This window comes from Sulfitobacter sp. PS-8MA, from assembly GCF_040933935.1.
Lineage (GTDB): Bacteria > Pseudomonadota > Alphaproteobacteria > Rhodobacterales > Rhodobacteraceae > Sulfitobacter.
Genome location: NZ_JBFQYJ010000006.1, coordinates 698,807 through 756,477, shown reverse-complemented (window position 1 = coordinate 756,477; position 57,671 = coordinate 698,807). Strand labels below are relative to the sequence as shown.

46 protein-coding genes and 4 tRNA genes (2 of these 50 running past the window's edge) are annotated in these 57,671 nt (G+C 64.5%); 20 read left to right on the top strand and 30 right to left on the bottom strand.

Translation table 11 applies throughout. From position 1 onward, the window contains the following. The 7 genes from AB4M76_RS07585 to AB4M76_RS07555 form a co-directional block, all read right to left on the bottom strand. Positions 1–114 carry the 5' portion of a hypothetical protein gene (locus AB4M76_RS07585; protein WP_368441187.1) on the bottom strand. The gene continues 96 nt to the left of window position 1, outside the view, so the window shows 114 of its 210 coding nt (coding positions 1–114); the start codon lies at positions 112–114; its stop codon lies beyond the left edge, outside the window. A gap of 216 nt (positions 115–330) precedes the next feature. Further along, the gene (locus AB4M76_RS07580) at positions 331–930 is read right to left on the bottom strand and encodes a superoxide dismutase (protein WP_368441186.1); all 600 of its coding nucleotides are present in this window, start codon (positions 928–930) and stop codon (positions 331–333) included. A gap of 105 nt (positions 931–1,035) precedes the next feature. After that, positions 1,036–1,638 (bottom strand): sarcosine oxidase subunit gamma, encoded by a 603-nt coding sequence (locus AB4M76_RS07575; protein WP_368441185.1) that lies wholly within the window; start codon positions 1,636–1,638, stop codon positions 1,036–1,038. Continuing rightward, positions 1,631–4,648 (bottom strand): sarcosine oxidase subunit alpha family protein, encoded by a 3,018-nt coding sequence (locus AB4M76_RS07570; protein ID WP_368441184.1) that lies wholly within the window; start codon positions 4,646–4,648, stop codon positions 1,631–1,633. Before AB4M76_RS07570 ends, AB4M76_RS07575 begins: the two co-directional genes overlap by 8 nt. Before the next feature lie 58 nt (positions 4,649–4,706). After that, on the bottom strand, positions 4,707–5,042 hold the full coding sequence (locus AB4M76_RS07565; protein WP_368441183.1) for a sarcosine oxidase subunit delta: 336 nt from the start codon (positions 5,040–5,042) through the stop codon (positions 4,707–4,709). Positions 5,043–5,153: 111 nt separating this feature from the next. Then, positions 5,154–5,510: a hypothetical protein gene (locus AB4M76_RS07560; RefSeq protein WP_368441182.1), complete on the bottom strand. Its 357-nt coding sequence runs from the start codon at positions 5,508–5,510 to the stop codon at positions 5,154–5,156. 103 nt (positions 5,511–5,613) lie between these two features. Further along, a complete protein-coding gene (locus AB4M76_RS07555; protein WP_368441181.1) occupies positions 5,614–6,858 on the bottom strand; it encodes a sarcosine oxidase subunit beta family protein in 1,245 nt (414 codons plus the stop codon). Between the two features lie 196 nt (positions 6,859–7,054). Between AB4M76_RS07555 and ccmI the strand changes: the two genes are divergently transcribed. Genes ccmI through AB4M76_RS07540 form a run of 3 tightly spaced genes read left to right on the top strand, consistent with a single transcriptional unit; the run spans position 7,055 to position 9,002 of the window. Further along, on the top strand, positions 7,055–8,284 hold the full coding sequence (gene ccmI, locus AB4M76_RS07550; RefSeq protein WP_368441179.1) for a c-type cytochrome biogenesis protein CcmI: 1,230 nt from the start codon (positions 7,055–7,057) through the stop codon (positions 8,282–8,284). Further along, positions 8,281–8,766: a Holliday junction resolvase RuvX gene (gene ruvX, locus AB4M76_RS07545; RefSeq protein WP_368441178.1), complete on the top strand. Its 486-nt coding sequence runs from the start codon at positions 8,281–8,283 to the stop codon at positions 8,764–8,766. Before ccmI ends, ruvX begins: the two co-directional genes overlap by 4 nt. Further along, complete coding sequence (locus AB4M76_RS07540) at positions 8,763–9,002, top strand: DUF1289 domain-containing protein (protein WP_368441177.1); 240 nt, start codon at positions 8,763–8,765, stop codon at positions 9,000–9,002. Before ruvX ends, AB4M76_RS07540 begins: the two co-directional genes overlap by 4 nt. A gap of 449 nt (positions 9,003–9,451) precedes the next feature. Here the strand turns inward: AB4M76_RS07540 and dusA are convergent, their stop codons facing one another. From dusA to AB4M76_RS07500, 8 genes are all read right to left on the bottom strand, one after another. Continuing rightward, positions 9,452–10,483: a tRNA dihydrouridine(20/20a) synthase DusA gene (gene dusA, locus AB4M76_RS07535; protein ID WP_368441175.1), complete on the bottom strand. Its 1,032-nt coding sequence runs from the start codon at positions 10,481–10,483 to the stop codon at positions 9,452–9,454. Positions 10,484–10,575: 92 nt separating this feature from the next. Then, a complete protein-coding gene (locus AB4M76_RS07530; RefSeq protein ID WP_368441174.1) occupies positions 10,576–11,310 on the bottom strand; it encodes an ABC transporter permease in 735 nt (244 codons plus the stop codon). Then, a complete protein-coding gene (locus AB4M76_RS07525) occupies positions 11,307–12,242 on the bottom strand; it encodes an ABC transporter ATP-binding protein (RefSeq protein WP_368441173.1) in 936 nt (311 codons plus the stop codon). Before AB4M76_RS07525 ends, AB4M76_RS07530 begins: the two co-directional genes overlap by 4 nt. Next, complete coding sequence (locus AB4M76_RS07520) at positions 12,239–13,408, bottom strand: ABC transporter permease (RefSeq protein ID WP_368441172.1); 1,170 nt, start codon at positions 13,406–13,408, stop codon at positions 12,239–12,241. Before AB4M76_RS07520 ends, AB4M76_RS07525 begins: the two co-directional genes overlap by 4 nt. Before the next feature lie 11 nt (positions 13,409–13,419). Next, positions 13,420–14,334, bottom strand: a complete 915-nt coding sequence (locus AB4M76_RS07515; protein ID WP_368441171.1) for an ABC transporter substrate-binding protein — start codon at positions 14,332–14,334, stop codon at positions 13,420–13,422. A 193-nt stretch (positions 14,335–14,527) separates the two neighbouring features. Then, positions 14,528–17,386, bottom strand: coding sequence for a response regulator (locus tag AB4M76_RS07510; RefSeq protein ID WP_368441170.1), 2,859 nt, complete (start codon positions 17,384–17,386; stop codon positions 14,528–14,530). Between the two features lie 180 nt (positions 17,387–17,566). Next, positions 17,567–19,417 (bottom strand): glycoside hydrolase family 15 protein, encoded by a 1,851-nt coding sequence (locus AB4M76_RS07505; protein WP_368441169.1) that lies wholly within the window; start codon positions 19,415–19,417, stop codon positions 17,567–17,569. Then, entirely contained in the window at positions 19,417–20,220 is an 804-nt protein-coding gene (locus AB4M76_RS07500; RefSeq protein ID WP_368441168.1) for an SDR family oxidoreductase, read from the bottom strand. The genes AB4M76_RS07505 and AB4M76_RS07500 overlap by 1 nt, the downstream gene beginning before the upstream one ends. A 161-nt stretch (positions 20,221–20,381) precedes the next feature. On the opposite strand from AB4M76_RS07500, the gene AB4M76_RS07495 reads away from it, so the two are divergent. The 3 genes from AB4M76_RS07495 (at position 20,382) to AB4M76_RS07485 (ending at position 25,321) form a co-directional block, all read left to right on the top strand. Beyond that, the gene (locus AB4M76_RS07495; RefSeq protein WP_368441167.1) at positions 20,382–21,512 is read left to right on the top strand and encodes an exonuclease SbcCD subunit D; all 1,131 of its coding nucleotides are present in this window, start codon (positions 20,382–20,384) and stop codon (positions 21,510–21,512) included. Further along, entirely contained in the window at positions 21,509–24,124 is a 2,616-nt protein-coding gene (locus AB4M76_RS07490) for a chromosome segregation protein SMC (protein ID WP_368441166.1), read from the top strand. Before AB4M76_RS07495 ends, AB4M76_RS07490 begins: the two co-directional genes overlap by 4 nt. 90 nt (positions 24,125–24,214) lie before the next feature. Then, on the top strand, positions 24,215–25,321 hold the full coding sequence (locus AB4M76_RS07485) for an AI-2E family transporter (protein ID WP_368441164.1): 1,107 nt from the start codon (positions 24,215–24,217) through the stop codon (positions 25,319–25,321). Here AB4M76_RS07485 and AB4M76_RS07480 read toward each other — a convergent pair whose 3' ends face one another. The 3 genes from AB4M76_RS07480 to AB4M76_RS07470 form a co-directional block, all read right to left on the bottom strand. Next, a complete protein-coding gene (locus tag AB4M76_RS07480; protein ID WP_368441163.1) occupies positions 25,322–26,722 on the bottom strand; it encodes a TRAP transporter large permease in 1,401 nt (466 codons plus the stop codon). It abuts the gene before it with no gap. Continuing rightward, entirely contained in the window at positions 26,722–27,351 is a 630-nt protein-coding gene (locus tag AB4M76_RS07475; RefSeq protein ID WP_368441162.1) for a TRAP transporter small permease subunit, read from the bottom strand. The genes AB4M76_RS07480 and AB4M76_RS07475 overlap by 1 nt, the downstream gene beginning before the upstream one ends. Positions 27,352–27,439: 88 nt before the next feature. Further along, the gene (locus AB4M76_RS07470; RefSeq protein ID WP_368441161.1) at positions 27,440–28,456 is read right to left on the bottom strand and encodes a C4-dicarboxylate TRAP transporter substrate-binding protein; all 1,017 of its coding nucleotides are present in this window, start codon (positions 28,454–28,456) and stop codon (positions 27,440–27,442) included. 349 nt (positions 28,457–28,805) lie between these two features. Between AB4M76_RS07470 and acs the strand changes: the two genes are divergently transcribed. Continuing rightward, complete coding sequence (acs, locus tag AB4M76_RS07465) at positions 28,806–30,761, top strand: acetate--CoA ligase (RefSeq protein ID WP_368441160.1); 1,956 nt, start codon at positions 28,806–28,808, stop codon at positions 30,759–30,761. 327 nt (positions 30,762–31,088) lie between these two features. After that, positions 31,089–31,601 (top strand): flavin reductase family protein, encoded by a 513-nt coding sequence (locus tag AB4M76_RS07460; protein WP_368441159.1) that lies wholly within the window; start codon positions 31,089–31,091, stop codon positions 31,599–31,601. A 39-nt stretch (positions 31,602–31,640) separates the two neighbouring features. Here the strand turns inward: AB4M76_RS07460 and AB4M76_RS07455 are convergent, their stop codons facing one another. The 3 genes from AB4M76_RS07455 to AB4M76_RS07445 form a co-directional block, all read right to left on the bottom strand. Beyond that, positions 31,641–35,981 carry a translocation/assembly module TamB domain-containing protein gene (locus tag AB4M76_RS07455; RefSeq protein WP_368441158.1) on the bottom strand — a complete coding sequence of 1,447 codons (4,341 nt, stop codon included), beginning with the start codon at positions 35,979–35,981 and terminating at the stop codon, positions 31,641–31,643. Then, positions 35,981–37,738, bottom strand: a complete 1,758-nt coding sequence (locus tag AB4M76_RS07450) for an autotransporter assembly complex family protein (protein WP_368441157.1) — start codon at positions 37,736–37,738, stop codon at positions 35,981–35,983. The genes AB4M76_RS07455 and AB4M76_RS07450 overlap by 1 nt, the downstream gene beginning before the upstream one ends. 287 nt (positions 37,739–38,025) lie before the next feature. Next, positions 38,026–38,111, bottom strand: a tRNA-Leu gene (locus tag AB4M76_RS07445). Positions 38,112–38,361: 250 nt separating this feature from the next. On the opposite strand from AB4M76_RS07445, the gene AB4M76_RS07440 reads away from it, so the two are divergent. From AB4M76_RS07440 to AB4M76_RS07420, 5 genes are all read left to right on the top strand, one after another. Continuing rightward, complete coding sequence (locus tag AB4M76_RS07440; protein ID WP_368441156.1) at positions 38,362–39,045, top strand: DsbA family oxidoreductase; 684 nt, start codon at positions 38,362–38,364, stop codon at positions 39,043–39,045. A gap of 39 nt (positions 39,046–39,084) precedes the next feature. Further along, on the top strand, positions 39,085–39,777 hold the full coding sequence (gene lipB / locus AB4M76_RS07435; RefSeq protein ID WP_368441155.1) for a lipoyl(octanoyl) transferase LipB: 693 nt from the start codon (positions 39,085–39,087) through the stop codon (positions 39,775–39,777). A 156-nt stretch (positions 39,778–39,933) separates the two neighbouring features. After that, positions 39,934–41,607 carry a cytochrome c oxidase subunit I gene (ctaD, locus tag AB4M76_RS07430; protein ID WP_174858852.1) on the top strand — a complete coding sequence of 558 codons (1,674 nt, stop codon included), beginning with the start codon at positions 39,934–39,936 and terminating at the stop codon, positions 41,605–41,607. A gap of 244 nt (positions 41,608–41,851) precedes the next feature. Beyond that, a tRNA-Gly gene (locus AB4M76_RS07425) sits at positions 41,852–41,926 on the top strand. Positions 41,927–42,083: 157 nt separating this feature from the next. After that, a tRNA-Gly gene (locus AB4M76_RS07420) sits at positions 42,084–42,158 on the top strand. Between the two features lie 256 nt (positions 42,159–42,414). On the opposite strand, the gene rlmB is transcribed toward AB4M76_RS07420, so the two are convergent. Next, on the bottom strand, positions 42,415–43,191 hold the full coding sequence (rlmB, locus tag AB4M76_RS07415; RefSeq protein WP_368441154.1) for a 23S rRNA (guanosine(2251)-2'-O)-methyltransferase RlmB: 777 nt from the start codon (positions 43,189–43,191) through the stop codon (positions 42,415–42,417). Between the two features lie 112 nt (positions 43,192–43,303). On the opposite strand from rlmB, the gene AB4M76_RS07410 reads away from it, so the two are divergent. Then, positions 43,304–43,387: transfer RNA gene (locus AB4M76_RS07410), tRNA-Tyr, on the top strand. A 40-nt stretch (positions 43,388–43,427) separates the two neighbouring features. Here the strand turns inward: AB4M76_RS07410 and AB4M76_RS07405 are convergent. After that, complete coding sequence (locus AB4M76_RS07405; protein ID WP_368441153.1) at positions 43,428–44,009, bottom strand: hypothetical protein; 582 nt, start codon at positions 44,007–44,009, stop codon at positions 43,428–43,430. A gap of 91 nt (positions 44,010–44,100) precedes the next feature. On the opposite strand from AB4M76_RS07405, the gene AB4M76_RS07400 reads away from it, so the two are divergent. After that, positions 44,101–45,105, top strand: a complete 1,005-nt coding sequence (locus AB4M76_RS07400) for a hypothetical protein (RefSeq protein ID WP_368441152.1) — start codon at positions 44,101–44,103, stop codon at positions 45,103–45,105. A 70-nt stretch (positions 45,106–45,175) separates the two neighbouring features. Then, the gene (locus AB4M76_RS07395) at positions 45,176–46,468 is read left to right on the top strand and encodes an O-acetylhomoserine aminocarboxypropyltransferase/cysteine synthase family protein (protein ID WP_368441151.1); all 1,293 of its coding nucleotides are present in this window, start codon (positions 45,176–45,178) and stop codon (positions 46,466–46,468) included. 41 nt (positions 46,469–46,509) lie between these two features. Here AB4M76_RS07395 and AB4M76_RS07390 read toward each other — a convergent pair whose 3' ends face one another. Then, positions 46,510–47,211 (bottom strand): SIMPL domain-containing protein, encoded by a 702-nt coding sequence (locus AB4M76_RS07390; protein ID WP_368441150.1) that lies wholly within the window; start codon positions 47,209–47,211, stop codon positions 46,510–46,512. Positions 47,212–47,378: 167 nt separating this feature from the next. Between AB4M76_RS07390 and AB4M76_RS07385 the strand changes: the two genes are divergently transcribed. Beyond that, on the top strand, positions 47,379–50,216 hold the full coding sequence (locus AB4M76_RS07385) for a hypothetical protein (RefSeq protein WP_368441149.1): 2,838 nt from the start codon (positions 47,379–47,381) through the stop codon (positions 50,214–50,216). A 76-nt stretch (positions 50,217–50,292) separates the two neighbouring features. Here the strand turns inward: AB4M76_RS07385 and hppD are convergent, their stop codons facing one another. Then, positions 50,293–51,387: a 4-hydroxyphenylpyruvate dioxygenase gene (gene hppD / locus AB4M76_RS07380; protein WP_368441148.1), complete on the bottom strand. Its 1,095-nt coding sequence runs from the start codon at positions 51,385–51,387 to the stop codon at positions 50,293–50,295. Between the two features lie 139 nt (positions 51,388–51,526). Between hppD and AB4M76_RS07375 the strand changes: the two genes are divergently transcribed. Together AB4M76_RS07375 and AB4M76_RS07370 are read left to right on the top strand one after the other, a co-directional pair. After that, positions 51,527–51,979, top strand: coding sequence for an Lrp/AsnC family transcriptional regulator (locus AB4M76_RS07375; protein ID WP_368441147.1), 453 nt, complete (start codon positions 51,527–51,529; stop codon positions 51,977–51,979). A 19-nt stretch (positions 51,980–51,998) separates the two neighbouring features. Beyond that, positions 51,999–53,912 carry a cation:proton antiporter gene (locus tag AB4M76_RS07370; RefSeq protein ID WP_368441146.1) on the top strand — a complete coding sequence of 638 codons (1,914 nt, stop codon included), beginning with the start codon at positions 51,999–52,001 and terminating at the stop codon, positions 53,910–53,912. Positions 53,913–53,930: 18 nt separating this feature from the next. Here AB4M76_RS07370 and cobT read toward each other — a convergent pair whose 3' ends face one another. Beyond that, positions 53,931–54,944: a nicotinate-nucleotide--dimethylbenzimidazole phosphoribosyltransferase gene (gene cobT / locus AB4M76_RS07365; RefSeq protein ID WP_368441144.1), complete on the bottom strand. Its 1,014-nt coding sequence runs from the start codon at positions 54,942–54,944 to the stop codon at positions 53,931–53,933. A 78-nt stretch (positions 54,945–55,022) separates the two neighbouring features. Here cobT and cobS point away from each other — a divergent pair, with 78 nt between their 5' ends. Next, complete coding sequence (cobS, locus tag AB4M76_RS07360) at positions 55,023–55,829, top strand: adenosylcobinamide-GDP ribazoletransferase (RefSeq protein ID WP_368441142.1); 807 nt, start codon at positions 55,023–55,025, stop codon at positions 55,827–55,829. 54 nt (positions 55,830–55,883) lie between these two features. Here the strand turns inward: cobS and AB4M76_RS07355 are convergent, their stop codons facing one another. From AB4M76_RS07355 to AB4M76_RS07340, 4 genes are all read right to left on the bottom strand, one after another. After that, complete coding sequence (locus tag AB4M76_RS07355; RefSeq protein ID WP_174858863.1) at positions 55,884–56,396, bottom strand: CarD family transcriptional regulator; 513 nt, start codon at positions 56,394–56,396, stop codon at positions 55,884–55,886. 299 nt (positions 56,397–56,695) lie between these two features. Further along, positions 56,696–57,031 (bottom strand): ferredoxin FdxA, encoded by a 336-nt coding sequence (gene fdxA, locus AB4M76_RS07350; protein WP_067262482.1) that lies wholly within the window; start codon positions 57,029–57,031, stop codon positions 56,696–56,698. A 53-nt stretch (positions 57,032–57,084) separates the two neighbouring features. Then, entirely contained in the window at positions 57,085–57,462 is a 378-nt protein-coding gene (locus AB4M76_RS07345; RefSeq protein ID WP_368442398.1) for an RNA-binding S4 domain-containing protein, read from the bottom strand. Between the two features lie 6 nt (positions 57,463–57,468). Then, a protein-coding gene (locus AB4M76_RS07340; RefSeq protein WP_368441140.1) for a helicase-related protein crosses the window boundary here: on the bottom strand, positions 57,469–57,671 show its final stretch. It continues 2,779 nt past the right edge of the window; 203 of the gene's 2,982 nt are visible here — the last part of the coding sequence; the start codon falls outside the window, past its right edge; its stop codon occupies positions 57,469–57,471.

The window sequence follows — 57,671 nt, the reverse complement described above, 5'->3', positions numbered from 1 at the left end:
GACATCTTTTTGCAGGTCACCCCCGGCGCGGCCGCCTTGATCTGGTGTTTCGGTGTCAGAGACGAATTTCTCGGTCTCCTTCGACCCGTCGTTTGATCTCTTCCGCTCGGCCATGTGGTTCTCCTTATGACATGTTGTGTCACTGGAAAAACAGTTGCCATGGGTTTTAAGTTCCAACGAAAAACCCCGCAGCCGGGCCGCGGGGTTCTGGGGTATCCTAGCGCATCACATGGACGCGGCTAAGTCATATGCGGGGCGCAAGATTTTCCTGTTTCTCCCGGTCTATGACGCCGCCGGGGGCGGGGCCGACTGGGAACGCCCCTCGCCGGATCACATGCGCGAGGCGACGTTTTCCCAGTTCACAAGGTTGTCGAGGAAGTTCGACAGATAGTCGGGACGCGCGTTGCGGTAGTCGATGTAATAGGAATGCTCCCAAACATCACATCCCAGCAGCGCGGTCTGACCAAAGCAGAGCGGGTTCACGCCGTTCTCGGTCTTGGTGACCTTGAGGCTGCCGTCCTTGTCCTTGACAAGCCACGCCCAGCCGGAGCCGAACTGACCCGCGCCGGCGGTCTTGAACTCATCCTTGAATTTATCGACCGAGCCAAAGCTCTCATTGATGGCCTTTTCCAGCTCACCGGGCATCTGGCTGTCGTTGGGGGTCATCATTTCCCAGAACTGGTTGTGGTTCCACAGCTGGCTGATGTTGTTGAAGATGCCATTCTGGGCAACCGCATTCGGATCATAGGTGCCTTTGATGATCTCTTCGAGGGTCTTGCCCTCCCACTCGGTGCCTTCAATCGCCTTGTTGCCGTTGGTGACATAGGCGTTGTGGTGTTTGTCGTGGTGGTATTCCAGCGTTTCCTTGGACATGCCCTTGGGTGCGAGCGCGTCGTGCGCATAGGGGAGATCGGGAAGTTCAAAAGCCATTTCTGGGCCTCCTCATTTGGGAATTTCGCTGTGGCCACTTGATGTGGATCAAGCGGCAACGTCAAGGTCAACGTCTGCAAATCACATCTGTTCCGAGCAAAATAGTCAGACTTTCTCCCGGTTTACCCCTTGGACTGGCTGGAAATACCCGACCGCGCTGCCGGCTTGGGCGGCGGCTTTCAGCAGGTCGAACATATACTGCGCGACCGAGCGGAAGCAGAACAGATGAAAGCTGCCATCACCCCGCAGCCAGAGCGCGGCAGGCACTTGACCGACGCGGGTGCGGCGGAACATGCCGGGGGTGAAATGCGCGGGCGAGAGATCGACCGGGGCGAGCTTGGCCAGCACCTCGCGGGCATGGGGGCCGGCGATCTGAAACACCGCCCGCGCGCCGGAGGCATTGACAGCAAAGATGTCGGTATCCTCAAAGGCGGCATGCAGACGGGCGAGCACGGCGCTCACCTGCGCATGGGGGCAGATCAGCAGCAGCTCATCGGGCGACATCCAGGCGATGCCCGCCGCCCCGTCGCTGTTGCCCATGCCACGCTCAGGCCGTTCGACCCCGGCGATTTTCTTGGCCACCTTACGCAGGTAAGGCGCATCAAGATCGCCGCGAATGGTGATCATGCCCAGGGGGCCGATTTCGGAAATCTCAGCGATTCCCGCATCATAGCGAGCGTTCTTCAAGGCGGTGACAGTCTCAGACATTCTGTTTCTCCCCTTTGGGATCGTAAAACACCGGGTCGACGATCATCGCCTCATAGGTCTTGCCATCGGTGCCGGGAAAGCGCAGCACCTCGCCCATCCGGTCCGGCCCGTTCAGCACCAGCCCCATGGCGATGCCCCGATCGAGCGTCGGCGAATGATAGGTTGAGGTGACACGCCCCTCCACGACCTTCTGGCCGTTCTCATTCTCGCCCCGGCCAAGCGCATAGGCGCCATCCGGCAGGGTGCTGCCGTCGGTGGTCTCCAGCCCCACCAGCTTCCAGCGGGCCGGGTCTTGCATATGGCTGCGCGCCTGCGCGCGTTTGCCAAGGTAGTCGTCCTTTTTCTTCGAGATCGCCCAGTTCAGCCCAAGGTCTTGCGGGATCACCGTGCCGTCGGTCTCATCCCCGATCATGATGAACCCTTTCTCGGCGCGCAGGATGTGCAGACATTCCGTGCCGTAAGGCATCGCCCCCAAGGCATGGCCCGCCACCAGCAGCGCATCCCAGAAGGCTTGGCCCTGCCCCGCCTCCACGGCAATCTCATAGCTCAGCTCGCCCGAGAAAGAGATACGGAAGACACGGACCTTGAAGCCGCCCAACTCGCCCTCGGTCCACTCCATAAAGCCAAGCGCCTCGCGGCTGAGGTCCATCCCGCCGAGTTTCTCCAGACATTTGCGCGCATTCGGCCCGACCGCCGCGATCTGCGCGTAATGTTCGGTGGCGTTGACCACATGCACTTTCCAGTCCCACCACTCGGTCTGGAGCCATTCCTCCATATGCGCATGGATGCTCTCGGCCCCGCCCGTCGTCGTATGGCAGAGGAAGGTCTGTTCATCGAGCCGCGCCACCACGCCGTCGTCGATCAGGAAACCGTTTTCATTGCACATCAGCCCATAGCGGCATTTGCCCGGCTTCAGCGTCGACATCATATTAGTGTACATCATGTCGAGGAAGCGCCCCGCGTCCGGGCCGCGCACGATCAGCTTGCCCAAGGTCGAGGCATCCAGCAGCCCGAGGTTCTGGCGCGTGTTCGTCACCTCGCGCATCACCGCGTCATGGGTGCTTTCGCCGCTTTGCACATAGGCATAGGGCCGCCGCCATTGGCCGACCGGCTCCCAGACCGCGCCATTGGCTTCGTGCCAGTCATGCAGCGGCGTGCGGCGGATCGGCTGGAAGGTATCGCCGCGGGCGTCGCCCGCAATCGCCCCCATCGAGATCGGGTGATAGGGCGGGCGGAAGGTGGTGGTGCCGACGCTCGGGATATCGGCATCCAAGGCGCCTGCGAGGGTCGCCAGACCGTTGATATTGCTCAACTTGCCCTGATCCGTCGCCATCCCAAGCGTGGTGTAGCGTTTGGCATGTTCGACCGAGACAAAGCCCTCCTGCGCGGCCAGCCGCACGTCCGAGACCTTCACATCGTTCTGATAGTCGAGAAAGGTCTTTTCGCGCAGCTTGACACTGGCCCCCTGCGGCATCTGCCAGACCGGCGCCATCGGCGCCTCTTCGCGGCGCTCGGCCACCGGAGAGCTTGCTTCGCGCGGCAGTTTGAACCCAAGGCTTCGGGCCACACCCTCGGCGGCGGCATGGGCGTCGTGCAGAACGTCATCCAGCGCAAAGACCCCGGCGGCGGCCCCGGCGGGGGTGACGAAGCCCAGCCCGTCGGCCCCGGTCGGCGGGTGGTCCTCATCGGGGCGGAAACAAGCGCGGGCCTTGTCCCATGTCAGCTTGCCGCCGCAATGGGACCACAGATGCACCACCGGCGACCAGCCGCCCGACATCGCCACCGCGTCGCAGGCGATCTCTTCCAGCACCGCACCTTCACCCGCCTGCGAACAGACGGCGACCCCGGTGACCCGTTTGCCGCCCAGCACCGACGACACGCCCTGCCCCATTAGCACCCGAATGCCGAGCGCCTTGGCCTGCGCCACCAGTTGTGGGTCCTGCGGCAACACGCGGGCGTCAAGGATCGCGGGCACGTCAAGCCCCGCCTGTTTCAGCGCAATCGCCGTAAGATAGGCGTTGTCGTTATTGGTCACCAGCACCGTACGGTCGCCGGGCGAGACCGCGTAATTCACCACATAGTCCCGCACCGCCGAGGCCAGCATCACCCCCGGCAGGTCATTGCCGGCAAAGCTCAGCGGGCGTTCGATCGCCCCGGTGGCGGTGATCACATGGCCCGCCCTGATCCGCCAGAGGCGATGCCGCGGGCCGGGGAGGTCTGGCGTATGGTCGCGCAGCCGTTCATAGCCCAGAACATAGCCATGGTCATAGACGCCCGCCCCCATCGTGCGTGTGCGCAGGGTGACATTCTCCATCTCGCGCAGGCTGCTCAGGGTCTGCGCGATCCAAGCGTCGACCGAAGCACCGTCGATGCGCCCGCCATCGACCGGCGCCCGCCCGCCCCAATGGGGGGACTGCTCCAGCACAATCACCCGCGCGCCGCTTTGCCCGGCGTCCAAGGCCGCCTGCAACCCGGCCACGCCCCCGCCGATGATCAGCACATCGCAAAAGGCGTAGAAATGTTCATAGGTATCAACATCCGCCGCCTTGGGCGCTTTGCCGAGGCCCGCGGAATGGCGGATGATCGGCTCATAGACATGTTTCCACAGCGGGCGCGGATGCATGAACATCTTGTAATAGAACCCGGCGGGCAGAAAGCGGCTGAGATGTTTGTTGATCGCGCCCAGATCAAACTCAAGGCTCGGCCAGTGGTTCTGGCTTGCAGCCTCCAACCCGTCGAAAAGCTCGGTGGTGGTGGCCCGCGCATTGGGTTCGAACCGGCCTTCCTGGCCGAGGTTCATCAGCGCATTGGGCTCTTCCGGCCCCGAGGTCACGATGCCGCGCGGGCGGTGGTATTTGAACGAGCGGCCCACCAACATCTGATCATTCGCCAGCAGCGCCGAGGCCAGCGTGTCGCCCTCATAGCCGCGCAATTGTTTGCCGTTAAAGGAAAAACTTAGCGGCGCGGTCTTGTTCAGCAGGCGGCCGCCTGTGGCCAGTCTTGTGCTCATCTTGGGACACCTTGCAGGCTATTGGAGGTCATGAAGGGCTTCGAAGGGGGCGGCAAGCTCATTGATCCGCCTCCCCATGCCAGCGCCAATCCGGATGCCGGTCCTTGATCGCAGCGCGGATGTGATCGGGCGGCGCGGTGGTCTGCGCGCTATAGGCCCCAAAAACTTCAAGCGTTGCGGTGTTGCGCGCCAGATGAAACCATTTGCCGCAGCCATAGACATGGCGCCACCGCTCCAGATGCACGCCTTTCGGGTTCTGCCGCATGAAAAGATAGCTCTCAAAATCCCCCTCGGACCCCTCCGGCCCGATGCGCTTCAGATGCGCCTCGCCGCCGGCGTGAAACTCGGTCTCTTCGGCGGTGACATGGCAGCAGGGACAGGTCAGGATCAGCATGGGCAGGCTCCTATGCGGGGGGCGGACAGGGAAACGCCGCCCTGACCCGAAGGCGCAGAACGGCGTCCCTTTACATCAGGCGGCCCCGCAAAGGAGGCGGCCAAAGCGGTATCAATCAGTCGCGACAGCACCTTCTTCGACGGGTGCGACAGCGCCTTCTTCGATGGGCTCGACTGTGTCTTCGGCAGCGCCTTCAATGGCCGCGCCGGTATCTTCAAGGGCTTCACCAGCGCTTTCGCCTGCGCCTTCGACATTGACGTTAACATCGTTCGTGCCGTCCACATCCGCGCCAGCAAAGAGGAAATAGGCCAGCAGCGCGACCACCACGACAACGGCCCCCACGATAAAGGCCAAGCCGCTGTTGCTGCGCCCGGAGTCTGTTGTGGTGGTTGTGGTCGTGTTGGTGTGATGGGTTCGGTCGGTGGTGGGATTGGTACGGTCGGTGGTGTTGGGATCAGGGGTTGCCATTGTTCAGCTCCACTCATTGCACCATCTGAACAGGAAACTGCGCTCGGAACGATCGCGTTCCCCCCCTTATCGCAGAGCGGCGGATTGTGGCGCAGGCGCAACATCAATGAGCCACCCCGGCGGCCACGGATTCGTCGATGAAACGGCCTTCGGCGAAACGCTCAAGCCCGAAAGCCTGGGTCAGCGGCGACTGCCCCTTGGCCATCAATTCGGCAAAACCCCAGCCCGACCCGGGGATCGCCTTGAACCCGCCGGTGCCCCAGCCCGCGTTGATAAAGACCCCCTCGACCGGGGTCTTGCTGAGGATCGGCGAGCGGTCGCCCGTCACATCCACGATGCCGCCCCATTGCCGCAGCATTTTCAGCCGCGAGATCATCGGGAAGGTTTCCACCAGCGCCCGCACGGTTTCCTCGATATGATGAAAACTGCCGCGTTGGGTGTAGTTGTTATAGCCGTCGGTGCCGCCGCCGATGACCATCTCGCCCTTGTCGGACTGGCTCATATAGCCATGTACCGTATTGGCCATGACGACCACATCCATACAGGGTTTGATGGGCTCGCTGACCAGCGCTTGCAGGGCGACGCTTTCAATCGGCAGGCGAAAGCCCGCCATCTCGGCCAGTTGCCCCGAATGGCCCGCCACCACCAGCCCCAGCTTGTCACAGTCGATATCGCCCCGCGTGGTGCTGACGCCCGTGACCTTGCCGCCGGTCTGGCGCACCCCGGTGACTTCGCATTTCTGGATAATGTCCATGCCCATGTCCGAACAGGCCCGGGCATAGCCCCAGGCCACCGCATCATGCCGCGCCGTGCCGCCGCGGGCCTGCCAAAGCCCGCCCAGCACCGGGTAGCGCGGCCCGTCGAGGTTGATGATCGGCACCAGTTGTTTCACCCGATCCGGCCCGATGAATTCGGTCTGCACCCCTTGCAACGCATTGGCATGGGCGGTGCGTTTATAGCCGCGCACCTCATGTTCGGTCTGGGCCAGCATGATGACACCGCGGGGGCTGAACATCACGTTATAGTTCAGATCCTGGCTCATCGTCTCGTAAAGACTGCGGGATTTTTCGTAGATCGCCGCCGAAGCGTCTTGCAGGTAATTGGACCGGATGATCGTCGTGTTCCGCCCGGTGTTGCCACCGCCCAGCCAGCCCTTTTCCAGCACCGCGACATTGGTGATGCCGAAATTCTTGCCAAGGTAATAGGCCGTCGCCAGCCCATGCCCGCCCGCGCCCACGATGATCACGTCATAGCGTTTCTTGGGCTGCGCATCCCGCCATGCCCGCGGCCAGCCGCTGTGGTGGCGCATCGCCTCTCGGGCCACGGCGAAAACGGAGTATTTCTTCATCACGTACCTTCCCGGCAAAGATTCGCACCGCCCTGGCGGCTCGGCTCAGTTCTGAGCCTAGGAGCGAATTATCGAAATGGCCACCACGGCATTTGCGCGCAGTTTTGCGACATCGGGGGTGATTGGTTAAATATGCCGCAGGGGCAGAGGCATTTGCGGTCTTTTGTCGGCGTCGGGCAAAGGTTAGGTAGGGGACATGACATTCTGGATTATCTCCGGCGCAATGGCGCTACTCGTGGGCGGTCTGCTGGCGCGGGCCGCATGGCGGGGGGCCGAAACGCCCCTGCCCGCTCAGGCGGATTACGACCTCAAGGTCTACCGCGACCAATTGGCCGAGGTGGAGCGCGACGTCGCCCGTGGCGTGGTGCCCGAGGCCGACGCGCAGCGCATTCGCACCGAAATCTCGCGCCGTATCCTGGCCGCTGACGCAGCACAGGACAAGGCGGCGGGCGGCGGCCAACGCCCCGCCGCTTGGGTTCTGGCGCTTGGGGTGCTGCTGCTGGGTGGCGGCGCCTTTGGGCTTTACTGGCAACTTGGCCAGCCGGGCTATGGCGATCTGGCGCTGGCCGACCGCATCGCCTTTGCCGAAGACATGCGCCGCAACCGCCCCGATCAGGCCAGCGCCGTGGCGAGCCTGCCCGCCAGCCCCACGACCGAGGGGCTGAGCCCCGATTACCTCAAGCTGATCCAACAGCTCCGTGCCACGGTCAAGGAACGGCCCAATGATGTGCAGGGGCAGGTCTTGCTGGCCCAGAACGAGGCGCGGATTGGCAATTTTGCCGCCGCCGCCGAGGCACAGGGCAATGTGCTGCGTCTGAAAGGGGCCGCGCGGACCGCCAAGGACATCGCCGACTATGCCGAACTGCTGGTGCTGGCGGCGGGGGGCTATGTCTCGCCCGAGGCCGAAACCGCCCTGCGCGAAGTGTTGAACCGTGAAGAGGACAATGGCCGGGCGCGCTATTACCTCGGGCTGATGATGGTGCAGACCGGGCGGCCCGATGTGGGGTTCCGCCTTTGGGATGCGCTGCTGCGCCGGGGGCCGGAGGATGCGCCTTGGATCGAGCCCATTCGCGCCCAGATCCCGCAGGTCGCGGCGCTCGCGGGGGTGTCCTATGACATCCCGCAGATCGGCAGCGGCGCGCCGGCGCGCGGGCCGAGTGCGGATGACATCGAAGCGGCCTCGGAGATGACGGCGGATGACCGGATGGAGATGATCGGCGGCATGGTTGCCGGCCTCTCCGACCGGCTCGCCAATGAGGGCGGCCCGCCGCAGGATTGGGCGCGGCTGATCACCTCGCTGGGCGTCTTGGGCGATACCGATCAGGCCCGGGCGGTCTATGAAAACGCGCTGGAGGTCTTTACCGGCGACAATGCGGCGCTCGACATGATCCGGGCCGCGGGCGAACGCGCGGGGGTGGCGGGATGATCTTTGACGATACGGCCGAGTTCATCGCCGCCCTGCCCCCGATGCAGGCGCTGATCGGGCTGGACCTTGGCGAAAAGACCATCGGCGTGGCGGTGAGTGACAGTTTTCAATCTGTCGCCACCCCGCTGGAAACCCTGCGCCGCAAGAAATTCGGCGTCGATGCCGCGCGTCTGGCCGAGATCATCGCGGCGCGGCGCATCGGCGGGCTGGTGCTGGGGCTGCCGCGCAATATGGACGGCTCCGAAGGCGCGCGCTGCCAGTCGACGCGGGCTTTCGCGCGCAACTTTGACCGGCTGACGCCCCTGCCCATCACCTTCTGGGATGAGCGCCTGTCCACCGTGGCCGCCGAACGCGCGCTCTTGGAGGCCGACACCACCCGCAAGCGCCGGGCCGAGGTGATCGACCATGTGGCGGCGGGCTATATCCTGCAAGGGCTGCTCGACCGGATGCAGGTCATGCGCCGGGGTGCTGCCGCGCCATGAGTGACGAGATCTGGAAACGCGACGAGGTGCAAAGCCCCTGCATCAATATCTGCGTGGTGCATCCTGACGCGCGGATCTGCACCGGCTGCCTGCGCTCCATGGATGAGATCAGCACATGGTCGCGCATGACCGACGCCGAGCGGCGCGCGATCGTCGCGGCGCTGCCTAATCGGGAGGCTTTGCTGAAAAAACGCCGCGGCGGTCGCGCCGCGAAACTGGCGCGGCGCAGCGGCTAGCGCGTTCAGGCGCCCCGGCGGTGCAGGATATCTTGCAGAATCACCAGGGCCGAGGGTTCGGACGCAAGCCCGAAGCGCTGGCTCGGGCTGCGGTTTTCATTGGCAGAACAGACGTTTCCACGGGCAAAGGACAGGCAGGTCTCTCGGGTGAACATCCGTCAAAGCGAAAGGCCCGTCGGCCGGTCCGCTCGGGCTTCCAATAGGCCAGATTGTCGCCCCGCCCCTTGAGAATAATCGCCTTGGTCCGTTTCTGACCCATGTCTTCTGTCCCTCGATTCTCATGTCCATGCCCGATTATCACCGAGCATATGGCGGAAATGCGGCAAATTGATGAACATTGTCCGAAGTTTTGCGAGATCTGGTCTTAATTGCGCGGATTTCGCCCCGACCGTCTGCCATGCCTTGCCCGCCGGTTACGGCCCGCGATTGGCCCCGACCGCCCCGCGGCCCTAGCCCGCCGCGGCCATCTCCTGCGCCGCGGCGACCTCGGCCAAAGCGGTCAGAACCAGATCCGGCCCGGCCCCCGGCTTATGCGCCCCTTCGGACAGGACACGCCGCCACTGCCGCGCCCCGGGCCGCCCGGCAAAGAGCCCCAGCATATGCCGGGTGATCTGGCCCAAGCGCCCGCCCGCCAGCAGATGCGCCTCGATATAGGGCAACATCCCCTGCACCGCCGCCTCGGCACTGCTGTCCGCGCCCCGCCCGTAGATGCGCCGGTCCGCCGTGGAAAGGATATCACTCGGCGCATGATAGGCGCTGCGGCCCACCATGACCCCATCGAGCCCGGCATCGAGAAAGGCTTCGGCCTGATCCAGCGAGGTGATCCCGCCGTTGACCGAGATATGCAGGTTCGGAAAAAGCCCCTTCATCTCATGCACCAGAGCATAATCGAGCGGGGGAATGTCGCGGTTCTCCTTGGGGCTCAGCCCCTGAAGCCAGGCTTTGCGGGCGTGAATCGTCACCCGCGTGCAGCCTGCGGCGACGATACGGGCGAGGAATTCCGGCAGGATTTCCGCGGGCTCCTGATCGTCCACCCCAATGCGGCATTTGACCGTCACCTCGACATCACAGGCCGCGCGCATCGCATCCACGCAGTCGGCCACCAAAGCGGGCTGCTGCATCAAGATGGCCCCAAAGGCCCCGGATTGAACCCGGTCCGACGGGCAGCCCACATTGAGATTGATCTCATCATAGCCCGCCTGCGCCCCCAGCCGCGCCGCCTGCGCCAGTTCCGCCGGATCAGACCCGCCAAGTTGCAGGGCAACGGGGTGTTCAGAGGGGTCGTGATCCAGCAGATGCAACGCACCGCCACGCACCAAGGCGGGGGCGGTAACCATCTCGGTATAAAGCAGGGTCTCGCGGCTCAGCTGCCGGTGCAGATAGCGGCAGTGGCGGTCGGTCCAATCCATCATGGGTGCGACGCTAAGGCGTGCGGCGCGGGTAAGGTCCGCAGAACTTATGGGTGAGGTCTTTGGCGTCATGGCAGAGTGATCCGATGCAAATGTCGCGCCCTTTTGCCTTTGATCGACCGGGTGATGCAACTCAAGTTCTGGCGACTGGCGAAAACCGCGCCCTAGCCGCCCATGCGGCGGGTCAGATAGCGCTCCAGCTGGACCAGCGCGTCATAGATCAACACCGCAAAGAGCCCGACCGCCAGACCGCCTTGCAAAACGAAGGCGGTATTGCTGGTCAGCAGCCCTGCGATGATCACCTCGCCCAGGGTCCGCGCGGCCACGGTCGAGCCGATCGTCGCGGTGCCAAGCGCGATCACCACCGAGAGCCGGATGCCGGTCAGCGTCACCGGCAGGGCCAGGGGCAGCTCCACCTTCAGAAGCCGCTGCCAGCGGCTCAGCCCGATCCCCCGCGCGGCTTCCATCGTGGCCGGCGGCAGGGTGGTCAGCCCGGTGACGGCATTCTCGAATATCGGCAGAAGCCCATAGAGAAACAGGGCCACCAGCGTCGGCCCCGCGCCAAAACCCAGGGCCGGCACCGCCAGTGCCAAGACCGCGACCGGGGGAAAGGTCTGCCCCATGTTGGTGATCGTGCGAGACAGCGGGCGGAACGGCGCGCCCGCGGGCCGGGTCACCAGAATGGCCAGCGTCACGGCCACCAAAGTCGCCGCGGCAGAGGCTGCGGCGACCAGCGCCAGATGGCTCAGCGACAGGGACAGGAGCGAGCTGCGGCTGTAGATCACCGGCCCGCCACTGGGCGCGAGGGGCGCAAAAACCGGGATGAACCATTCCGGGCGCAGCACCAGCGCCAGCAGCAGCACCACCAGCAAAGGGCGCAGGATCACCCCCGGGCTCATGCTTGCATCTCCGCCCGTTCGCGAATGGCCTTGAGCGTGACCCGCCCGACCGCCTGCCCGTCGCGCAGCACCGGCACGGCGTCACGGCCGGTCCAGAGACAGGCCGACAAAGCATCGCGCAGACTGGCCTCGGCAGACAGGGCCTCCCCCTCCGCGGCGCCGTCTTCGACGACTTCCGACAGTGGGACCAGAGACAGCAGGCGCAGCGGGCGTTCGACATCCCCGACCATATCGGCCACGAAGTCCGTCGCGGGCTTTGCAATGATCTCGGCCGGGGACGCATATTGCACCAGCTTGCCGCCATCCATCACCGCCACCCGGTCGCCCAGCCGGATCGCCTCTTCCATGTCATGGGTGACCAGCATGATCGTCGAGCCCAAGCGCCGCTGGATATGGCGCAGATCCTCCTGCGCGCGGGTTCGGATGATCGGGTCGAGCGCACCGAAAGGCTCGTCCATCAACAGCAGATCAGGCCGCGAGGCCAGCGCCCGCGCCACCCCGACCCGCTGCTGCTGCCCGCCCGAGAGTTCCGCCGGATAGCGGTTGCGAAATTGCGCCGGCTCCATCGAGAACAGGTCGAGCAACTCATCCACCCGGGCGCGGATTTTGTCCTTCGGCCATTTCAGCAGCCGTGGCACGGCGGCGATATTGCGGGCCACGGTGTAATGCGGAAACAGCCCATGGCCTTGGATCGCATAGCCGATCCGCCGCCGCAGGATATGCGGCTTGACCGAGAGCGTGGATTCCCCATTGATCCGCACCTCGCCCGAGGTCGGCTCCTCCAGCCGGTTGATCATCCGCAGCAGCGTGGTTTTGCCGGAGCCTGATGTGCCGACGATCACCGTGATGGTCCCGGTTTCCACCGTCATCGACACGGCATCAACGGCTTTGACCGCGGCATAGGATTTGGTGATTTTGTCGATCTCGATCATGCTGTTTCCTTAGGCGTGCGGCGGGTCAGATCGACGAGGATGTCCATCACGATTGCGGCGGAGAGCGCCATGACCACCGTCGGCAGGGCGCCGAGCAGGATCAGGTCCGTCGCGGTTTGATTGAGACCTTGGAAAACGAAAGTGCCAAAGCCGCCGCCGCCGATAAGCCCCGCGATCACGGCAAGGCCGATGTTCTGCACCAGCACGATCCGCAGCCCCGTCAGGATGATCGGCAGACCCAGCGGCAGTTCCACCCGCAACAAGCGCTGGCCGGGGGTCATCCCCATGCCCCGCGCGGCCTCAAGGGCGGCGGGCGGCGCGGCAGCGAGCCCCGCCACGGTGTTGCCCACGACCGGCAGGAGCGAATAAAGCACCAAAGCGGTAAAGGCGGGCGCAAAGCCGATCCCCGCAATGCCCAAACCCCGCGCGCCCGGCAGCGTGGCCCCGACCCAGCTCAGGATCGGGATCATCAGGCCGAACATGGCGAGCGAGGGAATGGTCTGCAGAAAGCTCAGCACCGGCAGGGTCGCACTGCGCAGCGCCGCGCTACGGTGCGCCAGAATGCCCAGTGGAAAGCCGATCACGACCGCCGCTGCCAGCGACCCGAAAGCCAGCCCAAGATGGCGCAGAGCCTCCCGCGCGAAAGCGTCTTGGCGGCTGGCGTATTCCTGCATGACCGAGAGGTTCGACAGCGCGCCGGACCATAGAATAAGCCCCAGAGCGCTCAGGACAGCAATCAGGATGGCCCCGCGCGTCAAAGGCCCTGGCGCCATGGCCGTCAGCGCGTCGGCCATGAGCAGCATCAGCACCACCAGCAAGACCCAGAAGCCCATCGCGGGCGAGACCCGGGCATATTCGCCCGTCTCTGCCAAGAGATCCGACGCGCCCTGCATCAACAGCCAAAGCGCCCCACCAAGGCCCAGCACCGCCCCCGCAAACCGCAAAGACGCCGGGTACTGGAGCAGTCCGAGCGCCAGACCCGCGAGCACGGCGATCACCCCCGGTGTCACCGCCCCCGCCCCGGCGATATTCCACAGCAAGACCCCCTCGCCCGCGACGATCCGATTGGCCGCCAGCGTCATGAAAGGCATCAGCAGCGCGGCCAGACCGGCGAGCGCAAAGAGCAGCCCCGGCGCGGACCAGGCCGCACCGGTCGTTTTCGTCAAAGAGGCGGCGATCAGTCCAGAACCCCGGTCTCGGTCAGGTAATCCCGCGCGACCTTCTCGGCAGGTTCACCGCCGACCTGAATGCGCCCGTTCAGCTTTTGCAGGGTCGCCATATCGAGCCCCGCAAAGATCGGGTTCAGCACGTCGGAAATCGCAGGGTATTCTTCCAGCACCTCGGCCCGAACGATGGGCGCAGGCTCATAGACCGGCTGCACGCCCTTATCGTCCTCCATCACCACCAGCCCGGTCGCGCCGACACCGCCATCGGTGCCATAGACCATCGCCGCATTCACCCCCGAGGTGCCACGCGCCGCCGCCTGAATGGTCGCCGCCGTGTCCCCGCCCGAGAGGATCACGGTCTGGTCTTCCGACAGGGTGAAACCATAGGTGTCCTGCATCGCGGGCAGCACCGCGGGAGAGGAGACAAACTCGGTCGAGGCGGCGAGTTTGACCTCTCCCCCATCGGCCACCCAAGCGCCGAAATCAGACATGGTGACGAGCTCGTTCTCTTCGGCCAGCGGGCCGGTCACAGCGATTGCCCAAGTGTTGTTGGCCGGGGCGGAATCGAGCCAGACCACATTGTTCTCGGCCTTGTCCAACTCCGCGGCGCGGGCGTGGGCGGCTTTGGCATCTTTCCAAACATCGCTCTCCGCTTCGTTGAAGAAGAACGCCGCGTTGCCGGTGTATTCGGGGTAGATGTCGATCTGGTCGGCCATGAGCGCTTCGCGCACCACCTGCGTACCGCCCAATTGCAGGCGCCGTTCAACCGGCAGCCCCGCATTTTCCAGCGCGAGGGCGATGACATTGCCCAAAAGCCCCCCTTCGGTGTCGATCTTCGAGGACACGGTAATCTCGGCCTGTGCCGCAGAGGCGAAGAGCGCGCCAAGGCTGAGGGCGGTTGCAGCAATAAACTTAGGGGATTTCATAACGGGGCAAACTCCTTGAAATACGAGGCTTCGAGGGCATAGCGCCCCTTCCGCGGAGTAAGGTAGCGGACAATGGGCCAAAGCCAAGTCAAGCTGCGCCCCGGTTTGGATTTTTTTCGCGAAAGGCCGGTTGCCGCCCCCGCGGCCGCCGCTCAATGACCCCTGCGCAACCGCTCGGCCGCGCAGGGGGGCATCACACCGAAGCCAGCGCCTTGGGCTTGGGCAGCACCCCGACCTCATCCAGCGCCCGCGCCAGATCACGGTCGCCGAAGGGTTTATGCACAACCGCGCAATGGCCGAGTTTACGCGCCGCGGGAACGTCGGATTGGCCGGTGGCGAAGATGATCGGGATATCCGGCAGGCTGTCGCGCACCGCGACAGCGACCTCCTCGCCCGACATATCCGGCAGCCCCACGTCGATCAGCAGCGCATCGAATGCGCCGGTCTTGAGCATCTGAAGCGCCTCCTGCCCGCTGCCGGTCTCGGTCACATTGGTCCCCAGACTGTCGAGGATATCCGCGATATCCAGCCGGATCAGGGCGTCATCCTCGCAGAGCAAAATCCGGCGCGGGCGATCAGAAGTCTCCGCCGCCGCGGATTTGCCACTTGCATCGAGGGTCTCGCGCACCCGCAGCGCCAAAGCGTCATGGGTGAAGGGTTTGGTCAACAGGTTGACCCCGGCATCGACCCGCCCATCGCGCACAATCGCATCCTGCGAATAGCCCGAGATGAAGAGAAACGGCAGCCCCGGCTGTTCCGCCTGCAGGATATCGGCCAATTCGCGGCTGGTCATCTTGCCGGGCATCACCACGTCAGAGACCACCAGATCGAATTCCGGCTCGGCCCGCGCAAGGCTCAGCGCCGCGGCCGGATCCTGCGCGCTGCGCACCCGGTAGCCCAGATCGTTCAACATGGCCGCAGTGGCATCGCGCACCTCGGCGTCATCTTCGACCAAGAGCACGGTCTCGGTCCCGCCTTCGATGGTGTCACTGTCATGCCAGCGCAGCGGCTCGGCAGCGTCCTGTGCGCGGGGCAACAGCAGGCTGACCGTGGTGCCGGCGCCGACCACACTGTCGATGGTCACCCGGCCACCGGACTGGCGCGCAAAACCGTAGACGGTCGAGAGCCCCAGCCCGGTGCCCTTGCCCACGGGTTTGGTGGTAAAGAAAGGGTCGAAGACTTTTTCCAGCGTTTCGGGCGGAATGCCCGGGCCATTGTCCATGACTTTGATCTCGACATATTTGCCGGGCGACATTTCGGGTTCGTTTTCGAGGTCTTTCGCGGTGAATTCCCTGTTGGCGACCTCAATGCGCAGGGCGCCCCGGTCTTCCAGCGCGTCGCGGGCGTTCAGGGCCAGATTCAGCACCGCGTTTTGTGTGCTGGCGGCATCCACGAAGGCGGGCCAGAGCGTGTCGGGCGTCTTGATCTCAAAGTTGATGCCCTCGCCAAGCGCGCTGCGCAACATGTCGTCAATGTCACCCAGCAATTCCCGCAGGTCCAAAGGCCGGGGTTGCAAAGGTTGGCGGCGGCTGAAGGCGAGAAGCTGCGACGACAGCGAAGCGCCGCGTTCCACCGCGCGCATGGCCGCGTCGATCCGCCCCCGCGCCGGGCTTTCCGCCGGCATCTCGCGCGCGGCCATGGTCAGGCTGCCGGTCATGACCTGCAAAAGATTGTTGAAATCATGCGCGATGCCCCCGGCAAGGTTGCCAATCGCCTCGACCCGCTGGCTCTGCGCAAGCCTTGTGTGCAGCTCTTCCAACTCGCGGTTGCGCTTGGTGACCCGCTCTTCCAGCGTGGTGTTCAGATCAGCCAATTGTTGCGACATGGCTTTCTGATCGTGGATGTCGGAATTGGTCCCCACCCAGCGCCTCAGGGTACCCTGCTCGTCCCGGATCGGCGTGGCCCGCACAAGATGCCAGCGGTAGACCCCATCGGCGCGGCGGATACGGAACTCGGTCTCATATCTGCTCTGCGCCCGGATCGCGCAGTTCCATGTTTCGATCGCCGCGTCGCGGTCCTCGGGATGGATGACAACGGGCCAGCCGTCGCCCTCAAGCGTGCCGGTTTCCACCCCGGAATAGCTGTAGGTCTGATCGCTGAGCCAATCGAGCCGCCCATCGGGCAACGCGGTCCAGACATGGACGGGCATGACATGTGCCATGGTGCGGAACCGTTCCTCGGCCTCGCGCAGACTGGATTCGGCGAGCCTTTGGGCGGTGACATCATGGCCCTGAACCACGATCCCTATGATATCGCCGATTTCATTGGTGAGCGGCTGAAAGACAAAATCGACATAGACCCGTTCCTGTGGCCCCTCTGGGGTGCGCTGCAAGATAACCTCGGCCCCCGACTGGCGCACGGCGGTGCCGCTGCGGTACACATCGTCGAGCAATTCGATAAAGCCCTGCCCTTCAAGCTCCGGTATCGCCTCGCGCACGGATTTACCGATGAGATCGCGATGCCCGACAACTTGGTAATAGGCATCGTTGACGGTGCGAAACACATGGTCCGAGCCGATCAATGTGGCCATGAAGTTCGGCGCTTGCTCAAACAGCAGCTTGAAAAAGCGGATCGCCGTTTCCTGTTCAAAGTTCTGCTGCGAGACTTTGCGGGCGCGGCGCAGCATGTCGGAATGCAGCCCCACCGCCCGCCCGTCTTCGGACCTGCTGTCGTAGACCTCGGTAATGTCCTGTGTATGTTGCAGGATGAATTCGACCTCGCCCTCACTGTCGAGGATCGGCGTATGGGTCGCGCTCCAGAAACGCTCGCGTATTTCCCCCTGCGCATCGGTGATCGGATAGGGGATGATCGGCAGATGATCCGCGACCCCGTCGCGCAGGACCCGTTCGAAAGACCCTCTGATCATCCGCCCGGATTCGCTCTCCGGGTCGGAGGGGAATTCATCCATCACATTGCGGCCAAACAGTTTATCCGCGTCACGATCCGTGACTTCAAGATAGGCCGTATTGGCCCAGACCACCCGAAGCTCATGGTCCAGCAGCATGAAAGGCGATGGCGCGGCTTCGAGGATTTTCTGGAAATTCTGTATCATTGTCTTGTTTCTGCTGAAATACGGTGACCGAAGCGCTGCCAAGGGCGGCAAATCCATGGGCAGCCTTGTCATGTTTCTACTGGGCTCAATCCTTGCTGCATGCCGCAGGGCATGCGCTTGTCCCCCCATGATCTAGACCTAAGTACAAGTTCCACCACTCATCATTGGCTTTTTTTCTCCTTATGGCTGTTCGCCCTGCTTTTGCGGGTCATTTTCGCCACCAGATTGCGCCTGCGAGGTCGCCCGTTCCACCCTGTCGGCATGGGTGCCACGCAGAGCCCCCGGCCCTTCTTTCTCATAGAGTTCGAGGTTGATCGCCGAGTTGATAAGCGCCAGATGGGTAAAGGCTTGGGGGAAGTTTCCCAAGAAGGCTTGGTCTTGGGGATCAATCTCTTCGGCATAGAGCCCCACATCATTGGCATGGGCCAAGAGCCGCGCGAAAAGGTCCCGCGCCTCTTGCTCGCGGCGCATGCAAAGCAGCGCATCGACCAACCAGAAAGAGCAGATCAGAAACGCGCCTTCGCTGCCTTGCAGCCCATCATCGGTGTTCTCAAGACTGTAGCGCAAGACATAGTCGCCAGCGCGCAATGCCCGTTCCACCCCGCGCACAGTTTGGTCCAAGACCCTATCAGACAGCGGCAGATCAATCATCGGCAAGAGCAACAACGCCGCATCCATGCCGCCATCCGATAGCGTCTGTTGCAAGCCGCCGCCTTGGTCATCCCCCGCATGATCCTGCAGGGTCGCCAGAATATCATCGCGCGCAGCGCACCACTCGTCTCGTGGCCCCAAAAGCTGGATCGCGCGGTCCAGCGCCACCCAGGCCATCGCCTTGCCATGTACGAAATGGCGGGGGGTGCCGCGCATTTCCCAGATGCCCTGATCCGGCTCGGTCCAAAGGCACATCGCCTGATCCGCGATCTCTTCCAGCATGGCCTGCAGGGCGTCGTCAATCGGCCCGCCCAAGGCCCGATAGGCCAAAGCCCAATCTGCAACCTCTCCGTAGATATCAAGCTGAAGCTGATCCGATGCCGCATTGCCGACGCGCACGGGTCTGGAGCCGCGGTAGCCCTCCAGATGGGGCAGCTCGCGTTCTTCGATGATGCTCTCGGATGCGATGCCGTACAGAATACGCAGATCATTGACACAGGTGCTGCCGAGATATTCGCAATACCGCCCCGCTTCGGCGTCATAGCCGAGCCCCCCCAAGGCTTGCAGCACAAAGGACGAATCCCGCAGCCAGCTGTAGCGGTAATCCCAATTCCGCTCGCCGCCGATGTTTTCAGGCAGCGATGTTGTGGGCGCGGCCACGATCGCCCCGGTCGGCGCATAGGTCAGCGCCTTGAGCGCCAAAGCACTGCGCGCCACGGCCTCGCGATAGGGGCCACGGTAGCGCGAGGCTTCGGACCATTCCCGCCAGAACGCTGTGGTTTCTTCTAAAAGCGCCGCCCCCTGCTCTGCCGGCGCCTGATCCGCGTCTTCATAAGGGGCCAGCACAAAGACGCGGCGCTCCCCGGCCTTGAGCGTGAGCGTCGTCTCCAATTGCTCAACCGGCGCGCCACCTTGCTGGAACAGGCGCATATCGGGCGTATGTTCTATATCGGGGTCAAACACACCGTCGCCCGGGTGATAGGCCAGCGCAATCTCGCAGTCCCCGTCACGGGCCTCGACCACCCGCACCAGCCAGCCGGGCGCGTCCAGATCGACGCTGGGCTGCGCCGCGTCGTCCGCGCTTTGCACGGGCAGAAAATCGGTAACGGTCAGAACCCCCTCAGCATGGTGAAAGCTGGTCGACAGCACATTGGTGAGCGGCAGATAGGCGCGCTTGCTGTCAAACGCGCCGCAGGGCGCAATGCAAAACCTTGCGCCCCTGTGCGCGTCGAGCAGGGACCAGCAGACAGGCTGTGCATCAAACCGGCCCGAGCAGAACCAATCGACACTGCCGTCCACCCCAACCAGCGCCGCGCCGTGGCAATCGCCAAGCAGGGCATAGTCGCGCAGGGGAAGGTAGCCGTCGGTGCGCGCAGCCATCAGCCGCCCTCGCGAAAGGACGGGTAAAGCGTCATGCCCCCGTCCACGAAGAGGGTCGTGCCCACCACGTAATCCGATGCGTCAGAGGCCAACCAGACCGCCGCGCGGGCAATGTCTTCAGGCTCTCCGATGCGGCCATAGGGGATCAGCTTCAGCATCTCTTTGCGCGCCGCTTCATCCTCCCAGGCCTCGCGATTGATGTCTGTCTTGATCGCCCCGGGGGCGATGGCGTTCACGCGGATCTTCTCGCCTGCGACCTCCTGCGCCAAGGATTCCATCAGCGCCTTCACCCCACCCTTGGCGCTGGCGTAGTTGACATGACCTGCCCAGGGGATCGCCTGATGGACGGAGCTCATCAGAATGATCTTGCCCATCGCCGGGCCACGGTCTGCATCATGGCCCTGCGCGCGAAACCGGCGCACCGCCTCCTGCGCACAGAGGAACTGCCCGGTCAGGTTCAGGTCGAGGACCGCTCGCCAATCCTCAAGGCTCAACTCGGTGAAAGCGGCGTCTTTCTGGATGCCCGCATTCGACACCAGGATATCGACCCCGCCAAAATGCGTCTCTGCCGCCGCGAAGAGGCGGGCGCAGTCTTCCGCCTGCGAGACATCCGCCTTGACCGCTTCCCCCTGCCCGCCTGCCGCGCGAATGTCGTCTACGACCTGTGCCGCGGCCGCCTCATCCGAATGGTAGTTCACGATGACAGACGCCCCCGCTTCGCCAAAGGCCCGCGCAATCCCCGCGCCGATGCCAGAGCTTGCCCCCGTCACAATGGCGCGTGCGCCTTCAAGGTCTCGCGGCATGATATCCTCCGTCTAGTATGACACACCAACCCCCGGCCTGACCTCGGGTTCCGGCGCGGGAGTATCACCTATGCTTGAACTTCCCGCCCAGTTTGCCATGAATGGGCGCAGCCTTTCCCGCTTCGGCCATTCTTGCCCTCTCGCCATTTCAGGACATCCGCATGGGTTTTCGTTTCATTCACGCCTCTGACCTGCATATCGGCCGCAAATTCGCCAATATCCCGCAGCCGCCTGACGGCAATATAAGGGGCCGTCTGATGGAGGCGCGCCATGCGGCGATTGTGAAATTGGGTCAGGCGGCACAGGCGCAGGGGGCGGGCCATGTGCTGCTTGCGGGCGATACATTCGACACTGCCACCCCCTCGCCCAGCGTGGTCCGGCAGGCGCTGATGGCCATGGGCGAGACGCCGCAGGTGACATGGTGGCTCCTGCCCGGCAACCACGACAATCTGCGCGATGCCGAACCGCTGTGGGAGGTGATCGGCCGCGATGCGCCCGACAACGTCCGCGCCCTGACCGAAGCGGCCCCGCTCGCGCTTGCCCCCGGCGCGACCCTGCTGCCCTGCCCGGTGGCCTTTCGTGCCGGGGCCAGCGATCCGACGGCGCCGCTTGACCGGATGGAAAGCCCGGAGGGCAGTCTGCGCATTGGCCTTGCCCATGGCGCTGTCACCGATTTCACCGAAAGCGGCGATGCCATCGCGCCCGACCGGGACCGCAGCGCGCGGCTGGACTATCTGGCCCTCGGCGATTGGCACGGGCGCATGGCCGTGTCGGAGCGCGTGCAATACTGCGGTAGCCCCGAACAGGACCGTTTGAAACATGGCCGGCGCGGAGTCTGCCTGCTGGTGACCCTCGACACACCGGGCACCGCGCCCCGGATCGAAGAGATCGAGATTGGCAGTTTTCTCTGGTCCGAGGTTGCGCTGACCCTGCACCCTCGACAGGACGCCTCTGCCGCTCTGGCCGCGGTCTTGCCCGAACAGGGGCGGCGCGATCATCTGTTGCGGGTCTTGGTAAAGGGCTGGGCCAGCCTGCCGGACCGGGCCGACCTGAGCCAGGCCGCCGCGCTTTGCGCGCCTGATTTCGCGCATTTCGATCTGGTGACAGAGGGTCTCGGCACCCAATATGACAGCGCCGATCTGGATGAGATCGACCGGGGCGGCGCGCTGCGGCTGGCGGCAGAGACGCTGATGGGCGAGGCGGAATCCGAAACGCTTTCCCAAGCCGAACGCGATGTGGCGGCCGATGCGCTGGCCCGGTTGCACGCCTATGTGCGGGAGGCCAGCACATGAAAATCCGCAGCATCACCCTTAACAACGTGCGCCGCTTTATTGACCCTGCCGAGGTCACCGGGATCAGCGACGGCATCAACGTGCTCTGCGAGCCCAATGAGCGCGGCAAGTCGACGCTGTTCGATGCGATTCAGGCGCTGTTCTTCAAGCCCTATGGATCGCGCGACAAAGACGTCTCGGCCCTGCGCCCCCATGCCGGCGGCGCCCCCGAAGTCACCGTCGAGGTCGAGACCGAAGCGGGCCGTTTCACCCTGTCGAAACGCTGGTTTCAAAAGCCGCAGGCCACGGTTCACCGCGACGCCACGCTGATCGCACAGGCGGATGAAGCCGAAGCATGGATCGCGCAGCTTATGGGCGGCGACGCGGGCGGCCCTTCGGGTCTAATCTGGGTCCGGCAGGGGATGACCGCGCTGACCGGGGGCTCGAATAAGGAAGAGAAACTGGCCTTGGAAGCCCGGCGCGATCTGATGACCTCGGTCGGGGCCGAGGTTGAGGCCATGACCGGCGGGCGGCGCATGGATAAGGCGCTGGCGCGCTGCCGCGAAGAGCTTGGGCAATATGCCACCAGCACCGGGCGGCCGCGCAGCGGGGGGCCGTGGAAAGAGGCGCAGGACCGGGTGGCGGTGCTGACCGAGCGCCGCGATGCGCTGGCGGCCACGGTGCAGGAACTCCAACAGGCCTTGGCCGAGCGTCACCGCAGCCGCCGGGCGCTGCGCGATCTTGAAGCCGCAGATGCGGTGGAGGACCGCCGTGCCCGACTGGAGGCCGCCCGCGAAGCCCATGCCGCCGCCGCGCGCCATGCCGAAGAAGTCGAGACCCTGGCCCGCGCCGCAGAACTGGCCCGGGTGAACGCCGAAAGCGCCGCCGCGCGTCTGGACAACCTGCGCAGCTTGCAAAGCGAAGAGAAGGCCGCGCAGAGAGAGGTGCAAGAGGCCACAGGCGCCGCCGAAACCGCGCGGGACCGTCTTGCGCAGCAGCGCGGGGCGATGGCGGCGGTCGAGGCCGATTTGCAGGCTGCCAGTGCGGCTTTAAAGGCGGCGCAAGAACAGCACCGCCGCGGCCTGCGCGCCCGCGCCGCGCAAGACGGGGCCGAACGTCGCGCGGCGCTGGAGACCCGCATTGCACAGGCCGAAACCGCCCGCAGCCAGATGGAAGCCGCCGAGGCCGCCGCGCGCCTTGGCCCCGACAGCGCGGCACTGCAACGGATCGAGACCTTGGTCGCCGAGGAAGCCGCCAGCCGCGCCGCCCGCGATGCCAGCGCCACGCAGGTCACCGCCCATTACGCCCCCGGCAGCGCCGCGGCGATTGCCGGGCCCGACGGCCCCCTGACCGAGGGCACCCCCCTGCCCCTGCGGCAGACGACCCGCTTGGAGATTGCCGGCATCGGCAGGCTGGAAATCCACCCCGGCGCCGGCGGTCAGAACAGCCAGGCGGTTGAAGCGGCAAGAGCCAAACTGCGCAATGCGCTGGAGGCTGCGGGGGCCGAAACCCTCGCCGCCGCCCGCGATGCCGCCGCCAGCCGCACCGCGGCGCAGCGCCGCCATGGCGAGGCGAAAGCCGTGCTCGACAGCCTCGCACCTGATGGGATCGGCCCGCTGCGCGCCGCCCTCGCCGAAATCCCCGCCCCGGACGGTGACAGCGACGCGCCGGACCTTACCGCCGCCGAAACCGCCTTGCAGAACGCGCAGGAGACGCAGGACGCCTGCAACAGCGCCCGCACGAAGGCCGCAGAGCAGCTCGCCGAGCGCCGCACCGAAGCCGCCCGGGCCGAGACCTTGCTCACCTCCCTGCAAGACCGTCTGACCCGCGCCGAGGCGCAGCGCGCGAAACTCGGTGATCTTTCCGAAGCCACCCTGCAGGCGCAGGTCGAAAGCACCGCTGCGGCCCATGCCGAAGCCCAGGCGGCACATGCGGAAAAAGCCGAGGCGGCACCGGATTTGGCGAGCCTCAAAGCCGCGCTGGACCGCGCCACATCGGTCGAGACGCAGGCGCGCGATGAAATTGCCCATCTGCGCCCCCTGCTGGCGCGGTTGAATGAACGGATCAGCCGCGCCTCGGGCGATGCGGTCGAAGAGCGGTTGGCCGAAACCACCCAAGCACTGCAAGCGGCGGAAGCCAATCTGGCGCGGATCGCCCATGAGGTCGCGGTTTTGATCCGGCTCGAAGCCAGCCTGCAGACCGCACGGAACGAGGCAAGAGACCGCTATTTCGCGCCGATTGTCACCGAATTGAAACCGCTGCTGCATCTGCTCTGGCCCGATGCGGAACTGACATGGGGCGAGGAATCGCTGCTGCCCCATGCCTTGGTGCGCGATGGCCGGGAAGAACCGATCGATATCCTCTCGGGCGGGACGCAGGAACAGGTGGCGCTGATGGTGCGTCTGGCCTTTGCCAAGATGCTGGCGCGGGCGGGGCGTCTCGCGCCGGTGATCCTTGATGACGCGCTGGTCTTTACCGATGACGACCGCATCGAGCGGATGTTCGACGCGCTGCACCGCCAGGCCAGCGACATCCAGATCATCGTGCTGACCTGCCGCCAGCGGGCGTTTCGCGCCCTTGGCGGGCAGGCGCTGCGGCTGCAGCCCTGTGCCGCTGCCAGCGGTGCCGCATAATCCGTGTCTGAATGAACTTTTACCCCCGTTGGGCGTTAGGCTCGCAAGACAGGCGCCAGCCCAAGAACGCGGCGCAAGGGGGGACGGACATTGAGTGACATCACCGCGATCAGACGGCTTTTGGAAGTGCTGGTTCTCATCGCGCTTTTTGTCACCGCCTATTTTGCCAAAGACCTGCTGCTGCCGATCCTTCTGGGGTTTCTCCTTGCCCTGACCCTCAGCCCGCTGATCCGCGCCTTGGAAAGGCTCGGCATCGCCCCGCCCCTCGGCGCGGTGTTGCTGATCGGGGCGGCGGGGCTGTTGATCTTCATTCTGATCGGGCTTTCGGCGGGGACCATGGCGACCTGGGCCGATGATATCCCGCGCATGGGGGATGAGATTAGGCGCAAGTTGCAAGGCTGGGCGCAAACGGTCGAAGATGTGCGCTCGGCCACCGAAGAGGTGGAGAAGATCACCGAGGAAAACGGCGGCAAAGCCGAGGAAGTGGTGGTGAAACAGCCCGGGCTGCTCGACAATGCGATGAACACCGGGGCTAGGATCGGCGGCACCATCGCGGTGGCGCTGGTGCTCGCCCTGTTCCTGCTGGCCTCGGGGGATCTGTTTTACCTCAAGCTCGTTCAATCCTTCCAGACCTTCACCGGCAAGAAACGCGCATTGAAAGCCGTTTATGACGTGGAGCGCCGCGTGTCGCGCTATCTGCTGACCATCACGATCATCAACGCGGGCCTCGGCGTCTCGGTCGGGCTCTACCTCTTCGCGCTCGGGCTGCCCGTGCCCTACGTCTGGGGGCTGGCGGCCTTCCTGCTGAATTTCCTGCCCTATATCGGCGGGGTGATCGGCGCGGTGCTGGTGGGCGCCTATGCCATCGCGACCTTCGACAGCGTGGGCTATGCGATCCTCGCGCCGCTCGGTTACCAGATTCTCACCGGGTTGGAGGGGCAGTTCATCACCCCCTATCTCGTCGGGCGGCGGTTGGAGTTGAACACGGTGGCGGTGTTTCTCACCGTGGTCTTTTGGGGCTGGCTCTGGGGCATTGCCGGCGCGCTGGTCGCGGTCCCCTTCCTCGTGGTCTTCAAGGTGATCTGCGAGAATGTCACCGCGCTCAATGTGATCGGCAATTTCCTCGATAAATCCGAGCCGGATGAGAACCTCCCCGCGACGGAGGAAACCCCCGCGGAGAAGTCGGGCATCGGCTGATCAACCCGCCAGCGAGGGCAGCCAGAGCACGATCTGCGGAAAGGCCACCAGCAGACCAATGGTCACCGCATCGGCTACAAAGAAGGGCATCACGCCACGGAACACATCCTGCACGCTGAGATCCGGGCGCACGCCTGCCACCACAAAGCAGTTGAGGCCGATGGGCGGGGTGATCAGACAGAACTCCGCCATCTTCACCACCAGAATCCCGAACCAGATCGCGGCCATCGGACCCGACATGCCAAAGGCACTGTCGGCGGCCGAGACCATCTCGCCCCCGTTCAGCGCCATGACCGCCGGATAGACCACCGGCAGGGTCAAGAGCAGCATGCCGATGGCATCCATGAACATCCCCAGCACCGCATAGGCCAAGAGGATGCAGATCAGGATCAGCATGGGCGAGGTTTCGAGCGAGGAAATCCAGTCTGCAAAGGCTCCCGGGAGATCGGCAAAGCCGAGAAAGCGCACATAGATCAACACGCCCCAGATGATGGTGAAGATCATCACGGTGAGCTTGGCGGTCTCCAACAATGCGTCCTTCAACTCCGTGAGGCGCATGCCGCGAAAGACCGCCATGCAGAAGACGATAAACGCCCCCACCGCGCCGCCCTCTGTCGGGGTGCCCCAGGCATCGCCAAAGGGGTTGTAGACAAAGAAGATGATGATCACGACCACCGCCACGATCGGCAGCGCGGCGGGCAGCGAGGCAAAGCGTTCGCGCCATGTGAAACCGCCCACCGGCGGGCCGACGTTTTTCCAGATCACCGCAATGCTGACGATCAGCACCGCATAGACAATGGCGGAAAAGGCCCCGGGGATGAAGCCCGCAAGCAGCAGCTTGCCCACGTCCTGCTCCACGATGATCGCATAGATCACGAGGATCGCAGAGGGCGGGATCAGCGAGGCCAGCGTGCCGCCTGCGGCCACGACCCCGGCCGCGAATTGCTTGTTATAGCCGATCTTGAGCATTTCGGGGATCGAGATACGCGCAAAGACCGCCGCCGTCGCCACCGACGCGCCCGAGACCGCCGCGAAGCCTGCGGTGGCAAAGACGGTCGAGACCGCGAGCCCGCCCGGCACCCAGGCGATCCAGCGTTTGGCGGCCTCGAAGAGCGCCTTGGTCAGCCCCGCGTAATAGGCCAGAAAACCGATCAGGATGAAGGTCGGGATCAGTGAGAGCGTCTGGCTCGACACTTTGGAATGCGGCACCTGCCCGGCGGTCTTGATCGCCACGGTCAGCGCCCAGCCCAACTGGTCCCATTCCATGTCCTTCTTGGCCCAGAATATCCAGATCAGGCCCACGAGGCCGGCCATGGCGGCGGCAAAGGCCACCCGCATGCCCAGCACCACCATCACCATCATGCCGCCCGAGACCCAAAGGCCGATTTCAATAGGATCCATCAGTCACGTCCATCCAGATGTTCGGCCTCGGCCATTGCTTGTTCCGCCGCGGATTGCACCAGCGGCACGGCGACGGGGCGCTCCAGCCCCAGCACCAAGGCGCGCCCATAGCCCCAGATTTGCAGCACCAGCCGCAGGCAGATCACGGCAAAGGCCAGCGGCACCACCAGTTTGCTGGGCCAGATCGGCAGGCCGATGTCGATCGAACTGTCGCGGCTCCAGAGCGGTTTGGTCATGTCAAAGCTGCGGTCGAAATGCGCCCAGGCGCCCCAGGTGAGCGCCAGCATCAGCAAAAGGATCAGCACCACCGAGAGCAGTTCCGCCGCCCAAAGCGCGCGGCCCTTGAGCTGCCCGATGACGATGTCCATACGCACATGGCCGCCCATCCGCTGGGTATAGGCGATGCCCATGATCGCGATAAAGGGCATCGCGGCCTCGATCCAATCGACATAGCCCGCCAGCGGCGTGGAGAAGAACTTGCGCCCCCCCACGGACCAGACGGCCAGCACCATCAGCATGAAAACGGCAATGCCCGAGATCAGGGCAAAGATGGTTTCGAGCTTGAGCAATCCCCGGTCGAGACGGCTGAGAAGACTGCTGTCTTCCAGCACGGCAGATGAACCAGCCATGGGCGATCCCTTTCAATGAATATCTGCAGAGTGCGCAAGGGCCGCGCGAGATGTCGCACGGCCCCAAATCGCTCTGAGCGCGCGTCGATTAATTGGACGCGCGTTCTTTTTCAAGCGTTTCCATCACGAGGTCATAGAGCTCCTGACCCGGAACGCCCTGCGCTTCCATCTCTTTGATCCAGGCTTCGCGCGCCGGATCGGCGGCCTGCTCTTTGAACTTCGCGATCACGTCGTCGCTGTATTCGACCTTCTCGACGCCTTTTTCCTCAAGGATGGAATCCCATTTCTTGAGCAGCTCGGCGTAATTGGCCAGATAGTGATCCAGCGCCTCATCCACCGAACTGTCCAGCGCTTCGCGCTCTGCGTCGCTCAGCGCCTCATAGGCGTCGATATTGACCACCACCGGGCAGTTCACCGTGCCGGGGTTGAGGTTCGCGGTCCACCAATCGGCCTTGTTGATCGTGCCAAAGCTCAGATGCGCGTGCTGGGCAAAGGCCACGGTGTCGACGACACCTGATTCCATCGCGTTATAGGCTTCCGTCGCGGTGACAGAGGTCGGCACGGCGCCCACCGCCTCGAAGGCTTTGCCAAGACCGCCGGTGGCACGCACCCGCATCCCGTCGAAGTCTTCCAGCGTGGTGCGCGGCTCGCCGGTGCCGACAAGGTTGTACTGCGGCATCGGCGAGGTCATCAGCATCTTGGCGTTCCACTGCGCCATCTCTTCGGCCACGGCGGGGTGGTCATAGACCGCCTTGGACACCGCGACTTCTTCTTCAAGGTTGCTGACCCCGAGGAAGGGCAGTTCCAGCACGGTGATCGCGCGGTTCTTGTCCGGGTGGTAGCCGGCGCAGAACTGGGCCATCTCGAAAGCGCCGATGGAGATGCCGTCGAGGTTCTCGCGGTTCTTCGACAGGCCGCCATAGCTCACGTTGATGGTAAATTCGCCATCGGTCTTCTCAGAGACCAGTTCGGCAATCTTCTCAATATGTTCGGTGAAGGCGCGGCGCTTGCCCCAGACAGAGGCGTTCCATTCGGTCGCGGCAGCTTCGCCGACAAAGGCAACACTTAGCGCACAGGCGGCGGCACCGCTCAGCAGTTTATTCATCGTTCTCTCCCATATGTCCCGCCCCTTTGCGGGCGGATTGGCAAACAGGCTACCGCGCGGGGCGCGACCTGCCAACCCTGTGATGCCGCGCAAATCCATCGCCTGCAAGCAACAGCGCCGATCTTTCACCGCCAAGCGCCTGAAAAGCGGGGGAAAACATCTGGCCTGCCTGGGAAAATTGACAGGTTTTACGGCTTTCGGGAAAAACCTTTACAGACAAGCCCTTGTATTCCGGTTGCTTATTCACTTCTTTTCACGGAGCGTTATGATCCCGCCAAGGAGGACGCCGAGGGACGGCAGGCCCGGCCAGCCGCCATGGCGTGACGCGCATATTCAGGGAGGAAACACCATGTCCGACACCACCGCCAAGACCTATCCGCCATCCGCCGACATGGCCGCCCGCGCCCATGTGAACGCCGCGCGCTATGCCCAGATGTATGAGGCTTCCGTCACGGATACCGACGGGTTCTGGCGCGAACAGGCGCAGCGGATCGACTGGATCAAACCCTTCACCCAGGTCCGCGACGTCAGCTTTGATCCCGGAGCGGTCAGCATCAACTGGTTCGCGGATGGCGAATTGAACGTCAGCGCCAATTGCATCGACCGCCATCTGGAAACCCGCGGCGATCAAACCGCGATCATCTGGGAGCCGGATGACCCCAAGGACGCGGCACAGCATATCAGCTACCGCGAGCTGCACGCCAACACCTGCCGGATGGCCAACGTGCTGCGCGATCTGGGCGTGGGCAAAGGCGACCGCGTGATCATCTATATGCCGATGATCCCCGAAGCCGCCTATGCCATGCTGGCTTGCGCCCGGATCGGTGCGATCCATTCCATCGTCTTCGCCGGTTTCTCCCCCGACGCCCTTGCTGCCCGGGTGAACGGCTCCGAGGCCAAGGTCGTGATCACCGCCGACGAAGCCCCGCGCGGCGGCAAGGCGACCCCGCTCAAGGCCAATGCCGACAAGGCGCTGGCGCAATGCGACGCCAGCGTGCAATGCCTCGTGGTGCGCCGCACGGGCGGTGATGTGGCCTGGGACGATGCCCGCGACCGCGATTACAATGCGCTGGCAAAAGACGCCCCCGAGAGCTGCGAGCCGGTCGCCATGGGCGCCGAAGACCCGCTCTTCATCCTCTACACCTCCGGCTCCACCGGCCAGCCCAAGGGCGTGGTCCATACCACCGGCGGCTATATCACCTATGCCGCGCTGACCCATGAGGTGACCTTTGATTACCACGATGGCGACGTCTATTGGTGCACGGCGGATGTGGGCTGGGTCACCGGCCACAGCTATATCGTCTACGGCCCGCTGGCCAATGGCGCCACCACGCTGATGTTCGAAGGCGTGCCGACCTATCCCGATGCCAGCCGTTTCTGGCAGGTCTGCGAGAAGCATAAGGTCACCCAATTCTACACCGCCCCCACCGCGATCCGCGCGCTGATGGGACAGGGCAATGACTATGTGACCAAGAGCGATCTGTCATCGCTGCGCATCCTCGGCACCGTGGGTGAGCCGATCAACCCCGAGGCGTGGAACTGGTATCACGAGGTCGTCGGCCAAGGCCGCTGCCCGATCGTTGACACCTGGTGGCAGACCGAAACCGGCGGCCATCTGATGACCCCCCTGCCCGGCGCGCATGACATGAAACCGGGTGCGGCGATGAAACCCTTCTTCGGCATCAAGCCGGTGGTGCTCGACCCGACCTCGGGTCAGGAGATCGAGGGCAATCCCGCGGAGGGCGTGCTTTGCATCGCCGACAGTTGGCCCGGCCAGATGCGCACGATCTGGGGCGATCATGAGCGCTTCGAGAAAACCTATTTCGCCGATTTCCCGGGCTATTACTTCACCGGCGATGGCTGCAAACGCGATGCGGATGGCGACTATTGGATCACCGGCCGCGTCGATGACGTGATCAATGTCTCGGGTCACCGCATGGGCACGGCAGAGGTCGAAAGCGCGCTCGTTGCCCATGACAAAGTCGCTGAAGCGGCCGTCGTCGGCTACCCGCATGACGTCAAGGGCCAGGGCATCTATTGCTATGTCACGCTGATGTCGGGCGAAGAGCCCAGCGAAGAGCTGCGTAAAGAGCTGCGCGATTGGGTGCGGCAGGAGATTGGCCCGATCGCCTCGCCCGATCTGATCCAATGGGCCCCCGGCCTGCCGAAAACCCGCTCCGGCAAGATCATGCGGCGCATCCTGCGCAAGATCGCAGAAGACGACTATGGCGCTCTGGGCGATACTTCGACATTGGCGGACCCGACCGTGGTGGAAGAGTTGATCGACAACCGGATGAACCGCTAGCACGGCAGCATGCTGCCGGGGCGTCCAAGAGCGGACGGCCCGGCAAACGCAAGGCGGGCCTGCGCTTCCTGAATGGCCCCTTCTTTTGGGTTGAAAATGGTTGGCGGTGAGGGGCGGAACACCCCCGCTCTCCTCCCCTCACCGCCAGCCCGCATTCCCTTCTTAGAACCGGGGGAGGCCGCAGGTCATCCCGCCCCCCTATGTTCGGCGCACCCTTCCCGCCAGCGCCTCCTGCGCCGCGCGGACCTGCGCAAGGGTGCTCCAATTGCCGCGCAATCGCCGGAGCCGGCTGGACAAATCCCCGGCCACATGGCACCGCTTGACGCTATGACCGATGAACCGACCTCCTTCTCCCCCGCCGGTGGCGATGCCACCGCCCTGCGCCGCGCTTTTGGGCGTTTTGGGACCGGCGTGACCGTTGTGACCACGCAGACGCCGCGGGGGCCCTTGGGGATGACGGCGAACTCTTTCGCCTCGGTGTCGCTCGACCCGCCGCTGGTGCTCTGGTCGCCCGCGATCTCGTCAAAGCGGCACGACAGTTTCACCGCGGCCTCCTCCTTCTGCATCCATGTTCTGGGCGCGGACCAGGAAGACCTCGCGCAGCATTTCGCCACGCAGGGCCATGACTTTACCGGCTTCGACTGGACCGAAGGACCGGGCGGCGCGCCGAGCTTTGCCGGGGCCTTGGCGCAGTTTCACTGTGACACTTTCGCGGTGCATCCCGCCGGGGACCATTCGCTGATCCTCGGCCATGTGCGCCATATCACCCTGCGCGAAGACGGTACGGCGGGGTTGATGTTCGACCGGGGCCGCTACGGGCAATTCACCCCGCGCGACTAGGCGCTTCAGTGCAAGGGCGCCGCATCGGCGCCCTTGGCTTTAGTAATCCCGCTCAAAGAAGATACCGATGCTGCTTTCGCCATCGGAGCCCAGCGTCCCCTTGGCCTTGAGGCTCTCGGTGATGTCGAGGTTCAGCGAGACCTCCCCGGTGCCATCCGAGGCGGCGGTCACATCGGTATAGACGTTGTCGGTCAGATATTTGCCCAAGCGCAGCGCCGTGGCCCCGTCTTCGGTAGTGGTGACGTCAAGATCGTCGAGGCCAAAGCCCTCACGCAGATTGCCGATGATCCCATCGCCGCCGCGCCCGGCAAGCGTGGCAACCGCGCTGGCCAGTTGCAGCGCTTGGAAGGCCGAGATTTCCGAGATGTTCCGGCCAAAGAGCAGCTGCGAGAGCACTTCGTCCTGCGGTGCTGCCGGGGTCGATTCAAAGGTCACCTCCGGCTCATTCGCCGGCCCGCTGACGATCACCCGCACCTCGCCGGTATTGGTATTGGTCGAGGTGACGAAGCGGATATAGGGGATCAGGTCGCCCTGGAACTGCACCGACCCTTCGTCGAGCAGGAACCGCTTGCCCAGAATATCAAGCCGCCCGCGGATCAGCTCGAACCGCCCGACCGACAACAGCTGATTGGTTGTGCCGGTCAGCCGCAGGCTGCCGCCCAGTTCCGCATCAAGCCCCCGACCCCGAACGAAAATCCGGTTCGGCGCATTGACCAGCACATCGAGCCCAAAGCCCGGACCGCTGCTGCGCTCTGCCGGGTCCGCCCCCGCCTCGGCCCCCTCCAGCTGCGCCTTGCGCCGGGTGGCGAGCACATCCGCCGGGGCGTTGACATGGGTGATCGGCGGGATGTCCCCGATGGAGGTCAACCCGGTCGAGGGCACCTGCACATTGGTTTCGCCCACATTAATGCGCCCGGTAATCTGCGCGCCCCCGGTCAGCGGTCCTGCCAGACGCAGATCGCCATTGAGCGTGGTGGTGTAGAGGCTCGGGTCCGCAAAAACCAACCCGCGGATCGTGACATTCAGATCAGCCGGATAGCTGGGCGACAGGGTCACCGCCCCTGCCACACGCAGCTGCCCCCCATCGACCGCCTGCCCGGTGATATTGATCTGCGCGCGGTTGTTGCCAAGCTGGATATCCGCATCGATTCCCGCCAGGGCCACCCGCAGGTTGGGCGCGGTGAATGTGGCATCGCTGGCGGTGATACGCCCGCTCACCGAACTGATCGCGGGCGGCCCGTTGATCTGCAGATCAAACCGCGCCTGCCCCTGCAGGTCGCGCGGGGCGAGGAAGGGGCGGCTCAGCCCCAGGGGCGCATTCCCGGAGACGTCGAGGTTCAGCGTCCCGTCGCTGTTCACCAGCCCTTCGATGCTGGCCGTGGTGCCCGCCGGTCCCGTCGCCTCGGTGTCAATCCGCCAGGCATCCCCCGCGCGCCGGGCCGAGCCTGCGACGCTCAGGGGGCCGTTGACCTTGTCCACAATCACCCCGATGTCGGGCATGTTCACCCGAAAGTCGACCGCCGCATCGGGGCCGGTCACCAGACCTTCGATCGTGGCCTGCGCGCCATAGGGGCCGCTGGCGCTGGTGTCGATCACCACGCCCTGCTCCGTCTGGCGCAGCGTGCCACTGGCCGCGAGACGGCCGGTGACGCCGGGCGCAAAGGGGCTCACATCCGGCACCGTCAGGTCAAAGCGCAGGGAGACATCGCCCGTGGCCAGGCCCTCCACCATGGCGCGGCTGCCATTGGGGCCGCTGGCATCCACATCCACCGCGATCCCCTCTGGCGTCTGGCGCAGTTTGCCCGTCGCGGTCAGCGCTCCGGTCGCGCCGGGTGCCAAGGGGCTGACATCAGGCAGGGTGAGATCAAAGCTCAGCGCCATGTCCGGGCCGGTTGCCAGACCTTCGACAGAGGCACGGCTGCTATAAGGCCCCTCCGCCGCCACATCGACAAAGATACCCTCCGAGGTCTGCCGCACCTCACCGCTGGCCGAGAGCGGGCCATTCAATTGCGGCACCACCGGGTTCACATCGGGCAGCGAGAGGTCAAAGCGCAGCGCCATATCGGGCCCGGTGGCCAGCCCCTCTGCCGCGATGCGGCTGCCATAGGGGCCATTGGCCACCGCGTCGATGACAAAGCCCTGTTCGGTCTGCTCCAGCGATCCGCTGGCCTCAACCGCGCCGCTGACCTGCGGGACCAGAGGTTCGATCTCGGGCAACGAGAGGTCAAATGTCACATCGACCCGCGGCGTCACCAAGCCTTGGACAGACGCCTGCGCATCGAAAGGGCCGCTGGCCTCGGTGTCAATCTGCCAGCCCTGCGGGGTCTGGCGCAACGCGCCTTCGGCGGTCACCGGGCCGGTGATATCGGCCTCGGGCAGGAAATCTTCGATCCGGGGGATTTCGGCGGTAAAGTCGATCTGCGCCTCCGCGCCGGTGGCCAGCCCCGACACGGTCAGCGCCGCGTCATAGGGGCCGTCTGTCACCGCATCGACCGTCCAGCCGCGGCTGTCCTGCACGGCTGTTGCCTTCACGGCGATCGGGCCTTCGTATTGCGGCACGACCAAGCCGATGTCGGTGAGGGTGAAATCCAACTCCGCCCGGCTGTCGTCGCTGCGCAGCTCGGCAGTGCCCGAGAGATCAAGCGCCGCGTTCTCAAGATCCAGTTCGCGCAGGAAGGTGCCGTTCTCGTTGCGCAGGGCAATCATGCTCAGATTGGTGCGCCCCGCCAGCAGCGCATCCGCCTGCTCAATGCCGATTTTCAGGTCTTCCGTGATCCCGGCGAGGGCCAGATCGAACATGCCGCTCAGAGGCGTCACCGTGCCATTCAGCGCCAGCGCCGTGGCGCCGGCAAGATCGCGCCCAGCCAAGCTGGAAAAGCGCGATATATCATCGGCTTCTACGGTGACCTTCAAGTCTGTGAGCAGCCCTGTGTCGATCCCGTCGACCGTGGCCTCCCCGGTCAGCCCGTAATCTTCACCGGTCAGGGTCAGCCCGCTGATCTGCAGCGGATCGCCCTCGACAAAACGCACCTCGGCGCTGCCGGTGATCTTGTCGCCAATCGCCGCGGCGCTGGCCGGGTCGGTCAGTTCCACCCCTTCGGCAGCAAATGTCACATCGCCCAGAAACTGCCCCAGACTGCCAAGGTTGCCTTCGAGCACCCCGTCCAGGGCCAAAGTGGTCTGCGCGATCTGCACAGCGCCGGTGTCGAGCCCGGTGATGTCGAAGTTCCCGTCAAAACGGTCCCCGTCCGCGGCGTCGTAGTCAACCGCCAAGGTCACCCCTTCGACCCGCGTGCCTTCGCCCGACAGGGGCAAAAGGATCGAAGTGCCATCGGGGTTCGCAATGCGCCCCTTGATGTCGATCAGGCTGGGCCATTTCTCTTGGTTGAGCCGCAGCTTGCCGGCCAGATCGACAGCATTGGCGCTGATCGTGAAGCTGCTTACATCCACGGCCCCGGTGCTCTCCACCAGCGCGTCGAGCGCCAGACGCACATCCTCGCCAAAGAAATCGCGGTAGCGCGGCGCCAAGAGCGCCGTGATGTCACCGCCGATATCCGCCTGAATCCGCCGGTCGGGGGTGTCGCTGGCGCGCTGCGGGGTCTGGGTGCCAAGCGTCACCTGCCCGGCCAGCCGCTCCTGCCCGTCGGTGGCGATGGTCACATCGGTGGCGTAGTCATCCAGCGGGCCGCTGCCCGCGACGGTCATCTCGACCGACGGCTGCCCCGGCAGGTTCAACAGCCGCGCGGCGATGCCTTCGGGGTCTTCTTTCAGCTTCAACATCAGGTCGAGCAGACCTTCGTTGCGGTCAAAATCCGCCTGAATGTCAAAAACGCCCATCTTGCCGTCGGTGCGACGGGCCTGAAAATCGACAATGCCCACGCTGTCGGTCAGGCGGGCATTGGCCTCGATCGACAGCTGTGCCGCCTCGCCCAGAATCGGCTCGCCGAGATTGATCTCCCCCACCGAGAAATCCGCAATCTCCACCGAGACCGGCAGGTCCGGCAGGGCAAAGGGTTTCGCCTCGGCCTCCGGCAGCGCGGTCTCCTCACTGACCGGCAGCCGCTCCACATCAAGACGGCGGGCGGTGAGGCTTTCGACCTCAAGCCGACCGCGCAGCAGGGCCGAGCGGTTCCAGTCCAGCACAACATCTTCCAGCGTCAGCCAGATGCCATCGTCATCCGCGATGGTCATCCGGTCAAAGGACGCCTCCGAACTCAGCGCGCCCCGGAACCCGTCGATACTGACCGCCCGCCCGGCGCCGCTCAGCGCGTCCTGGATGGTGCGGGTCAGAAAGCCCTTGTCGTCATCCTGGGCCAGGGCCGGCATAAGGCTGGCGAGCCAGACGAGGGCGATGGAGAGAAACTGGAAAAAATGCCGCATTAGAAAGACTGCCCGATCCCGATATAGACTTGGAAATCATCGTCCACCTCGGGCCCCGAGGTGGGCACGGCGACATCGACCCGGATCGGGCCGATCCCCGTGGCATAGCGCAGCCCAAGCCCGGCACCTGAGTGCCAAGTGCCTGAACCATCGTAAAATTCTTCGGACCCGATATAGCCCGCATCGGCAAAGCCCACGACGCCGATCTTCTCGGTGACGCTGACCCGCGCCTCGGCAGACAGGCCGACGAAACTGCGCCCGCCCACGGTGTCGCCGCTCGGGAGGTCAACCCCAAGCGATTGATAAGGCTGCCCGCGCACGGTCCCGCCGCCGCCCGAGTAGAACAGGTAATCGGCGGGGGCCTGGTCAAGGTCCGGCCCCGCCAGCGCGCCCAACTGCCCGCGGAAGGCGAGGGTGACGGGCCGTTCCGTCCCAAAGGTGCGATAATAGCGCGTGTCAAAAAGCGTCCGCAGCCCGCTTTGCGAGCCAGAGATCGCGGCAAAGGGGGTCAGGCTGGCTTTGGCGTAATAGCCTTCCTTGGCGTCGAGGTCTTTGTCGCGATAGTCAAACTCGGCGCTCAGCGGCAGGGTCAGCAGGGTGTAGGTTTGGGTGCCAAAGGCATCGCGGGTCTCTGCCGCGCGAATCCCCACCCCGGCCGTATAGCGCCGCTGCTGGTTGGCAATGCGGGTGATACCGGCTTCCAGATCCAGCTGGCGGGAGAAAAAGTTCACCTCGTCGAGCTGCTCCAGCTTGGCCAGCGCATAGAAATCCGTGTCGGGGTTGAATGTCGCGGGCCGCTCGAAACGCGCGGCCAAACGGTAATCCTCACCGCCCGAATTGCCCCCGATGCCTTCGATCTCGGCCGAAAGCCGCAGCCGCTCCGCGCCGCCCATCAGGTTGCGGTGCAGCCAAAAGGTGCTCAGCCGCAACCCTTCGAGAGAGGAAAGCTCCGCGCCAAAGCCAAGCCGGCGCTTGGGCGCCTCCACCACCCGCGCGGTGATCGGCAGGGTGGCACCTGGGCCAATGTCATCCGCTTCGGTCAGCGCCACCGCGTCAAAGGCACCGGTTCGGCGCAGGCGTTCGGTGGCCAATTCCAGCTCTTCGGGGTCGAAAACCTCCCCCACCGGCAGCCCGGCAATCTCGCGCAGCCGCGCGGTGCGCACATCTTCGTTGCCCGTGATCGCCAGCGCGCCAAAGCGCAGCCGCGGTCCGGGCGCCAGCCGCAGATCGGCATTGATCTGACGCGCTTCATGACGCGCCACCAAATCCTGCTCGGCCAGTTCCGCCTTGGCATGGCCCACCGCCCGCCAACCGGCGATGCCGCTGGACACGGTTTCTTTCAGCACCCCAAGACTTGCGGTCTGCCCGGTGGCAAAACCGTCCGGCAGTTCGGTTTCCGGCGCCAGCGGCGCAATGCGGGCGCGGCCAAAGCGGAATTTCGGCCCCGGATCGACAGAGATCACCGCCCGGTCCACCTGCCGCGGCGGCCGCACCGGCGGAATCGCGGCGGCATCAACCCCATCGAGCGTGATTTTCAGCGTGGGACCAAAGTAGCCATTGTCATAAAGCACCGCCAAAAGCCGCGCGTAATCGGCCTGCGCGGCGGCCACCAATTCCTGCGGCGTGGCCGGCTCGGCATCCGCATCGGTTTGTTCGGCCAGCAAGGAACCGCCGCGCAGATTGTCGTAAAGCTCCGTGTCCTCCGACACGCCGGTGATGCTCAACTGCGCCGCCGCGCCCAAACCGGTGGTGCCCATAAGAAGGCCAATCGCGAGAGATAGTGCCGATCTGTGGTTCCCTGCTCGCGTCACGCGCTGCCCTCCTGATTAGCCACCCTGCCCCCGTCGCCGCGGTTCGCAAGGTCTATGCTTCCGTTAAACGGCATCGCCGCCCGGCCTGCAAACACTCTGCGGTCACAGAGACGAGATGTGAACCGCCGAGTCGCGCTCCCCCACAGGCAAAGCGCGGCAGATCGGCAAATTCTTGCATATCAGATTTGATAGGAAAAGAAGCAGTGGTGTCCAGGGTCTGGACTGAACAACCATGGTGCGGTCGGAGAGACTCGAACTCTCACGGGTGTTACCCCACAGCGACCTCAACGCTGCGCGTCTACCATTCCGCCACGACCGCACGCCATGGTTGGTGGGTGCGGTTTAGCCAAAGGCTCCGGGATTGTGAAGAGGCAATCGGCAACTATTTTCACTCTCTTTCCCGCAGCGCTGCCAATGGTGCTTTTTCCCTCCTTTTCGCCCAGAATCCTTCACGCGGGGGTCGGGGCTGTGAAGCCCCGGCGGCCCGACCTGCCCCGCTCCCCCCGCTTCGCCTGTTGAAAACGCCGCGCAGCGGTTCCATCTAAAGGACGCATCACAAGGAACGCCCCATGCCCATAGATCTCGCCCAAGCCCAGACCGACGCCCCCAGCGTCCAGATCGACATCGTCTCAGACATCATGTGCCCTTGGTGCATCGTGGGTTACAAACAGCTAGAGCAAGCCCTCGGCGCCGTCGGCGTCGGCGCCTATCTGCGCTGGCATCCTTTTGAGCTGAACCCCCAGATGCCCGCCGAAGGCCAGAACATGGCCGAGCATCTGGCCGAGAAATATGGCTCCACCCCCGCGCAATCGGTCGAGAATCGCAAACGTCTGACCGATATGGGCCGCGCACTGGGCTTCACCTTCAACTTCAGCGATGACACCCGGATGCAGAACACCTTCCTCGCCCATCAGCTTTTGACATGGGCGCAGAGCAAGGGCCTCCAGCATCCGCTGAAGATGGCGCTCTTCGACGCGCATTTCACCCAAGGGCGCAATATCGGGGATAAAGAGGTGCTGGCAGATGTCGCCGGATCGGTCGGGCTGGACCCTGCCGAAGCGCTTGAGGTGCTCACCAGCGGCAGCCATGCGGCGCAAACCCGCGAGGCGCAGCAGATCTGGACATCTCGCGGCATCTCGGGCGTGCCCTCGATGATCTTCGAAGGCAAATACCTGATCACCGGGGCGCAGGGGGCCGACAATTACGCGCAACTGCTGCGCAAGCTGCTGCAAGAGCGGGACGCGGCGGCGTGAGCACTGGCGGTGCGGCGCGGGGATTGCTAAGGCTGCGCAATGGTTGAATGGATCATCACCGACGGGCTCACCGACTACCGCGCTGCCGAAGCGTGGATGGAATCGCGCGCCGCGGCCATCGCGGCAGGCACGGCCGACGAATGCATCTGGCTGGTGGAGCACCCGCCGCTCTACACCGCTGGCACCTCGGCAAAGCCCGATGATCTGACCGATCCGGACCGTTTCCCCGTCTACCCCACCCGGCGCGGCGGACAATATACCTACCACGGGCCGGGACAGCGGGTGGCCTATGTCATGCTCAATGTCGCCGCCCGCGGGCGCGATGTGCGGTGCTTCGTGCGGCAGCTGGAAGAATGGGTGATCGCCACGCTCGACCAATTCAACCTGCGCGGAGAGATTCGGCCCGGCCGTGTCGGCGTCTGGGTCCAGCGGCCCGAAAAGCCGACGCAAGCCGATGGCAGCCCCGCCGAAGACAAGATCGCGGCGATTGGAATCAGACTGCGCAAATGGGTCAGCTTTCACGGCATCAGCATCAATGTGGAACCCGACCTGAGCCATTTCGGCGGCATCGTCCCCTGCGGCATCACGGCCCATGGGGTGACCTCGCTTGTCGATCTTGGCCTGCCGGTCACCATGGATGACGTCGATCTGGCCCTGCGGGCAAGTTTCGACGGTGTTTTCGCCGCCACGCCCGCCGCCTGCCCGGCAGAGAGAGCCCCCCAGCCCCGCTGACACCGCCTCCAGCGGGACAAAAGGCCGCGCAAAAAATACGCCCCCTGCGACCATCGCGCCCATTGCCCCCAAGAGATCGCCGCTCTAAAACGGGCGCGACGACGCAGCGCGCCGCTTATGGTGCCTTGTGACCAATTCATTTGCAGGAGGCACCGCATGGCAGACGCAGCCATTCACGGCCAAGATCACCACGACGACCGGGGGTTCTTTACCCGGTGGTTCATGTCCACCAACCACAAAGACATCGGTATCCTTTACCTGATCGTCTCGGCCTTTGTTGGGCTTATCTCGGTGGCCTTCACCGTTTACATGCGCCTTGAGCTGATGGAGCCGGGCGTTCAATATATGTGTATGGAAGGCGCGCGTTTCATCTCTGATGGCACCGCATCCTGTACGCCCAACGGACACCTCTGGAACGTGCTGATCACCGGCCACGGCATCCTGATGATGTTCTTCGTCGTGATTCCCGCGCTCTTTGGCGGTTTCGGCAACTATTTCATGCCGCTGCAGATCGGCGCGCCGGACATGGCCTTCCCGCGGATGAACAACCTCAGCTTCTGGCTCTATGTCGCCGGCACCACGCTGGCGGTCTGCTCGCTGCTGACACCGGGCGGCGCTGGCCAGCTCGGCTCCGGCGTGGGCTGGGTGCTCTACCCGCCGCTCTCGGTCCGCGAAGCGGGCATGTCGATGGATTTCGCGATCTTCGCGGTCCACGTGTCGGGTGCTTCCTCGATCCTCGGCGCGATCAACATGATCACCACTTTCCTGAACATGCGTGCCCCCGGCATGACCCTGTTCAAAGTGCCGCTCTTTGCCTGGTCGATCTTTGTCACAAGCTGGCTGATCCTTCTGTCCCTGCCGGTTCTGGCGGGCGCGATCACCATGCTCCTGATGGACCGCAACTTCGGCTTCGCCTTCTTTGACCCCGCCGGTGGCGGTGACCCGGTGCTCTACCAGCACATCCTGTGGTTCTTTGGTCACCCCGAAGTTTACATCATCATCCTGCCCGGCTTCGGCATCATCTCCCATGTCATCGCGACCTTCTCGCGCAAACCGATCTTCGGCTACCTGCCGATGGTTTGGGCGATCATCGCCATCGGTGCTCTGGGCTTCGTCGTCTGGGCGCACCACATGTACACTGTGGGCATGACCCTGAACCAGCAGGCCTATTTCATGCTGGCCACCATGGTCATCGCGGTGCCAACCGGCGTGAAGGTCTTCAGCTGGATCGCCACCATGTGGGGCGGCTCCATCGAGTTCAAAACACCGATGCTCTGGGCCTTCGGCTTCCTGTTCCTCTTCACCGTTGGTGGCGTCACCGGCATCGTGCTGAGCCAGGCCGCCGTGGACCGCGCCTATCACGACACCTACTACGTCGTGGCACACTTCCACTACGTGATGTCGCTGGGTGCTGTCTTCGCCATCTTCGCAGGGATCTACTTCTACCTGCCCAAGATGACAGGCCGCATGTATCCCGAATGGGCCGGCAAGCTGCACTTCTGGATGATGTTTATCGGCGCCAACCTGACCTTCTTCCCGCAGCACTTCCTGGGCCGTCAGGGCATGCCCCGCCGCTACATCGACTACCCGGAGGCCTTCGCCTATTGGAACCAGTGGTCGAGCTGGGGCGCCTTCCTGAGCTTCGCCTCCTTCCTGTTCTTCTTCGGGATCATGGCCTACTCGCTGACACGCGGCGCCCGCTCCACGGCAAACAACCCCTGGAACGAATATGCCGACACGCTGGAATGGACCCTGCCCAGCCCGCCGCCCGAACACACGTTCGAGCAGCTTCCAAAGCAGGAAGACTGGGACAAACAGCACAGCCACTAAGCTTTGCCTGAACCACCAAAGGCCCCGCCCCCCCCGCGGGGCCTTTTCTTTTGTCTGCCGCTACACCTTTGCCCCAAACCGCCCAATCCAGCCCCAAGCACCCTCCCCCAATTCATCCTTTTTCAAATACCCGCGGGGGTCCGGGGGCAGCGCCCCCGAATTGCACAATTTTTTCCCCGCAAAACCACATTTCCCTCTTGAAGCCCCCCGCCCCAATGGGTATCTCGCCCTCACCAGACGGTAAGCGGGCGTAGCTCAGGGGTAGAGCATAACCTTGCCAAGGTTAGGGTCGGGCGTTCGAATCGCCTCGCCCGCTCCATCTGGTTTTCACAGGGTCGCATCTCTTGATGCGGCCCTTTGTGTTTTCCAGCCCCGCGCAGACGCCCCGGAATAATTTCCAAGCTTTGCCCTTTCGCCCTCATTTTCCCCCTTGCAGCCTGCAGCGGGAATGGGTATTCCCCCCTCACCAACCGGATGCGGGCGTAGCTCAGGGGTAGAGCATAACCTTGCCAAGGTTAGGGTCGGGCGTTCGAATCGCCTCGCCCGCTCCAGGTTGATCCTGCCACCCCGCAGGAAACACAAAAGCCGCCCCCCGGGGCGGCTTTTGTGTTTCCAAGACCCCCATAAAAAAAAAACGCCCCATGGAGACCACGGGGCGTATAGGTACGGAACGAGGGACAGTAGGTGGCCAGCAGGCGTTCCGGGCCTGCGGTCATCTTAGAACGTAAGAAGCCTTTGGCGTTTTCAAAGGGGGTGGAGCCCGACGCCCCGCCCCCGCCCCGGTTTTGAGCCAGTTCTTGCCGATTCTCAGCCCCCCACCCGGCTGGCATAGAGCGCGATGGCCGCCGCATTGGAGACATTGAGCGAGCCAAAGCCCCCCGCCGCGTCGATCCGCACCAGCGCATCCACGGTCTCGCGCGTCTTCTCCCGCAGCCCCGGCCCTTCGGCCCCCAGCACCAGGGCCACAGGGCGGTCCCGGCGGCCCTCTACGGCCTCCTCAATGGTCTGGGTGGCCTCCCCATCCAGCCCCAGCACCAGATAGCCCATGTCCTGCAGGGCGCGGATCGCATCGGCGAGGTTGCGCAGCCGCAGATAGGGCTGGCGCTCCAGCGCGCCGCTGGCGGTCTTGGCCAAGGCCCCGGTCTCCGGCGCGGAATGATGTTTGGTGCCGATCACCGCCGAAGCGCCCAGAACCTCGGCCGAGCGCAGAATCGCCCCGACGTTATGCGGATCCGTCACCCGGTCGAGCAGCAGCAGCCGGGGCGCGGCATGCCCGATGGCGACATCCTCCAACCGGCCCCAATTCAGCGGCTTCACCTCCAGCACCGCGCCCTGGTGCACCGAGTTCGGGTCAAGCGGCGGCCGGAACTTGCGCGGGTCGACCACTTCGGGCGTGATTCCCGCTGTCGCAATGGCGTCTTCCAGCTTCGCCTGCGCATTCGGGGTGACCATCAACCGCAATTTCTCCCGCTGCGGGTTCAGCAGCGCATCACGCACCGCATGCAGGCCGAAAAGCCAGACAGTCTGCGCCGCTTCGGCCTTCTTGTCCTGCTCTTTCTGCACGACCCATTTAGGTTTCTTCATCTCTTTATCCTTTCGCGCGATTTCCCCAAGATTTCTCAGGAATTCGCCTTGACGGTCCTTTGGGTCGCTTGTAATCACGCCCCCACGTCAGGTGCAATGCACAGGGCAAAGTGGGCGACAGGCCGCAAGGTGTGGCAGGGGACTGTAACTCCCTCGCGGAGACGCACGCCTGGTTCGATTCCAGGGTCGCCCACCACTTTACCCCCCGATCAAATTGGTGAAATCACCCCCCGGGCTCACGGTATCAGCACCGCGCCGCGTGCAAAGCGCGCGCTCTCCATGCTCAGGTCATCATAGACCAGCTGCACCCGCACCGATTGGACCGAACCGAGCCCAAACGTCACATAGGGCAGCGGGTCGCCTTCGAGAATCGCATTCGGGGTCGCGCTTTCGGTATGGCAGGGCGGCATCGTCCAATTGACCATAGGCCCGTCGTTCACCGAAACCGCGATCGCCGCCAGTCCGCAGCGCCAGTTCCACAGGTGGGTGACATAGAGGTAATCCCGACCGTCATATGCGCGCAGCGCGATCCAACTGCGGCGGGTGGCGCTGAGAATCGGCCGGACCTCCCCTGCCGTGGTGAACTGGCCGCGCGGGGTCTGATCCTCAGCCGCTAAACCCGCAGGCAGGGCGGACATATCGAAGGATGCGCCCAGATCGGGGCTTGCGGGTGCTGCCGGGGGCGCGGGGGCGGCGGGGCTGGCGGGAGCCTGCGCCCTGCGGGGCACGTCAGGCGACAACGGCGCGGTGATCCCGTCTGAGGGCGCGCCCTGCCCGGCGATCCCAATGGCGATGACCGCGAATATGAAATCAATCATCTCAACCCCCTCCGCGCGCGGCACAATTGCCGGCTTTTGCCAGATCAGACTTCTCCCTATACTCGCCAAAAACACGAGGCCGCGCCCAAGTATGACACGCAATTCGCGTCTCCCGCAAATTTTCAACGTCGTCATCGTGGCCCAGCAGGGGCGGCTGGCCTATGAAGCCCTGCTCTTTGCCGCCTCGCTGCGCCATTCGGCCCCCGGTTTCAAAGGTCGCCTGCTGATTGCCGAGCCCCAGCCCGGGCCGCTCTGGGACAAAGACCCGCGGATCGGCAGCGACGCCCTGCGCACGGCGCTGACCGAGCTCGGGGCGGAGTTCATTCCCTTTCAAAGCCAGCATTTTGGCAGCGCCTACCCCTATGGCAATAAAATCGAGATGCTGAGCGCCCTGCCCGAGGGCGAACCCTTTGTTTTCTTTGACACAGATACGTTGATCACCGGCGATCTGACCACCGTGCCCTTTGACTTTACCCGCCCCTCCGCCTCGCTGCGGCGCGAGGGCACCTGGCCCGAGCCGCAGCTTTACGGTCCAGGCTACAGCGGCCTGTGGAAATCCCTCTACGACAAGTTCGGCCTCGACTTCGAGAGCAGTCTCGACCTGAGCCAGCCCGATGAATACTGGCGCCGCTATCTCTATTTTAACGCGGGTTTCTTCTACTACCGCTGCCCGCGCGCGTTTGGCGAATTGTTCCTGGACTATGCGCTGGCGGCGCGCGATGATCCCCCGGTGGAGCTCTGCGCGCAGAGCTTTGATCCCTGGCTGGATCAGATCGTGCTGCCACTGGTGATCCACAAGCTCGGCGGGGGCCGCGATACACTGCCGCCCGGTCTGCTGGATGGCGCCATCTCCTGCCATTACCGCTTCCTGCCGCTGCTCTATGCCCGCGAAAGCGCCCGCGCGATCGAGGTACTCGAAACCGTTGCAGCAACCCATAAGATCAAGAAACTGCTCAAGGAACGCGATGCGATCAAACGCATGATCTACCAAAAGCGCGGAGCCAAGGTGCGCGCGCTGTTTGACCAAGACAACCTGCCGCGGCGCGAACAGGCAATCCGCAACCGGATCAAATCAAACGGCTTCTGGATGCGCTAACCGCCAGTTGTTTGTCCGCAGACTTGGCCCTAGGGTGCCCGAGACCCCATTTTTCTGAGAGGACAGAGCCATGGCAGACACCCCAAATCTTCGCTTCGACACCCAGCAAATCCACGCCGGCGCGGCGCCGGACCCGGCCACCGGCGCGCGGCAGACGCCGATCTACCAGACCACCGCCTATGTCTTTCGCGACGCCGATCACGCGGCGGCGCTCTTCAACCTGCAAGAGGTCGGCTATATCTATTCGCGCCTGACCAACCCCACCAATGCGGTGCTGCAAGAACGCATTGCCACGCTGGAAGGCGGTGCCGGGGCGGTCTGCTGTTCCTCGGGCCATGCGGCGCAGATCATGGCGCTGTTTCCGCTGATGGGGCCGGGCAAGAACATCATCGCCTCCACCCGGCTTTATGGCGGCACGGTCACCCAGTTCAGCCAGACCATCAAACGTTTCGGCTGGTCCTGCAAATTCGTCGACTTTGACGATCCGCAGGCGGTGGCCGATGCGATTGACGAGGACACCCGCGCGGTCTTTGGCGAAGCCATCGCCAACCCCGGCGGCTATATCATGGATGTGCGCGCCATTGCCGATGTGGCCGATGCGGCGGGCATTCCGCTGATCATCGACAACACCAGCGCCACGCCCTATCTCTGCCGCCCGATCGAGCATGGCGCGACGCTGGTCGTTCATTCCACCACCAAATACCTCACCGGCAATGGCACCGTGATGGGCGGCTGCGTGGTGGATTCGGGCAAGTTCGACTGGTCCGCGAATGACAAATTCCCCTCGCTCAGCCAGCCCGAGGACGCCTATCACGGCATGACGTTCCACGAGACCTTCGGCCCGATGGCCTTTACCTTCCACAGCATCGCCATTGGCCTGCGCGATCTGGGCATGACGATGAACCCGCAGGCGGCGCATTACACGCTGATGGGGATCGAGACCCTGTCGCTGCGGATGGAGCGCCATGTGCAGAACGCGGTCAAGGTCGCCGAATGGCTGGAGCAGGACGACCGGGTCGATTACGTGACCTATGCCGGGCTGAAATCCTCGCCCTATTACGAGCGCATGCAAAAGGTCTGCCCCAAGGGCGCGGGGGGCCTGTTCACCTTTGCGGTCAAGGGCGGCTATGACGCCTGTGTGAAACTGGTGAATGAGCTGGAGATCTTCAGCCATGTCGCCAACCTGGGCGATACCCGCTCGCTGGTGATCCACTCCGCCTCCACCACGCACCGCCAGTTGACGCCGGAGCAGCTGGAAGCGGCGGGGGCAAGCCCCAATGTGGTGCGCTTGTCGATCGGGACGGAAGATGCCGATGATCTGATCGCCGATCTGGATCAGGCGCTGACCAAGGCCACCGCCTGAACCAATGCCCCCGCCGGTCTCTCCGGCGGGGGCTGCCTGGCCTATTGCCGCGCCGCGATGGCAAAGGTCATCGACACCTGCGCCTGCACCTCCACTTCGCCCTCGGCGATGGCACTGTCCATGGCAGCGCCCATCCGGGCGGCCTCGAACATGCGGGGCTGCGGGGTCGTGTTCTCGGTCATCCGCAGCAGTTCGCCCAGTTCCACACCCGCCGCCTCGGCCATCTGGCGCGCGCGGTCGGTGGCATCGGTCACAGCGGCGCGGCGCGCCTCGGCCATGGCGTCTTTCGGGTCTTGCAGGCCAAAATCTATCCCGTTGAAATCATTCGCCCCCTTCTCAAGCACGGCGTCCATCACCGCGCCGAGATTGGAGAGATCGCGCACTTTCACCGTCACCGAATTGCCCGCCTGATAGCCGCTGATCTCGGGCGGTGCGCCGTTTTCCACGGGCCGACGGTCATGCACCGGGCGCAGGTAGAAACGGCTGGTCTGACGGTCCGAGGCCGCAATCCCTTCGGCGTCGAGCTGCGCCAGAATGGCCGCCACCGCTTCGGTCACCCTGTCCATCGCCGCTTTGGCGCTCGGGGCCTCTTCCGTCACGCCCAGCGTGATCGTCGCCATATCGGGCGCGGCCGCGACACTGCCTTGCCCGGTCACGATAATCCCCTGCTCTGACTGCTGTTGCGCCGCCAGCGCGCTCGCCCCGGCCATCCAGGCCAGCGCCACCCAATTGATCAGTCGCATCGTTGTTCCTTTCGCGTATTTCTGCGCGCCATTTGCCCACCCCCGGCAGGCGCTGACAAGCCACCCCCGCGCCGCCGCCCTTCCCTTGGGCGAAGTCCTGCTCTATCCTAAACCGGACGCGCGGCGCGCCTGTAACTGTGCCGGACCCCATGCTAAAGTCGTCTGCGATGAAGCCGAATTTTGCCCTTTCTCTGTCTTTCGATGGTATCCGCCTGTTGCACCGGGTTTCGGATGGCTGGCGCCTGGTTGGCGAGGTGATGTTGGACAGCAGCGATCTGGCCGCCGAACTGGCCGCGCTGCGCAAGACCGCCACAGCGCTGGAGCCCGGCGGGCTGCGCAGCCTGCTGCTGATCCCGGATTCGCAGATCCGCTATCTGACCATCGACACGCCCGACATGGACCCGGGGGCGCGTCGCGCTGCCGCCGCCAAAGCGCTGGAGGGGGCGACCCCCTATGCGGTGGATGAGCTGGTCTATCACGTCAGTGCCGACGGTCCGCGCAGCCATATCGCCGCCGTGGCCCGCGAGACCTTGGACGAGGCCGAAGCCTTCGCGGTGGAACATCGTTTTCACCCGGTGGGTTTTGTCGCCGCCCCCGACGACGAGGGCTATCGCGGGGTGCCCGATTTCGGCTTGACCGCCGCCGCGCAGACCCTGCTTGAGCCCGGTGAGACGCTGGAGCCGGAGACCGCCCCGGTGGTGGCCCTGCCGACAACGCCGGCGCCGAAAGGGCCCATCGCCGAAGCAGCGGAGAGCGACGCCGCATCGCCTGATCTGGCCCCGACGCCGGAGGAGACCCCGCCGCCCGTCGAAGAGCCGCTGCCGGTTCTGGCCGATCCCGTCGAGCCGGAAGAGCCCCCGGCGGAAGAGCCCCCGGCGGAAGAGCCCCCGGCGGAGGAGCCCTCAGCGGAGGAGACCGCCGCGGTGCTCGCGGCGACGCCGGAGGACAGCCCGCCCCCGCGCCACGAACCCCTGCCGGCGTTCAGCGCACCGGTGGACGCGGCCGACACCGTGGCAGCCGATCCGGCCCCCGCGCCCGCGCAGAAATCCGCCCCCCGGATCGAAGACCTGCCCAAAGCGGATGCGCCACAGGCTGATGATCAGCCCGATGCCGAGGACACCGGCAGTGTCGCGGCCTCTGCCGCCCCGCTCGCTGCGGCTGCGGCTGCGGAGACGCCCAAAGCCCCGTCGCGTAAGATCGATTTCTCCGCCGCCCCCGCGAGCAGCGGCACCGGCGCGGGTTTCGCCAGCCGCCGGGCGCCCGACGCGCGGGCCTCTGACACGGGGGCATCTGCGCAGGCACCCAGCCTTGGCGGTGCGCGCCGGGACACGCCGCCCTCGCCCGACAGCAAAGCCGCGCCCGCAGGGGCCACGCCCAGCAGCCCGGTGCCGCCAGTCGATGCCGCGCCAGAGACCCGCGCGCCGCAGCCCGACAGCAGTTCGCTGACCCCCAAGAAACCCGCGACCGGCGCGCCATTCCTCAGTCGCCGCAAACCGAAGAGCAAGAAACCCCGCAAAGACCGCCGCGTCGTCCCCGCCGCGACGCCCACCCGCATGCCAGCGAGCGAGGCCGAGCGGATGACCATTTTCGGGGCCCGCCAGAACGCCCCCGTGGGCGGAAAGCCGAGGTTCCTTGGCTTGATCCTGACCGCCGCCCTCCTGCTTTTCCTCGCGGGCGTCGCGGCCTGGGCGTCGATCTTTCTGGACAATGGCACCGCCTTGTCGCGCCTCTTTGGCGACCGCAGCCCGACCACCACCGCCGAGGCGCTCGATCAGCCCCCCGCCGAGACTCCCGCGCCGGAAGCGGCCCCCGCCGCGCCCTTGGCCGAGGCGGAAGAATTGCTCCCGCCCGAGCCCGCAGCCCCCAACGCCATTGAAACCGCCGCGCTGGATGCCGGGTTGACCGATGAAGATGGCGCCGTGCTCGACGCGCTGCGCACGCCGCAGCTGCGCCCCAGTTCCGAGATGACCGAGGCCGAGATTGACGCCCGCTATGCCACCACCGGCATCTGGCCGCGCGCGCCACAGGTGCCGCCCGCGCCGGCGGCAAAGATCGATATCGATGATCTGTATCTCACCAGCATTGACCCGATCAGCAGCACCACCGATGCCGTGGCGCTGCCGGCGGTTGACCGTTTCGCCACCGACAGCGCGCCCGGTGCCGTGGCCCCCCCGGCCGCAGCCGGGACGCGGTTCAATCTCGACGCCCGCGGTCTGGTCACCCCCACCGTGAAGGGCGCGCTCAGCCCGGATGGGCATCTTGTCTATCAGGGGAAGCCCGAGGCGGTGCCGCCGCAGACAATGGCCAAACGCGAGGCGGCGCCTGAACCCGCCGCGACCGACAACGCTTTGGCCGGGCGCCGCCCCCAGCCCCGGCCCGCAGACCTTGCCGAGAGCAATGAGCGCGCGCAACTGGGCGGACTGACCCGCGCTGAACTGGGGGGATTGCGCCCGCAACTGCGGCCTGAATCGGCGCAGGAGAAAGCGCAAGAGGAAGCCGTGGCGCAGGACCCGGCCCCCGAACCTGCCACCCCCGCGCCTGCTGCCCCCGAGGTCGCGCCTGTCGACACGCGCGACGCCGTGGCGGCCGCCCTTGCCACTCCGCCGGCAATCGAAAACGCCACTGCACAGGCCACGCAGCTTTCGCGCCGCCCGGACACCCGCCCGCGCAATTTCGCGCGGATCGTAAAACGGGCCGAGACCGCAGCCGCCTCGGCGCAGGTCGCCAGCGTCGCGCCCCGCGCGGTCACGCCGAAAATCCCTTCGAAAACCTCTGTGGCGAAACAGGCGACGTCGCGCAACGCGATCAACCTGCGCAAGCTGAACCTGATCGGGGTCTATGGCAAACCGTCCAACCGCCGCGCCTTGGTGCGCCTGAGCAACGGGCGCTACCAGAAGGTCGAAGTGGGCGACCGGGTGGACGGGGGCCGCGTGGCGGCGATTGGTGACAGCGAATTGCGCTATGTCAAACGCGGGCGCAATGTCGTGCTGAGGATGCCGAACTAAGCCACCGCAGCCCCGCACCCGCCAAAGAAAAGGAGCGCCGAAGCGCTCCTTACATGCACCATCAAAGCGGCGTCGCTTAAGAGGTCTCCAACTCGCCGTTGTCGATCTGCTCCTGTTCGATCGATTCAAACAGCGCTTTAAAGTTGCCTTCCCCGAAGCCGTCATCGCCCTTGCGCTCGATGAACTCAAAGAAGATCGGCCCGATCACGGTCTTGGAGAAAATCTGCAACAGGATGCGCGTCTCGCCGCCGTCGACCACGCCCTCGCCGTCGATCAGGATGCCATGTTTCTGCATCCGGTCGAGCGGCTCTTCATGGCCGGTGACACGCTCTTTCGACATCTTGTAGTAGGTCTCGGGCGGCCCGGGCATGAATTTCAGCCCATTGTCGGCAATCGCATCGGTCGCGTCATAGATATTGCGCGCCCCCACCGCGATATGCTGGATGCCCTCGCCATTGTATTTCTTCAGATAGGCCACGATCTGCCCGGTCTCGCCCCGGTCTTCGTTGATCGGGATACGGATGCGCCCGCAGGGCGAGGTCAGCGCCCGGCTGGTGAGCCCGGTGTATTTGCCTTCGATGTCGAAAAAACGGATCTCGCGGAAGTTGAACAGATCGCCGTAGAACTTGAACCAGACGTCCATGTTCCCCTTGTGGACGTTATGCGTCAGGTGATCGAGATAGTAGAACCCCACGCCCTCGGGCTTGGAGGTGGCGATCCAGTCGTATTCCCAATTGTAAGGCGAAGTGTCGTAATACTGGTCGATGAAGTAAATCAGCGAGCCGCCGATCCCCATGATCGCGGGCACGTCCAGTACCTTGCCGTCGCCCTTATATTCCTCGGCGCCCTTGGCCACCGCATGTTCCAGCGCCTTCTGCGCATCCACCACGCGCCAGCCCATCGAGGGGGCGCAGGGGCCGTGTTCCTCGACGAAACGGGCGGCGAAACTCTCGGGGTCGTGGTTCAACACATAGGTGATGTCGCCTTGCTGCCAAAGCTCGATCTTCTTGGTCTTGTGGTTGGCGACATGGGCATAGCCCATCTTGGTAAAGACATCGCGCAGCGCCTGCGGGTCGGGGCTGGCAAATTCGACAAACTCAAACCCATCGGTGCCAGCCGGGTTCTCTGGCGTGATGGTCGATTTCGGGGCATCATGCGGGAACGGACCCATGGAGATCTCCTCTCAATTGATTTGACCCTAGGATACCGGCTGGCAGCTGCGGGCATTACGCTTTTTGCAGCATTGAACTGGCGATCTTCGTCGATATCGCGCATACTAACACCAAACTATGCGGGGATTGTGCACGGCAATGGATGAAACCGACAGACGGCTGCTGACAGCCTTGCAAAAGAACGCCCATCTGACCGCGCAAGAACTGGGCGAGCAGTTGAACCTCTCGCCCAGCCAGGCCGGGCGACGCCGCCAGCGGTTGGAGGCCGAAGGCTATATCCGCGGCTATCATGCGCGGCTTGATCCGGTGCGCATGGGGCTGAATGTGCAGGGCTTCGTGCAGGTGCATCTGGGCACCCATGGGCCGGAACATTCCGCCAGTTTCGCGCGGCTCATGGCGACCCGTCCCGAGATTGTGAGCGTGTGGACCATGACGGGGGATGCGGACTATCTTCTGAGGGTCTATTGTGACGACCTGCCAAGTCTGAACCGGCTTATTCACGATGTCCTTTTGCCGCATCAGGCTGTGTCTCGGGTGCACAGCCAGATCGTCATGGATCAATTGAAACAAGACGGGCCGCTGCCCATCTGACCCCTCCGAAAGGACCCCAATGGAAGGCTTTCTGTTCCAAGCCTCGGTCTATCTCGCCGCCGCTGTCATCGCCGTCCCCATCGCCGCCCGTCTGGGGCTGGGCTCGGTTCTGGGCTATCTGGCGGCGGGCATTCTGATCGGGCCGGTGCTGGGGCTGGTGGGCTCAGAGACCAAGGACGTTCAGCATTTCGCCGAATTTGGCGTGGTGATGATGCTGTTCCTCATTGGGCTGGAGCTTGAACCCCGCGCGCTGTGGGACATGCGCCACCGTCTGCTGGGGCTGGGCGGGGCGCAGCTTCTGCTGTCCACCGCCGCCCTCATGGGGATCGCCATGGCCTATGACCAGCCGTGGCGCGTGGCGCTGGCGATTGGGCTGACGCTGGCGCTTTCTTCGACCGCGATCGTCCTGCAAACGCTGACCGAAAAGAACCTGATGCGCACCCAGGGCGGGCGGTCGGTGTTCTCGGTCCTGCTGACCCAAGACATCGCGGTGATCCCGATCCTCGCCTTCCTGCCCCTGCTCGCGGCCTCCATCCCGCCCGGCATGCTGCCCGACGGGTCGATTTCGCTCGACCGCGAAAAGGTCGAGTCTGCGCATATCGGCGGCAACGGCGGCAATGTGAATGAAGCCGCCCATGCCGCGCTGGATTTCGTTCAGAACCTGCCGGGCTGGGGGGTCACCCTTGTCACCTTTGGGGCCATCGCGGCGATCATTCTTGTGGGGGTCTATCTCACCCGCCCCGTCTTTCGCTATATCCATCTCGCCAAACTGCGCGAGATGTACACGGCTCTGGCACTGCTGATCGTGGTGGGGATTTCCTCCCTGATGACGCTCGTCGGCCTGTCCCCGGCTCTGGGGGCCTTCCTCGCCGGGGTGGTCCTTGCCAGCAGCGAATTCCGCCATGAGTTGGAGACCGACCTTGAGCCCTTCAAAGGGCTGCTCTTGGGACTGTTTTTCATCACCGTCGGCGCGGGGGTCAATTTCGAACTCTTGTTCGAAAAACCGCTGATCCTTGTCGGCATGGCGCTGCTGGTCATCATCGTGAAAGCCCTGATCCTGCTGGTGCTGGGCCGGCTGTTCCGCCTCAAAGGCCGCGACGGCTGGCTCTTCACGCTGGCCCTGGCACAGGCGGGGGAGTTTGGCTTTGTTCTGGTGAGCTTCTCCATCGCCACCGGGGTCATGCCCGACCCGATTGCAGAGACGCTATTGGTGGTGATCGCCCTGACCATGCTGATCACCCCGCTGCTCTTCATCCTTTATGACGGCATCAGCAAGCGGCTGGACGACGCGGGGCCGATCACCCCGGATGAGATAGACCGCAGCGGCCCGGTGATCATTGCGGGGGTCGGACGGTTTGGCCAGATGGTGAACCGCATGGTGCAGGCCAGCGGGTTTGAGACCGTGGTCCTGGACCACAACCCCGAGACCATCGCCGTGATGCGGCGCTTTGGGTTCAAAGGGTTTCTGGGCGACCCGACCCGGCCCGACATCCTGCGCAAAGCCGGGCTGCAAGAGGCCCGGGTGCTGGTCGTCGCCCTCGACAATCCGCAAGCGGCGGTGGCGCTGATCGCCTATGCCCGCAAGGAAAACCCCGATATTCATATCGTCAGCCGCGCGCGGGACCGGATCGAGGTCTACCGCCACTATCAGGCCGGCGCCAATGACATCACCCGCGAGCTTTTCGACAGTTCCCTGCGGGCCGGGCGCTATGTGCTGGAAAATATGGGGCTTTCTGATTTTGAGGCGAATGAGGCGCAGAAGCTCTTCTACGCCCATGACCGCGCCTCGGTGCGCGAGCTGGCAGCGCTCTGGCGGCCCGATGTGCCACCGTCGCAAAACGCCGCCTATGTGGCGCGGGCTAAGGAATTGCAGAAAGAGCTGGAGACGGCCTTTATCAACCTTGGCGCTGAAAAGGACAAAGAGCGCGCCTGAGATAGGCGCGCGCCGGATTCAAGCGTCGCTGACGCCTGCTTCGCCAAAGGTCGCCATGCCGATGTGGCAGGCCAGTGCGGTCTTGAGCACCGCAATGGCGAGCCCTGCGCCCGAAGCTTCCCCGAGCCGCAGGTCCAAGCGCAACAGGGGCTCTTTGCCCAAGGCGGCCAAGAGACGCCCATGACCATGCTCGGCGCTGCAATGGCCGGCGAGGCAGTGATCGAGCGCGCCCGCCACGCTGCGCGCCAGACAGAGCGCGGCCGCGCAGCAGATGAACCCGTCGAGGATCACCGGAATCCGCAGACTGCGCGCCCGCGCGATGGCCCCCGCCATTGCCGCCAGCTCGCGCCCGCCGAGGCGGCGCAGGGTCTCAAGCCCGTCCCCCGCCTCTGCATGCAGCGCCACCCCCTCGGCCACCACCTGGGTTTTCAGCGCAAGCCCTGCGTCATCGACGCCCGTGCCGCGTCCGGTCCAGTCCTCGGCTGCGCCGCCCAAAAGCGCGCAGGCCAGCGCCGCGGCAGAGGTCGTGTTGGCGATCCCCATTTCCCCCACGACCAAAAGATCCGCCCCGGGGTTCACCGCCGCCCAGCCGGCCTGCAAAGCCGCAAGGAAAGCAGCCTCGTCCATCGCGGCGCTCTGGGTGAAATCCTCGGTCGGCCGGTCCAGCGCCAGCGGCACCACGTCAAGCGAGGCCCCGTTGACCCGCGCGATCTGATTGATCGCCGCCCCGCCCTGTTCGAAATTCGCCACCATCTGGGCGGTTACCGCCGCCGGAAAGGCAGAAACACCGCGCGCCGCCACCCCGTGATTGCCCGCGAAGACGATAATCTGCGGCGCGGTGATCTCGGCCATCTTCCCGCCGCGCCAACCGCGATACCAGCAGGCGAGGGTCTCCAACCGGCCAAGCGCGCCGGGCGGTTTGGTCAATTGGCTGTCGCGCTGCTGCGCGGCGGTCAGCGCATCGCCGTCGATCCGGGGCATCTGCTGCAACAGGGTGCGAAATTCGGCAAGGGTCGTGAAAGGCTGGGTCATGGGGCATCCATTAAGGATTGAACTTTAGCCGTTAGTACCCGTAGCTTGCAGGCGCTGAAAGTGCCGAAAGGGCGAAACATGACCAAAGCCAGATCGGCCTCTTTGACGCAGGTATTCCGGCTGCGGGATCTGCCGGTGGCGCTGGCGCTGCTGACCCGCCTGCCCCTGCCGCAGTTCCATTTCCCGACCGACGCCCACCGCCCCGCCGCGCGCGGGGCTTGGGCCTATCCGCTGGTCGGCATTTTGCTGGCCCTGATCGCGGCGGCTGTGGGCGAGGCGCTCAGCCGCATGGGCGCCACCGCCCTGCTGACGGCAGGTTTCGTGCTGATCACGCTGGTGATGCTGACCGGCGCCATGCATGAAGACGGGCTGGCCGATTGCGCCGATGGTTTCTGGGGCGGCTGGAGCGCGGACAAGCGGCTCAAGATCATGAAAGACAGTGTGATCGGCAGCTATGGGGTGATCGCGCTGGTGCTGTCGCTGCTGCTGCGCTGGTATCTGATCAGCGAGTTGATCACCGACGGCGCCCTGTTCTGGGCGCTGGTGATCGCCGCCAGCGGCTCCCGCGCGGCGATGGTCTGGGTGATGGACAGCCTGCCCGTGGCGCGCCGCGACGGGCTGTCGGACCGCACCGGACGGCCCGGAGACTGGGCCACGGCAGTGGCCGTGCTGATCGCGGTGGTGCTCACGGTGCTCGCGCCAGATGTCTCGGCATGGCGGCTGGTGCTCCTTGGCTTTCTCGCGGCGCTCGTGGTGCGGCAAGTGGCAAAACGCAAGATCGGCGGGCAGACCGGCGATGTGCTGGGCGCGACCCAGCAGGTGGCGGAGATTGCCTTGCTGATGGGTTGCCAGATGATGGCCTATGGCTGGCAGGCGATACCCTGACAAAAAACCGCGCCCCCGGGGAGGGACGCGGCATCTTCTCGACCTGCAAGGCCCTCAGGCTGCGACGCGGCTTTCCAGCACATCGCCAACCTGTTTGGCTGCGGCCAGTTCATCGCCACCGGAGACCGCCGCCACTTCGCGGGTCAGACGCTCAAGCGCCGCTTCATAAAGCTGCCGCTCGGAATAGCTCTGCTCGCGCTGGTCATCGGTGCGGTGCAGGTCGCGCACCACCTCGGCGATGGCAATCAGATCGCCGGAGTTGATCTTTTGCTCATACTCCTGCGCGCGGCGCGACCACATGGCGCGCTTGACCTTGGCTTTGCCCTTCAGGGTTTTCATTGCATGGTTGATCACATCGGGGGTGGAAAGCGCGCGCATGCCGATCTCGGTCGCCTTATGGGTCGGCACCCGCAGCGTCATCTTGTCTTTCTCAAAGGAAATTACGAAGAGTTCCAACGAAATCCCAGCGACTTCCTGCTCCTCGATCGACATGATCTGCCCGACGCCATGCGCGGGGTAGACGACGAATTCATTCGGGCGGAAATCAAGCTTCTTCGATTTGGTCATTTAGTCGCTCCTTGGCGTGCGGGGCAGCCCCGCCGTTAACTCATAAACCTGAACAGCACGCGAAAAACGCATACGAGCGCAGCCTGTCTGGTCTGCAATCGAATGCGTCTCGTTTGAAATTTGAAGTCAACCTCTACAGCGTGGTCGATACATTTCCGGCTCGTCTGTTACAGTTTGGCTAACCATAGCACAAAAACGAGCCTTTCGGAAGCGCCCCTCTGGCAAGAGAGGCGAAACCCCAGGATATACAGGGGTTTAAGGCCGAAACCTCACCCTACCGCCCCGGGATGCCGCGCGAATCAGCCGCCCTCGCCCGGTTTTTCCGAGAAGAGCTCCATCTTGCCCTCTTTGCCGTCCATCTCCTCGGCCTCGGGCAGCGGGTCTTTCTTGGTGATGATCACAGGCCATAGTTCGGAATATTTGCGGTTGAACTCCACCCATTTCTCCATGTCCGGCTCGGTGTCAGGGCGGATCGCATCGGCGGGGCATTCCGGCTCGCAGACGCCACAATCGATACATTCATCCGGGTGAATGACCAACATGTTCTCGCCCTCATAGAAGCAATCCACCGGGCAGACCTCGACACAGTCGGTGTATTTGCAGGCGATGCAGGCGTCATTCACGATATAGGTCATGCGGGAAACTCTGGCTGGGGTGTTCGGAGGACTAGCTAAACCGCAGGGCGAGATCATTCAAGGTGGCGTGTCTTAGAAAGATCAAGCTGCCTGCGGTCGCGCTTGGTCGGGCGCCCCTTTCCTTCATAGGCGGGGTTTTCGGGGGTGATGTTCTTTGGCTTGGGCGTGGGCGGGGACAGATCGGTATAGAGCGTCTGCGCCTCCGATGCCGGGCCGCGCCGCAGGCCGATCGCGTCGATCTGGATGACGCGGATGTGATCGCCCTGGGCAAAGGTCAGCACATCCCCGGGGCCGACACTGCTAGCGCGTTTCTGCGTCGGGGTGCCGTTGATCCGAACCGCACCGCCCGCCACCTGAGCGGCAGCGAGCGAACGGGTTTTAAAGAAGCGGGCGTGCCACAGCCATTTGTCGAGCCGTAGTTTCTCGCCCACCGCCACTTACTTGTCGTCCTTCAGCCCCATCAGCGCGGCGGCGAAGGGGTTGTCGGGGTCGATCTGTTTCTCCTTGCGCGGTGGACGGGCAGTGAAGTTCTGCGCCTTGCCGCCCTTGTCGCCCGCAGGTTTGCGGCCCTTGCCTTTCGCGGGTTTGCCGCGTGGCTTGCCCTGCCCTTGCGGACGGTCCCCGCCCCGACGGTTGCCGG

Excerpts from the sequence above, each read along its gene's own strand:
- AB4M76_RS07580 (WP_368441186.1), bottom strand. The coding sequence starts at position 930 with ATGGCTTTTGAACTTCCCGATCTCCCCTATGCGCACGACGCGCTCGCA.
- AB4M76_RS07575 (WP_368441185.1), bottom strand. The coding sequence starts at position 1,638 with ATGTCTGAGACTGTCACCGCCTTGAAGAACGCTCGCTATGATGCGGGA.
- AB4M76_RS07570 (WP_368441184.1), bottom strand. The coding sequence starts at position 4,648 with ATGAGCACAAGACTGGCCACAGGCGGCCGCCTGCTGAACAAGACCGCG.
- AB4M76_RS07565 (WP_368441183.1), bottom strand. The coding sequence starts at position 5,042 with ATGCTGATCCTGACCTGTCCCTGCTGCCATGTCACCGCCGAAGAGACC.
- AB4M76_RS07560 (WP_368441182.1), bottom strand. The coding sequence starts at position 5,510 with ATGGCAACCCCTGATCCCAACACCACCGACCGTACCAATCCCACCACC.
- AB4M76_RS07555 (WP_368441181.1), bottom strand. The coding sequence starts at position 6,858 with ATGAAGAAATACTCCGTTTTCGCCGTGGCCCGAGAGGCGATGCGCCAC.
- ccmI (WP_368441179.1), top strand. The coding sequence starts at position 7,055 with ATGACATTCTGGATTATCTCCGGCGCAATGGCGCTACTCGTGGGCGGT.
- ruvX (WP_368441178.1), top strand. The coding sequence starts at position 8,281 with ATGATCTTTGACGATACGGCCGAGTTCATCGCCGCCCTGCCCCCGATG.
- AB4M76_RS07540 (WP_368441177.1), top strand. The coding sequence starts at position 8,763 with ATGAGTGACGAGATCTGGAAACGCGACGAGGTGCAAAGCCCCTGCATC.
- dusA (WP_368441175.1), bottom strand. The coding sequence starts at position 10,483 with ATGACGCCAAAGACCTCACCCATAAGTTCTGCGGACCTTACCCGCGCC.
- AB4M76_RS07530 (WP_368441174.1), bottom strand. The coding sequence starts at position 11,310 with ATGAGCCCGGGGGTGATCCTGCGCCCTTTGCTGGTGGTGCTGCTGCTG.
- AB4M76_RS07525 (WP_368441173.1), bottom strand. The coding sequence starts at position 12,242 with ATGATCGAGATCGACAAAATCACCAAATCCTATGCCGCGGTCAAAGCC.
- AB4M76_RS07515 (WP_368441171.1), bottom strand. The coding sequence starts at position 14,334 with ATGAAATCCCCTAAGTTTATTGCTGCAACCGCCCTCAGCCTTGGCGCG.
- AB4M76_RS07510 (WP_368441170.1), bottom strand. The coding sequence starts at position 17,386 with ATGATACAGAATTTCCAGAAAATCCTCGAAGCCGCGCCATCGCCTTTC.
- AB4M76_RS07505 (WP_368441169.1), bottom strand. The coding sequence starts at position 19,417 with ATGGCTGCGCGCACCGACGGCTACCTTCCCCTGCGCGACTATGCCCTG.
- AB4M76_RS07500 (WP_368441168.1), bottom strand. The coding sequence starts at position 20,220 with ATGCCGCGAGACCTTGAAGGCGCACGCGCCATTGTGACGGGGGCAAGC.
- AB4M76_RS07495 (WP_368441167.1), top strand. The coding sequence starts at position 20,382 with ATGGGTTTTCGTTTCATTCACGCCTCTGACCTGCATATCGGCCGCAAA.
- AB4M76_RS07490 (WP_368441166.1), top strand. The coding sequence starts at position 21,509 with ATGAAAATCCGCAGCATCACCCTTAACAACGTGCGCCGCTTTATTGAC.
- AB4M76_RS07480 (WP_368441163.1), bottom strand. The coding sequence starts at position 26,722 with ATGGATCCTATTGAAATCGGCCTTTGGGTCTCGGGCGGCATGATGGTG.
- AB4M76_RS07475 (WP_368441162.1), bottom strand. The coding sequence starts at position 27,351 with ATGGCTGGTTCATCTGCCGTGCTGGAAGACAGCAGTCTTCTCAGCCGT.
- AB4M76_RS07470 (WP_368441161.1), bottom strand. The coding sequence starts at position 28,456 with ATGAATAAACTGCTGAGCGGTGCCGCCGCCTGTGCGCTAAGTGTTGCC.
- acs (WP_368441160.1), top strand. The coding sequence starts at position 28,806 with ATGTCCGACACCACCGCCAAGACCTATCCGCCATCCGCCGACATGGCC.
- AB4M76_RS07460 (WP_368441159.1), top strand. The coding sequence starts at position 31,089 with ATGACCGATGAACCGACCTCCTTCTCCCCCGCCGGTGGCGATGCCACC.
- AB4M76_RS07455 (WP_368441158.1), bottom strand. The coding sequence starts at position 35,981 with ATGCGGCATTTTTTCCAGTTTCTCTCCATCGCCCTCGTCTGGCTCGCC.
- AB4M76_RS07450 (WP_368441157.1), bottom strand. The coding sequence starts at position 37,738 with ATGGGCACCACCGGTTTGGGCGCGGCGGCGCAGTTGAGCATCACCGGC.
- AB4M76_RS07440 (WP_368441156.1), top strand. The coding sequence starts at position 38,362 with ATGCCCATAGATCTCGCCCAAGCCCAGACCGACGCCCCCAGCGTCCAG.
- lipB (WP_368441155.1), top strand. The coding sequence starts at position 39,085 with ATGGTTGAATGGATCATCACCGACGGGCTCACCGACTACCGCGCTGCC.
- ctaD (WP_174858852.1), top strand. The coding sequence starts at position 39,934 with ATGGCAGACGCAGCCATTCACGGCCAAGATCACCACGACGACCGGGGG.
- rlmB (WP_368441154.1), bottom strand. The coding sequence starts at position 43,191 with ATGAAGAAACCTAAATGGGTCGTGCAGAAAGAGCAGGACAAGAAGGCC.
- AB4M76_RS07405 (WP_368441153.1), bottom strand. The coding sequence starts at position 44,009 with ATGATTGATTTCATATTCGCGGTCATCGCCATTGGGATCGCCGGGCAG.
- AB4M76_RS07400 (WP_368441152.1), top strand. The coding sequence starts at position 44,101 with ATGACACGCAATTCGCGTCTCCCGCAAATTTTCAACGTCGTCATCGTG.
- AB4M76_RS07395 (WP_368441151.1), top strand. The coding sequence starts at position 45,176 with ATGGCAGACACCCCAAATCTTCGCTTCGACACCCAGCAAATCCACGCC.
- AB4M76_RS07390 (WP_368441150.1), bottom strand. The coding sequence starts at position 47,211 with ATGCGACTGATCAATTGGGTGGCGCTGGCCTGGATGGCCGGGGCGAGC.
- AB4M76_RS07385 (WP_368441149.1), top strand. The coding sequence starts at position 47,379 with ATGAAGCCGAATTTTGCCCTTTCTCTGTCTTTCGATGGTATCCGCCTG.
- hppD (WP_368441148.1), bottom strand. The coding sequence starts at position 51,387 with ATGGGTCCGTTCCCGCATGATGCCCCGAAATCGACCATCACGCCAGAG.
- AB4M76_RS07375 (WP_368441147.1), top strand. The coding sequence starts at position 51,527 with ATGGATGAAACCGACAGACGGCTGCTGACAGCCTTGCAAAAGAACGCC.
- AB4M76_RS07370 (WP_368441146.1), top strand. The coding sequence starts at position 51,999 with ATGGAAGGCTTTCTGTTCCAAGCCTCGGTCTATCTCGCCGCCGCTGTC.
- cobT (WP_368441144.1), bottom strand. The coding sequence starts at position 54,944 with ATGACCCAGCCTTTCACGACCCTTGCCGAATTTCGCACCCTGTTGCAG.
- cobS (WP_368441142.1), top strand. The coding sequence starts at position 55,023 with ATGACCAAAGCCAGATCGGCCTCTTTGACGCAGGTATTCCGGCTGCGG.
- AB4M76_RS07355 (WP_174858863.1), bottom strand. The coding sequence starts at position 56,396 with ATGACCAAATCGAAGAAGCTTGATTTCCGCCCGAATGAATTCGTCGTC.
- fdxA (WP_067262482.1), bottom strand. The coding sequence starts at position 57,031 with ATGACCTATATCGTGAATGACGCCTGCATCGCCTGCAAATACACCGAC.